The following is a 57,671-nucleotide window of genomic DNA, read 5'->3' on the forward strand; positions in this document are numbered from 1 at the left end:
CGCTTACTTCGACCGGCTGGGTGTACCTCGACTCTCATAACCTCAACTTCTCGAACCGCCCGGTGCGGACCCGCATGCCGGGTGGTGTGGCAGGGGAACGGCCTCTTGGCCGTCCCCTATGCCGATCACATCCACCGAACCTGCCCGACCCTGTCCGGAATCGGCACGAAAAAAAGGCGCCCGGAGGCGCCTTTCAAGACAACTGTTTTTATTACAACTTATTAGAACTTGTGACGGATGCCGACAACAGCAGCAACCTGGTTCGACGTCGAGGACGCCGACAGGCCGTTGATGTTTGCAACAGCGGTCTTGCCGGTCGAATCCGTACCCAACGCGTGTTGATAGATGCCGTCGATGTACAGGTCGGTGCGCTTGGACAGGAAGTAGTCCGCGCCAATGACGCCTTGGTGGTACTTCGCGTCGTTCACGCCGTAGCCCTTCGTGTAGTCGTATGCAGCGCCCAGCAACAGAGCCGGCGTCAGCTGATACTTGAAGTTCAGTTCGGCGTTGTGGAACTTGGCAGATCCGGCCGTCGTCTGACCCGTTCCAGTAACCGCGGTCTGTCCGAGATCCTTGAACTGCGTGTTGCTGTACGTTGCGCCGACAGTTGCCGCGCCGAACGTGTAAGCACCGGCAGCGGAAATCACTTGTTGGGTCTTGGCCGTTGCATAGCCCGAGTACACCGTCGAAGCGGTCATGTTCGAAGCCGTTGCGCTCGCCGACGCGGTGTTGCCAAAGAACGAGAAGTTCGGGTTCTTGACGTTCAAGTAACCTGCGCCCAATTGCAACGGACCTTGCGAATAGCCAATACCGCCCGAGAAAATCTGATTGCGGTTGAATTGACCAGCAACGCCGCCCAGGCTGTACAAGCCGCCGAACGTGATGCCACTATAGTTCGCGCTCGCGTACTTGATCGAGTTGTTCACTCGATTCGAGTTGTTCAGGTTGTCCAGGTCGCCCGGGTGAGCAGCGTAGAACGACGCCCACTGGCTACCCACTTCGAACGCGCCGGTGTAGTCCACCACGGAGTCGTATTGACGACCGAGGGTAACCGTACCGAACTGGCTCGACAGGCCAACGTAAGCTTGACGGCCGAATTCGTCACCGCCTTGACCCAGCTTGCCCGAGAACGCGTTGAAACCGTTTTCCAACACGAACAGTGCCTTCAAGCCACCGCCCAGATCTTCCGTGCCACGCAGGCCCCAACGATCGCCTTGCAGGTTGCCGGCGCTCGTTTCGTAGAGCTTATGGCCACCCGAGTTATTGTTGTAAGCGAAACCTGCATCGACAATACCGTACAACGTGACGCTGCTCTGAGCATGCGCGACACCTGCGAATGTACCCAGCGCAGCCAGTGCGAGAAGCGACTTTTTCATTGATGATCTCCAAAGTGTTGAAACTGTTTGGCAAGGTCACTGTTCTTAGCGCCAGTGTGTTGACGTCCCCGCCGGTACTTCAAAATTGAAGTTGAACGTAATGTAACAAAGAGGCTTTTAGCGACAAAGGAAAAGCGGCCCCTTCGTTTCCTTCGTGTGACGTTTACGCAACATGCGGTAAAATCGGGTTTTTCGGCTATTTGCGACCCGTATTTGCCCTAATTACACGTTTTGAAGAGTGGGTAATTTGTTAGTTGGACGATCGGTCTCCGCCCGGTGCAGGATCGCTCAGGAGATCGAAACAGGAGTTATTAAATGACACTCGATGAACTTATCTCTGAGTTCGATCGTGGACTGCGGTCGATGACCGGTGTATCCCGGATGTCACGCCCCATACCGGAGGCGCCTCCGGTTCAGGCAGATGGTGCTGAGTCGCCCGCCGACGCGGCGGATACAACGCTGAGCGTGGAAGAAAAGGCGCATTCGGCGGCGTTGATGCGCGTGAATCACGTGGGCGAAGTGTGCGCACAGGCGCTGTATCAGGCGCAAAAACTCGCGACCGAGTCGACCGCTTTGAAGCGCGGTTTCGAGGACGCGGCGCGCGAGGAAGAAGACCATCTGGCGTGGACCATGCAGCGGTTGCGCGACCTGGACTCGCGGCCCAGTCTGCTTAACCCTTTGTGGTACACGGGTTCCCTCGCGCTGGGGTTTATTGCTGGAAGATTTGGCGACCGGGTCAGTCTCGGGTTCATGGCGGAAACTGAGCGTCAGGTAGAGAAGCATCTGGACAGCCACATGACGAGCCTGCCTGTGAACGACCACGCATCGCGCGCAATCGTCGAGCAAATGCGCATCGATGAAGCCGCGCATGCCGTTGCGGCCATCAACGCGGGCGGCGTCGAACTGCCGTTTCCGGTGCGGGCGCTGATGCGCGCGACATCGAAAGTTATGACCCGCACGGCGTACTATATTTAAGCAATCACGCATCTCGCCCCGTGCGGCGAGATGCGCACTCTTCTCTCTCCCGTTTTCTGCGTTCCATCTGACCCGCAATTCCTCGTGTGGGCCATCGCGGAACAAAACTACCCCTAGTCTTTGTTCGTCATTTCACGTACTACCTTCACATTCGCCACTACGTCATTCATTCATAACGACTTTCGAAATTTCACCCTACTTTAGCGGTCTGCGCTAAGTCATTGTTCTAAAAAACAAATTTAGTCAAAAAACGCCAGATCGTATTGACCGGCGAAATGCCTTCCTCTACAGTGGGAAATGGTGTGAGAAAGTGTATTTTTGTGTGATTCAGAGCGCACTTTCAGGCATATTCCAACAAAGAAGTGACGCGCCGCCATGGCGCGAAGAGGAGAGGGCGAGTGTTCCAAGGGGCTTCGGCGCTATCGCTCGATGCGAAAGGACGGATGTCCGTCCCGTCTCGCTATCGGGAAGCGCTGCAAGGGCAGGCAGAAGGCCGGGTCACGCTCACAAAGAGCCCGGATGGATGCCTGTTGCTGTTTCCTCGCCCTGAGTGGGAAATCTTTCGCTCGAAAATCGCTGAACTCCCTATGAATGCAATCTGGGTTCGCCGGATTTATCTGGGCAACGCTATGGATGTTGAACTAGATAGCGCCGGACGGGTACTGGTGTCGCCGGAATTGCGCGCGGCGGCGTCGCTGACTAAAGAAGTGACGCTGCTCGGCATGGGCAACTACCTGGAAGTATGGGACGCGGTGACTTACACCGAGAAGGAAAAAGCGGCAATGGCGCAAGGCATGCCCGACGCGCTGCAGAATTTTACGTTTTGACGCGGCGCTAAAGAACATGAGCCCTGCGATGAAAAACGAATTGCAGCATCGCACGGTGCTGCTGGATGAAGCGGTAGATGCGCTGGTCACGCGTGTAGACGGTACTTATATAGATGGCACGTTCGGACGCGGCGGCCATAGCCGTCTGATCCTGACGAAGCTGGGCGAAGGCGCCCGGCTGATTGCCTTCGACAAAGACCCGTTGGCTATTGCTACAGCGGCACAGATTCAGGATTCAAGATTTTCCATAGTGCATGAAAGTTTCGCCTCGTTAGCCGATGCCGCTGCCGAGCGAGGAGTAGGGAAAGTGTCGGGCGTGTTGCTGGATCTGGGGATTTCGTCGCCGCAAGTGGACGATCCGGATCGCGGCTTCAGCTTCAGGGCCGATGGCCCGCTCGACATGCGGATGGACCCAACCCGTGGCGAATCTGCTGCGGAATGGCTGGCGCGGGCAACGGTGCAGGAATTGACGGAGGTGATCAAAGATTATGGGGAAGAACGGTTTGCTTTTCAGATTGCAAAGGCGCTTGTTGCTCGCCGGGCAGAGTCCGATAGTCTTGGGCCTCTCGTCACCACGGGCGAGCTTGCCCAAATCGTGGGTCATGTCGTCAAAACCCGTGAGAAGGGTAAGGATCCGGCAACCCGCACCTTTCAGGCTATACGGATTCACATCAATCAAGAGCTTGCGGAGTTGCAAGTAGTTCTGGACGCAGCATTGGCGTTGTTGGAGCAAGGGGGGCGCCTCGTCGTGATCAGCTTTCATTCGCTCGAGGACCGGATCGTCAAACGTTTCATGCAGGCCCACGCAAGCGGGCCTGCGATCGACCGACGCCTGCCGATTCGCGCCGCCGATCTGCCCAGTCCGCCGCTCAAGCTGATTGGCCGTGTATTTGCGTCTGACGCTGAAGTCGCGGCGAACCCGCGCGCGCGTTCCGCCGTGATGCGGATTGCCGAGCGCGTTACCGCTCAGACAACCGGGCAGACGGCGCCATGAACCGTCTCAACATCTTCCTGCTGATCGTTGTGCTCGGTTGCGCGTTGTCGGCGGTGAGCGCTTCGAACAAGCAACGGCAGATTTTTATCAATGTGCAAAGGGCGCAGTCGGAAGAGCGCCAGTTGCAGCAGGATTTTTCGCAGCTTCAATATCAGCAGAGCGCGTTGTCGAAAACTTCGCGCATTGAGCAGTTGGCTAATACGTCCCTGAAGATGCAGCCCGTCACCACGGGCCGCACGCAATATCTGAACTATGACCCGGCTACGTCGAAGGCCACGGACGCACCGTTGCCTGCGCCCGTTCCGGCGTCGGCTCCTCCCGCACGCGGGGTGAAACGATGAAACCGTCGCCAAAGAAGAACAAGGGCGTCGCCTTCACGCCCAATCCCATTCTCTCGGTGCGCCTGCCCATGTGGCGCTCGAAGCTCGTCGTGTTCATGCTGTTCATGGCATTCGTCGCGCTTGCGGGGCGCGCGTTCTGGATCCAGGGTCCGGGCAACGCGTTCTTCAAGAAGCAGGGTGAAAGCCGCTATCAGCGCACGCTCGAAATGCCGGCCACGCGCGGCCAGATCAAGGACCGCAACGGCCTAGTGCTTGCGACCAGTTTGCCGGTGAAGGCGATCTGGGCCATCCCCGAAGCCGTGCCCGATGACCTCAGCGCAGACAAGCTCGGCGAGCTCGCCACGCTGCTCGAAATGTCGCCGAAGGAATTGCGCGCGAAGCTCTCCATGGACAAGACCTTTGTCTATGTGAAGCGGCAGGTGTCCATCGAGGTCGCGCAGAAAGTCGCGGCTTTGGACATCCCCGGCATTTATTCGCGTGGTGAATACAAGCGCTTCTATCCGGAAGGCGAGATCACGGCGCATCTGATCGGCTTCACTAATATTGAAGACAAGGGTCAGGAAGGCGTTGAACTCGGCGATCAGGGCGTTCTCGCCGGCACGCCCGGCATGCGTCGCGTGATCAAGGACCGGATGGGGCACGTCGTCGAGGACGTGGACGAGCAAGTCGTACCGCATAACGGTGACGACGTGGAATTGTCGATTGACAGCAAGATCCAGTACATCGCGTACACGAACCTGAAAGCCGCCGTGGAGAAGTTCAAGGCGAAAGCGGGCGCGGCCATCGTAATCGATGTGAAGACCGGCGAAGTGCTCGCGCTTGTCAATTATCCGACCTACAACCCGAACGACCGCTCGCGCATGACCGGCGAGCAGTTGCGCAACCGGATCATGACGGACACGTTCGAGCCGGGCTCGATCATGAAGCCGTTCACGATTTCGCTGGCGCTCGATCTGCATCGCGTCACACCGAACACGCTGGTGGATACGGGCGGCGGTTCGTTCGTGCTCGATGGCGCGCGCATCACCGACGACTCGGCGTTCGGCGTCCTGACCGTGGGTGGCGTGATCCAGAAGTCGAGCAACATTGGCGCGACCAAGATCGCGATGCAGTTGAAGCCGGAAGAGATGTGGAACATGTATACGAGCATTGGGCTCGGGCAGGCGCCGAAGGTGGGTTTCCCGGGCGCGGTGTCGGGTCGGCTGCGGCCGTGGAAAAGCTGGCGCCGGATTGAACAGGCGACCATGTCGTATGGATACGGTTTGTCAGCGTCGCTGTTCCAGTTGGCGCGCGCTTACACGGCTATCGCCCATGACGGGCAAGTGTTGCCGGTCTCCATTTTCCGCACGCCGGGCGATGCGCCCGTGACGGGTCCGCAGGTGTTCGCACCGACCACTGCGCGCGAAGTGCGCGCCATGCTGGAAACGGTGACGGCGAAGGGCGGCACGTCGCCGGATGCGGCCGTGCCGGGGTATCGCGTGGGTGGTAAGTCAGGGACGGCGTACAAGCACGCGGGACGTGGCTACGATAAATCGCGCTATCGCGCATCGTTCGTCGGTATGGGGCCTATGCCGGATCCGCGCATCGTGGTGGCGGTTTCGGTTGATGAACCGACGGCCGGCAGCCACTTTGGCGGCCAGGTGTCGGGTCCGGTGTTCTCGGCAATCGCCGGCGATACCTTGCGTTCGCTGAACATTCCGCCGGACATGGCAGTGAAGCAGATGGTGGTCTCCGATGACCCCGCTTCCGGCACGCCCGCCACTGACATCAAGAAGCCGAACGCGACGAATGCGAATACGAACACGAGCACGAGCGTCAATGCGCCGAAGAAGCTGAAGGTATCGACGAATCCGAAGAATCACCCGGGAGTCGTTCGATGAGCGGTCTGGATTTGGTCAGGCAACAGGCACAGATCGCGAAAGCGGTTGAGTGGTTGCGTGCGCACGCGGCGGCCGATGCGCAATTGCACGCTGATTCGCGCTCGCTAAAATCCGGCGACGTGTTTTTTGCCTACGCCGTGGATGGCGCGGACAGCCGTCCTTTCATCGATGCCGCGCTCGAAAACGGCGCCGCTGCCGTGCTGTATCAGCCGGAGAATTTCACCGGCAAGCCGGACCCGTCACGTGCGTTGGCGGTCAAGGCGCTGAATGAACTGGCCGGGCCGATTGCGTCGGCGTGGTATGGCGAGCCCACCGACTCCATGCTGGTCGTGGGCGTAACCGGCACGAACGGCAAGACGTCGTGCAGCCATTGGCTGGCAACGGCGTTGTCGGCCTTGGGCACGCCGTGCGCGGTGGTGGGTACGCTCGGCAGCGGCATGCCGGGCAAGCTCGTGCATTCGGGTTTTACGACTCCGGACGCGCCGCAACTGCAACGCACGTTTGCCCAATTCAAAACCGATGGCGCGAAGGCCGTGGCAATGGAAGTCTCGTCGCATGCGCTGCATCAGGGACGTGTGAACGGCACGAAGTTCGATATCGCCATCTTCACGAATCTCACGCAGGATCATCTGGACTATCACGGCACGTTCGCCGCGTACGAAGGCGCGAAGGCGAAGCTGTTCGCGTGGCCGGCTTTGAAAGCCGCTGTCATCAATCGCGACGACCTGGCGGGTCAGCGTTTGATTGCATCGTGTCACGGCAGGACGCGAACGATTGCGTATGGAATTGCTGAAAACGCCGCCGGAGCCGGAGTCAAAGCCGACGCGTCGCTGCTCGCCAGCCGCGTACGCGCAACCGCGACCGGTACCGCGTTCCACCTGAGCTCCGACTGGGGCGACGCCGATGTGGAAGTCGCGACGCTCGGCGAATTCAACGTGAGCAATCTGCTCGGCGTGTTGGGTGCGTTGCTGGCGGCGCAGATTCCGCTCGACGCCGCGCTCACGCAGATCGCGAAGCTCGAAGCGGTGAATGGACGGATGCAGCGCCTTGGCGGCCGCTTGCAGAATGATGAGCCGCTGGTGGTGATCGATTTCGCGCACACGCCGGACGCGCTCGAAAAAACGCTGGCAGCGCTGCGGCCGATCGCCGAAACGCGTGGCGGCCAGTTGATCTGCATGTTCGGTTGCGGGGGCGATCGCGATGCGACCAAGCGTCCTCTGATGGGTGCTATCGCGGAGAAAAATGCGGATCACGTCGTGATCACCAGCGACAACCCGCGCGGGGAAGATCCGCTGGCGATCATCGATCAGATTGCAGCGGGCTTTCAGGACGCGTCGAAAGCGCGTCGCATAGAAGACCGCGCGAGCGCGATTCTCCAGGCGATCCGCACCGCGGCGCGCGAGGACGTGGTCGTGCTGGCCGGTAAGGGCCACGAAGCCACGCAGGAAATCATGGGAAAAAAGCGCGCTTTCTCCGATCAGGATCACGCACGCCTGGCGCTTGCCGCTCGCGCCACGCAAGCGCGCGGAGGTGGCGAATGACGCTGTTCACATTGCGCGACGCCGCGTTGCAGATTCCGGGTGCGATCGTTATCGGCGATGAAAACGTCGCGTTCGACCGGGTATCCACAGATAGCCGCACGGCGGGTCCGGGCGATCTGTTCATCGCGATCAAGGGCGATCGTTTCGATGCCCACAATTTCCTGCCCCAAGTCGCGCAGCGCGGCATCGCGGCGGTGTTGGTCACGCACACGCCGGATGATTTCGCTGTGCCCGCGATCAAGGTCAAGGACACGCGCGTGGCGCTCGGCGCGTTGGCCCACGGCTGGCGCAAGCGTTTCACGATTCCGCTGATCGCAGTCACCGGCAGCAACGGCAAGACCACGGTCAAGGAAATGATTGCGTCGATCCTCGCGGCGGCTGTGGGCGAAAACGCGCGGCTCGCGACGGCAGGCAATTTCAACAACGACATCGGCCTGCCGTTGACGTTGTTTCGTCTGAATGAAACACACAAGCTGGCGGTGATCGAGCTCGGCATGAATCATCCGGGCGAAACGGAAACGCTCGGCAAGATCGCCGCGCCGACGGTCGCTGTCGTCAACAACGCGCAACGCGAGCATCAGGAATTCATGGCGACGGTGGAAGCGGTCGCGCTGGAACATGCGTCGGTGATTCACGCGCTGGGCGCCAACGGCACGGCCGTTTTCCCCGCCGACGACAAATACGCCAGCATCTGGCGCGTTGCCGCGACGGGCAATCCGATCCTGGATTTCGCGTTGCATACGGACGCGTCGCAGATCGAAGCGGCGGTGACCGGCAAGCTGGTTGGCGCGACGCTCACGATCAACACGCCGCAAGGCGCGCTCGAAGTCGCGTTGCAAGTGCTGGGCGAACACAACGCGCGCAACGCGTTGGCGGCTACGGCTGCCGCTATTGCCGCGAACGTTTCACTCGACGCCGTCAAGCGCGGACTCGAAGCTTTCGAACCGGTAAAGGGCCGTCTGCAAGTGAAGCGCGCTGTGCTCAAACCGATCGAAGGCGCGACAGTTATCGACGATACGTACAACTCGAATCCTGACTCCATGCGCGCGGCTATTGACGTGCTCGCATCGCAACCCTCGCCGCGCGTACTGGTCATGGGCGACATGGGCGAAGTCGGCGACCAGGGTCCGGCGTTTCATCGCGAAGTGGGAACGTATGCGGCGCAACGGGGTATCGACGTGCTTTACGCACTCGGCGATGCCAGCATCGATTCAAGCAAAGTCTTCGGCCCGGCAGGACAACATTTCACCGACATCACCTCACTCATTGCAGCACTCACCGGCGCCGGCTTCGGACCCGACGCCACGTTTCTCGTGAAAGGCTCGCGCTTCATGCAGATGGAACGCGTGGTGGACGCCGTGACGAGTCCACACCAACCCGCAGCGGGCGTTACGCCTGCTGCGCACTGAAGAAGAAGGACCAGCATGCTACTCGCACTCGCGCAATGGCTTCAGAATGACGCCAGTTTTCTGCGCGTGTTTACCTACCTCACGTTCCGCGCTGTCGGCGCGACGATCACGGCGTTGTTCGTCGGCCTCGTTTGCGGTCCGTGGGTGATTCGCAAATTGACTTCGCTGAAGGTCGGTCAGGCCGTGCGTACGAACGGCCCGCAAACGCATTTGGTGAAATCCGGCACGCCGACCATGGGTGGCGTGTTGATATTGTTGGGCATCGCGTTTTCCACCTTGCTCTGGGCTGACCTGACCAATCGCTTCGTGTGGATCGTGATGCTTGTGACGTTCGGTTACGGCGTGATCGGTTGGGTCGATGATTACCGGAAGGTGGTGCATAAAGACCCGCGCGGAATGTCGTCGCGGGAAAAGTATTTCTGGCAATCGGTGATCGGTTTGTTCGCCGCCGTTTATCTCGCGTTCAGCGTGTCGGAGGCGAACAACGCACGCGTGTTCGACCTGTTCATGGCGTGGGTGCGCAGCGGTTTGTCGATGGGCTTGCCCGCGCGGGCCGACCTGATGCTGCCGTTCCTCAAATCGATCAGCTATCCGCTCGGCACGTGGGGCTTCATCGCGATGACGTATCTGGTGATCGTCGGTTCGAGCAATGCCGTGAATCTCACCGATGGCCTCGACGGTCTCGTCATCATGCCGGTCGTGCTGGTGGGTGCATCGCTGGGCGCGTTTGCTTATGTGATGGGTAGCTCGGTGTACTCAAAGTACTTACTGTTCCCGCACATTCCCGGGGCCGGCGAATTATTGATCTTTTGTTCCGCAATGGGGGGCGCGGGGCTCGCGTTTCTCTGGTACAACACGCACCCCGCGCAAGTCTTCATGGGCGATGTCGGCGCACTCGCGCTCGGCGGCGCGCTCGGGACCATCGCCGTGATCGTGCGGCAGGAAGTCGTGCTGTTCATCATGGGCGGTGTGTTCGTCGCGGAAACGCTCTCCGTGATGATGCAGGTCAGCTATTTCAAGTACACGAAAAAACGCTTCGGCGAAGGGCGGCGCATCTTCAAGATGGCGCCGCTGCATCACCATTTCGAGTTGTCGGGATGGAAGGAAACGCAGGTGGTCGTGCGCTTCTGGATCATCACGCTGATGTTGTGTCTGTTCGGTTTGTCGACGCTGAAGTTGCGTTGATTCTGGTTGTTCAGGGAAAAAGGTAAAGCGATGTTTGGCGAGAAGTTCTTCGATCGGCAAAGTCCGATGGTGCTTGTGCTGGGGCTCGGTGAATCCGGCCTCGCGATGACGCGTTGGTGCGCGCGTCACGGGTGCCGTCTGCGCGTGGCCGATACCCGCGCCACGCCGCCGAACCTGTCGGAGCTCGCTGTGCATGGCATCGATGCGGATTTTGTCGGCGGTGCATTCACGCCGGCTCTGCTCGATGGCGGTATCGAGATTGTTGCAATCAGCCCGGGACTGTCGCCTCTGGCTGATGATTTGAGGCCGCTCCTCGACGCCGCGCGGGAACGCGGCGTCCCTGTGTGGGGCGAGCTGGAATTGTTCGCGCAAGCGTTGAAGTCGCTTGGCGCGAACGGCTACGCGCCGAAGGTGATCGCCATTACGGGCACCAACGGCAAGACCACGACGACCGCGCTCACCGGGCTGTTGTGTGAGCGTGCCGGCAAGACCGTGGCGGTGGCGGGAAACATCAGCCCGGCGATGCTGGACAAGTTAAGTGAAGCAATCGACAACACCGCGCTGCCCGATGTCTGGGTGCTGGAGCTGTCGAGTTTTCAGCTTGAGACCGCACACTCGTTCGCGCCGGACGCTGCTGCTGTGCTCAACATTACGCAGGATCATCTGGACTGGCATGGCGGCCTCGACGCTTACGCTGCAGCGAAGGGCCGGATCTTTGGTGAAAAGACGGTACGTGTACTCAATCGTGATGACGCGCGGACCATGGCGCTGGGATCGGGAAATCCCGCGTCCGTGGTCACGTTTGGTCTGAACGAGCCGAAGCGTCTCGGTGACTACGGTTTGCTGCGCGAGAACGGTATCGCATGGCTCGCGCAAGGCAACGACCGTGATCTCAGCGACGAACCCGCGCCCACGCGTCGGCGCAAAAGCGATGTTGCTGCCGAACCGAACGTGTATTCCAAACGCCTGATGCCCGTCGATGCGCTGCGCGTTCGCGGTCTGCATAACGCAGCGAATGCGCTGGCTGGTTTGGCGCTCGCACGGGCGATCGATTTACCTTTGGCTTCGCTCCTTCACGGCTTGCGTGAATACCAGGGCGAGCCGCATCGCGTGGAAGTGATCGCGCAAATAGAAGGCATTGATTTCGTCGATGACAGCAAAGGCACGAACGTCGGCGCGACCGTCGCGGCGCTCGATGGCCTCGCGCAAAAGGCGCTGCTGATTGCTGGCGGAGACGGCAAGGGCCAGGATTTTTCACCGCTCGCGGCACCTGTCGCGCGGTGGTGTCGAGCGGTGATGCTGATTGGCCGCGATGCACCGCGCATTCGTGAAGCGCTGGCGGACACGGATGTGCCGCTGCATGACCACGCCACGCTCGAAGCCGCAACGCAAGCGGCAGCAAAACTGGCTGAACCGGGCGACGCGGTGTTGCTTTCGCCTGCGTGCGCCAGTTTCGACATGTTCAAGAACTACGCACATCGCGCGGATGTATTCCGACAAGCGGTGGCTGATATCGCGGCAGAACGGGGAGTGATGTTATGAGCTGGTCCGAACGTTTTGGCTCGAAACTGACCGGTCAACGCAACGCTGTTGCGAACGACAGCGCGACGCTCGGCGGCCGCGCCTCGCGTACCGACCGCACGGGCGGCGTGGGCGGGCTTGGCGGCATTGGTGCACGCGTGGCTGAACGGGCAAGCGGCATTTCGAGCGCGGTCAACGGCGTGACGCCTATCCGTTCGCGCATGCTCGACTACGACTACTCGCTGCTGTGGGTGACGATTGCGTTGCTCGGACTCGGAATCGTGATGGTGTATTCAGCGTCCATCGCCATGCCGGATTCGCCGAAATACGCGCAGTACCGCGATTACTTCTTCCTGGTGCGCCATCTTGTATCGATAGCAACCGCCGTCGTGGCGGCGATCATCGCGTTCAGGATTCCGGTGTCCACATGGGACAAGTACGCGGCGAAGTTCTTCCTCTTCTCGCTGTTCCTGCTGGTGCTCGTGTTGATTCCGCACATCGGCAAGGGCGTGAACGGCGCGCGTCGATGGATTCCGCTCGGCATCACGAACATGCAGCCGTCGGAAATCATGAAGCTCGCCGTAACTATTTACGCGGCCAACTACACGGTGCGTAAGCAGGAATTCATGAACAGCATCGGCCGCGGCTTTTTGCCGATGGCCGTCGCGGTAGGTTTCGTCGGCGCGTTGCTGCTGCTCGAGCCGGACATGGGTGCGTTCATGGTGATCGCGGTTGTCGCCATGGGTGTGCTGTTCCTCGGCGGCGTGAACGCCAAGCTGTTCGGCGGCCTGGTGGCAACGGCCGTTGGCACGTTTGCGTTGCTCGTGTGGGCATCGCCGTGGCGTCGTGAACGGATCTTCGCTTACCTCGATCCGTGGGACGACCGCTATGCACAAGGCAAGGCGTATCAGTTGACGCACTCGCTGATCGCGTTCGGCCGCGGCGAATGGTTCGGCGTGGGACTGGGCGGCAGTGTCGAGAAGCTCAACTATCTGCCGGAAGCGCACACCGATTTCATCCTCGCCGTGATTGGCGAGGAACTCGGGTTTGTCGGCGTGCTGATCGTGATCCTGCTGTTCTACTGGATCGTGCGGCGCGCGTTCGAAATCGGCCGTCAGGCGCTCGCGCTCGACCGTACGTTTGCCGGTTTGATGGCGAAGGGAATCGGCCTGTGGTTTGGTGCGCAGACCTTCATCAACATGGGCGTGAATCTCGGCTTGCTGCCGACCAAAGGCTTGACGTTGCCGCTCGTGAGCTACGGCGGTTCGGGCATCTTGCTGAACTGCGTCGCACTTGCTGTGCTGATGCGCGTGGATTACGAAAACCGGGTGCTGATGCGTGGAGGAAAGGTATGACGGTTTCGACGTCATCTCGCGCAGGCACGCTGATGGTGATGGCCGGCGGCACCGGGGGACACGTGTTCCCGGGGCTCGCGGTCGCTCACTGGATGCAGGCGCGCGGCTGGCGTGTGGTGTGGCTCGGCAATGCGTCGGGCATGGAAGCGACGCTTGTGCCGAAGCACGGCATCGCGATGGAATATGTGCGCTTTGGCGGCGTGCGTGGCAAGGGCCTAAAGACAAAGCTGATGTTGCCGGTGAACCTGCTGCGCGCATGCTCGCAAAGCCTGCACGCGCTGCGCAAGGTGAAGCCCGATGTGGTGCTCGGCATGGGCGGATACATCACGTTTCCGGCGGGCTTGATGTCGAAGCTGAGCGGCACGCCGCTCGTGCTGCACGAACAGAATTCAATCGCAGGACTGGCGAACAAGGTGCTCGCGCATATCGCCAAACGCGTGCTGGTCGCGTTCCCGAATGCACTGCCCAATGCTGAATGGACCGGAAATCCAATTCGTGCGGAACTTGCTGAAGCTTTGCCACCCAAAGAACGCTACGCCGCTCGCAATGTGGGTCATGAAGCGCGTCTTAACGTTCTGGTGGTCGGGGGCAGTCTGGGTGCAGCCGCTTTGAATGAAACCGTACCGAAGGCGCTCGCGTTGCTCGACCCGGCACTGCGTCCGCGCGTCGTACATCAGGCGGGCGCGAAGCATATCGAAGCGTTGAAAGCGAACTACGCGGCAGCGGGTTTGACATCGGAAGAAGACGTGCAGCTAGTGCCGTTTATCGACGATATGGCGAGCGCCTACGCCGCAGCGGATCTCGTGATCTGCCGCTCGGGTGCGATGACCGTATCGGAGATCGCGGCCGTAGGCGTAGCCGCGCTGTTCGTGCCGTTCCCTTTCGCCGTCGATGATCACCAGACCACCAACGCCGCATTCCTCGCTAACGAGGGCGCGGCTCATTTGATACAACAGCGCGATTTGTCGGCGGAAAAGCTCGCCTGCTGGTTGCGCGAACAGACTCGCGAGACGCTTGCCTCGATGGCCGTGAAAGCTCGCGCTTTAGCGAAACCCGATGCGGCTGAACGCGTCGGCCGGGTCTGCGCCGATGTAGCCGGCTTGAGCGCGCTGATACAAGCGCCGAAGGAAATCCAGCCATGAAACATATCGTCAAACACATTCACTTTGTCGGCATCGGCGGCGCGGGGATGAGCGGCATTGCAGAGGTGTTGCTCAATCTCGGCTATCAGGTCAGCGGCTCGGATCTGACGAGCAACGGCGTGACCGATCGGCTCACCACGCTGGGTGCGCGCGTGGCGATCGGGCATCGTGAAGAGAATATCGACGGCGCGAATGCCGTGGTCGTGTCCACCGCTGTGCGCTCCGATAACCCCGAAGTGCTGGCCGCGCGTCATCGCCGGATTCCGATCGTGCCGCGCGCCGTGATGCTCGCGGAATTGATGCGGCTGAAGCAGGGCATTGCGATTGCGGGCACGCATGGCAAGACCACGACGACGTCGCTGGTGGCGAGCGTGCTGGCCGCGGGTGGGCTCGATCCGACCTTCGTGATCGGTGGCCGTTTGATCAGCGCGGGCGCGAACGCACGATTGGGGACGGGCGATTTCATCGTGGCTGAAGCCGATGAATCGGATGCGTCGTTCCTGAATCTGTTCCCGGTGATCGAAGTCATCACGAACATCGACGCCGATCACATGGACACGTACGGCCATGACTTCGCGCGGCTGAAGCAGGCGTTTATCGAATTCACGCATCGGCTGCCGTTCTACGGCATCGCGGTGCTGTGCGTGGACGATCCGAACGTGCGTGAAATTCTGCCGTTCGTGTCGAAGCCGATTATCCGATACGGCCTCGGCGCCGAAGCGCAAGTGCGCGCGGTGAACGTGGAAGCGCGCGACGGCAAGATGCATTTCACTACATTGCGTGAAGACGCGACGCCTTTGGACATCGTGCTGAATCTGCCGGGCACGCATAACGTGCAGAACGCTTTGGCGGCTATCGCAATTGCGACTGAACTTGAAGTGGCAGATGCCGATATCCAGAGGGCACTACAAGAATTCACCGGCGTAGGCCGGCGTTTTCAGCGCTACGGCGAAGTGAACGTGAAAGCGTCCGAAGGCGGTGCATACACGCTGATCGATGACTACGGTCATCACCCGGTCGAAATGGCTGCGACGGTCGCGGCGGCGCGTGGCGCATTTCCCGGCCGGCGTCTCGTGCTCGCGTTCCAGCCGCATCGATACACGCGCACCCGCGATTGCTTCGAAGACTTCGTGCGGGTGCTGTCAACGGTCGACGCCCTCGTTCTCACCGACGTCTACGCGGCAGGCGAAGCCCCGATCGTCGCCGCCGATGGCCGCGCGTTGGCTCGTGCGATTCGTGTGGCAGGGAAAGTGGAGCCGGTGTTTGTCGAAACGGTGGATGAGATGCCGGACGCGATTACCACGCTGGCACGCAATGGCGACGTAGTGATCACGATGGGCGCCGGTTCTATCGGCGGTGTATGCGCTCGGCTGACGACGCAAATTCAGGATTCGAAGGTTTTGAAATGACGAGTAACGCGACGAGCAATGTGAGCGCAAGCGCAATCGATCCGAAGGTGTTCGGCAAAGTGGCCGTGCTGCTTGGCGGGGAAACCGCTGAGCGCGAGGTATCGCTGAATTCGGGACGTCTCGTGCTGCAGGGATTGCGCGATGCGGGCATCGACGCGCATCCGTTCGATCCGGCAGAACGGCCGCTGGCGGAGTTGAAGTCCGAAGGGTTTGCGCGCGTGTTTATCGCGTTGCATGGCGGGTATGGCGAGAACGGCCAGTTGCAGGGCGCGCTCGATTTTTACGGCATCAAGTACACGGGCAGCGGTGTGCTCGGTTCAGCACTCGGCCTCGATAAATTCCGCACGAAGCTCGTGTGGCAGCAAACCGGCGTGCCCACGCCGCCGTTCGAAGTCGTGATGCGCGGCGATGACTACGAAGACGCGGCGCAGCGCAGTATCGCGAGGCTCGGGTTGCCGCTGTTCGTGAAGCCGGCAAGCGAAGGATCGAGCGTTGCGGTGATCAAGGTGAAGAGCGCGGAAACGCTGGTGCCGGCGCTGATCGAAGCCTCGAAGTTCGACAAGATCGTGCTGATCGAGAAGAGCATTGAAGGCGGCGCTGAATACACGTGCTGTATCGCGGGCGACCTCGACTTGCCGATCATCAAGATCGTGCCGGCCGGCGAGTTCTACGACTACAACGCGAAGTACATCGCTGACGACACGCAGTACCCGATTCCCTGCGGCCTCTCGCCCGCCGACGAAACGCGCATGAAGCAGCTGTCACGCCGCGCGTTCGACGTGCTCGGCTGCACCGACTGGGGCCGTGCCGATTTCATGATGGACGGCGACGGCAATCCGTACTTTTTGGAAGTGAACACCGCGCCGGGCATGACGGACCACTCGCTGCCGCCGAAAGCGGCGCGTGCGGTCGGCATCAGCTACAAGGATCTGGTGGTGAAAGTGTTGTCGATGACATTGCAAGACTGAACAGACGCAGACGAAACCGAACATGTGGAATAACGCTCGCCAACTGAACCTCACGGCCAACGCACTGCACGTATTGCTCGTGTTCGTGCTGCTTGGGGCCGCCGGTTACTGGGCGATCCAGCGGCCGGAGTTCCGCCTGCGCGAGATCCAGATTGACGGCGACACGTTGCACATCAATTCACCGACGGTGCGCGCAAGCGTCGTGGGGCATTTGAAGGGCAACTACTTCACTGTCGATCTCGATGCAGCGCGCACCGCGTTCGAACAGATGCCGTGGGTGCGTCACGCGAGTGTGCGGCGCGTGTGGCCGAATACGCTGGCGGTGACGCTGGAAGAATTCAAGCCGCTTGGCACGTGGGGCACGGATCAACTGGTCAGCGTGGACGGCGATTTGTTCACGGCGAACCAGGGCGAGCTCGATGACGACTTGCCCGCGTTCGAAGGCCCGGACGGATCGGCGAAAGAAGTGGTGGCGCGCTATCACGATTTCACGAAGTGGTTTGCGCCGCTCGACGCGCATCCGGAAGAAGTCATCTTGTCGCCGCGATATGCGTGGACAGTCAAGCTTTCGAACGGGACGCAGATCGAATTGGGGCGGGAGCGCAATCAGGACACGTTGTTTGATCGCAGCCGACGGTTCGTGGCGGCGTGGTCGGCGGTGACGGGGCGGTGGGGAAATGACATCGAGTACGCGGATTTGCGCTATCCGAACGGCTTTGCGATCAAGGCCGCCGGCATGCGCTTCATCAGCGACACCGACAAAGCGAAGAAGTAAGCAGACATCACAGGCAATGAGCACCCTATGAGCAAAGATTACAAAGACTTGCTGGTCGCCCTCGACATCGGGACGTCGAAGGTGGTGGCTATCGTCGCCGAGTTGAAAGGCGAAGGCCACTACGAGGTGATCGGGCTCGGGCAAAGCGACTCGAAGGGATTGAAGAAGGGCGTGGTGGTGAATATTGAAGCCACCGTCCAGTCGATCCAGCGCGCGCTCGAAGAAGCCGAACTGATGGCCGATTGCAAGATCACGAATGTGTTCACCGGCATCGCCGGCAGTCACATTCGAAGCTTCAACTCGAGCGGCATGGTTGCTATCAAGGACAAGGAAGTCACGCAGACCGATGTGGCGCGCGTGATCGAAACGGCCAAGGCGATCAACATCCCGACCGATCAGCAGGTGCTGCATATCCTGACGCAGGAATTCATCATCGACGGGCAGGAAGATGTACGCGAACCGATCGGCATGAGCGGCATCCGGCTGGAAGTGAAGGTGCACATTGTGACGGGCGCGGTGAGCGCGGCGCAGAACATCGTGAAGTGCGTGCGCCGCTGCGGGCTTGAAGTGAACGACCTGATCTTGCAGCCGCTGGCTTCGTCGCTGGCGGTGCTGACGGAAGACGAGAAGGAACTCGGTGTGGTGCTCGTCGATATCGGCGGCGGCACGACGGATATCGCCATCTTCAGCGAAGGCGCGATCCGTCATACGGCGGTGATTCCCATTGCCGGGGATCAGATCACGAGCGACGTGGCCATGGCCTTGCGCACGCCGACGCCCGACGCCGAAGATATCAAGGTGAGCTACGGGATCGCGAAGCAGGCGCTGGCGGACCCGGATGAAATGATCGAAGTGCCGGGACTCGGCGAGCGCGGTCCGCGCACGTTGTCACGGCAAGCTCTGGCGGCTGTTGTCGAACCCCGCGTTGAAGAATTGTTCTCCCTCGTGCAGCAAGTGGTGCGCGAGTCGGGCTACGAAGAATTGCTGAGCAGCGGTGTCGTGCTGACCGGCGGTGCATCGATGATGCCCGGCATGGTCGAACTCGGCGAAGACATCTTCCTGAAGCCAGTACGTATCGGTGTGCCCGAATACGCAGGCGGCCTGGCCGATGTCGTTCGCAATCCGCGTTATTCCACAGCGATGGGTTTGCTCGTCGAAGGCCGTTCGCAACGCATGCGCGGCCGTAAGGTCGCCGTGCAGTCTGGATCGATGGGACAGGTTTTGGGACGCATGAAAGATTGGTTCCTGGGAAATTTCTGAACACACAGAATTCGCGCTGGTGCCGGCGGCTGGCGCGCGACAAGAGGTTGCCCGATCTCTTGCCGAATAACGCCGATTTTCATTCTTGACGGAGGCAATATGGATTTCGAAATGCTGGAAACGGAAACCAACGGAACGATCATCAAGGTCGTTGGTGTTGGTGGTGCAGGCGGTAACGCGGTGCAGCACATGATTAACCGTGGGGTCCAGGGCGTGGACTTCATCGTGATGAATACGGATGCGCAGGCGCTCGCGCGTTCGCGTGCCACCCAGGTGATCCAGTTGGGCAACACGGGTCTGGGAGCTGGTGCGAAGCCGGACATGGGCAAGGCCGCAGCGGAAGATGCGCGTGAGCGTATTGCCGATGCATTGCGCGGCGCGCACATGGTGTTCATCACCGCAGGTATGGGTGGCGGCACGGGTACGGGCGCAGCACCGGTGGTCGCTCAGATCGCAAAAGAAATGGGTATCTTGACGGTGGGCGTAGTCAGCAAGCCGTTCGAGTTTGAAGGCGGCCGCCGCATGCGCGTGGCTGAAGCGGGATCGCAGCAACTGGAGGATCACGTCGACTCGCTGATCGTCGTTCTGAACGACAAGCTGTTCGAGGTGATGGGCGATGACGCTGAAATGGACAAGTGCTTCCAGTGCGCTGACGACGTATTGAACAACGCTGTTGCCGGTATCGCAGAAATCATCAACGTCGACGGGCTGGTCAACGTCGACTTCGAAGACGTGAAGACGGTGATGGGCGAGCAAGGCAAGGCAATGATGGGCACGGCGACGGTAGCAGGTGTTGATCGTGCACGTCTGGCAGCTGAGCAAGCTGTGGCAAGTCCGCTGCTGGAAGGCGTGGATCTGTCGGGTGCGCGTGGCGTGCTGGTGAACATCACGTCGAGCCGTTCGCTGCGTTTGTCGGAAACGCGTGAAGTGATGAACACGATCAAGTCGTATGCAGCAGAAGACGCGACCGTGATCTTCGGTGCGGTGTATGACGACGCGATGGGCGATGCATTGCGCGTGACGGTGGTGGCAACGGGCCTCGGCCGTGCAGCGAAGAAGCAACAAGCTGCACCGATGACCCTGCTGCGTACCGGCACGGACAACGCACCGATCGCGCACGCGCAGCATAGTTACGCTCCGCAGCAATCGAGCGGCACGGATTACGCTCATCTGGACGCGCCGGCTGTGTGGCGTCAGACGCGTGAAACGGCGGCTTCGCACGTGCAGGCGCTGCAGGAAAAGGGCGTGGATACGTACGACATTCCGGCGTTCTTGCGTAAGCAAGCCGACTGATCATTTTTGCCGGGGCGGCTGGCGGCTGGTTGGATTTAAGCGCCCGTTGGCAAAAGTCTCAGGCGAAGGTTGTTCTGCCTCAATCTCGGGCCGCGTCTTCTGGACGCTGGACTGTGGCTGAGTGACCGCCTCGATTGCGTTCATCATCGTCTATATTGGGATGAGATCGATACGTGAATCGATACGTTGCGTGGCGGTGGAACGAGCTTCTCATGTGATGAATCAAGGTGCAAAAACGCTGGCGTGACCAGCACTGACTCAGTGAAAGGCCGATTCATGATCAAGACTGGTGAAACGCTGCCCGACGAACGCCTTTTCGAATTTATCGATGTGGCGACGGAGGGTTGCGCCGTGGGACCGAACGGTTTCTCGGTCCGCGAGCGGACGGCGGGCAAGCGCGTGGTGATCTTCGGATTGCCGGGCGCGTTCACGCCCACCTGTTCCGCCAAGCACGTGCCAGGTTTTATCGACAATGCAGAGAAGCTGGCTGCGGCGGGTATCGATGAAATCTGGTGTGTCTCCGTCAACGACGCGTTCGTGATGAGCGCGTGGGGACGCGATCTTCAAACCTCGGGCAAGGTGAAGATGATCGCCGACGGCAGCGCACGTTTTACCCGAGCACTCGGCCTGGAGCAGGATTTGTCGGAGCGTGGCATGGGAATTCGCTCCCAGCGTTACGCCATGGTGGTCGAGGACAGCGTGGTCAAGACGCTGAATCTTGAAGCACCGGGCAAGTTTGAAGTCAGCAGCGCTGAGAGCGTATTGGCGACGTTGAACTGATGTTTGAAGCAATGTTGAGCTGAAGTTGCGCTCATTTCAGGCCGAGGTCTGGTCAATAAGCGGGCGTTATGTTGCATTCGTGCCACATAAAATGACGTTCGACCCGTCTCTTGAAATACGCCGCAACAAAGTCTTAACAAAGCCGTAACGCGGTGCCGATGTCTGGGAATGCCTCCATTCCGGTCATCGGCCCGACCCTCCTCGTTTTCGCGTGGCACGGCCTCAGGCATGCCGAAGTTACCCGGTAACTTGAGGAAACAAGTTGCAAGGCTCCTCCCGGGACGACGCGAAGCGATTAGAGTATACTCCGCGCTATTGAATACAAATTCACGATTGATTCTCTCAATCGAAGCGAAAAAAATCATGTTGAAGCAGCGAACCATTAAAACCATCGTCAAAACCGTCGGGATCGGCCTGCATTCGGGTCGTAAGGTGGATTTGACGCTTCGGCCCGCGCCGGCCAATACCGGTATTGTCTTTGCGCGTATCGACCTGCCTGTGGCGGTGGACATTCCGGTGTCGGCCCTGGCTATCGGCGACACGCGCCTGGCTTCTGTGTTGCAGAAGGACGGCGCGCGCGTGTCGACCATCGAACATTTGATGTCGGCATGCGCGGGACTGGGTATCGACAATCTGTATGTCGATGTCACGGCTGAAGAAATTCCTATTATGGATGGCAGCGCTGCTTCGTTCGTGTTTCTGATTCAATCGGCGGGTATTGAAGAGCAGAACGCGGCAAAGAAATTCATCAAGGTGACGAAGCCGGTTGAAATCCGCGACGGCGATAAATTCGCGCGTCTCGATCCGTATTTCGGCTTCAAACTGAAATTCACCATTGATTTTCGCCATCCGGCAGTAGACAAAACCGGACAGGCGCTTGAAGTGGATTTTGCGAATACGTCATATGTTCGGGATATTGCCCGAGCACGGACGTTCGGTTTTGCGCATGAAGTTGAAATGATGCGCGAACTGGGCCTGGCGCGGGGCGGCAGTATGGATAACGCCATCGTGCTGGACGAATACCGAATTCTGAATAACGACGGTTTGCGATACGAAGACGAGTTTGTGAAGCACAAGATGCTGGACGCGATTGGCGACCTGTATGTGGTCGGTCATCCGCTGCTGGCGTCATATGCCGCGTATAAAGGCGGTCACGCCTTGAATAACATGCTGTTGCGTGAATTATTGGCGCACGAAGACGCGTATGAAATCGTCACGTTCGAGGATAAGCAAGCGGCGCCGCGTGGTTTCGCTTTCGATACCCAGACGGCGTTTGCGTAAAGTAATTAGCAAGTCAGAATGAAATGAGCGGCTGCTTTCGAGCGCCGCTCATTTTTTTTGTGCTGTCGCGTGATGGCGCGCGGCCATTTTGGCGAGCGCTTCCTGAAGCGGCGATGGCTCGAGCGTTTCGGCGAGCGTTTGCAGCGCGTCGGCCCCGGCCGCAGACATGCGCGCTTGTTTGGGCGGCACCACGTCTTTCATCGCCTGCGGCCGTACGCGAATCTTCAGGGCATTCACGGCCCAGCCGCGCTGTTGCAAATCGACTAAAAGACGCGGTTCGATGTGCCTAAGACGGGCGGCGAGCGCATTATGTCCGGCGAAAAGCGCCAGCACGCCGTCTTTAATGAAGCCCGGTTCCACGTTGGATCCAAGATAATCAGGGAGCAGCGCCGCCAGATCGCGTTGTAGCGCCGTCACTTGTTCGACGCCCGCGCGCAGTGCGAGAAACTCGCTGGTGCGACCGAGCACCTCTGTCAGCGCCTGCGGCTTGCGGGGATCGAAGCGTGGCGGGGGCCTTGAATTTGGCGGAAATCGGCTCATTTTTCAATCTGTGGGGCTGGCGGCGATGCGCTGATTGTAACGCTGCGCACCGTGCGACATGGCGGCGCGCTTTCCGGTTTAAAGCGCGCTAGCATGCCGCCGGGCCGATATGCCGCAAACGATGTGCGCGCAAGCTCCATCGGGGGCGCGTGCTAAAATCCCCGATTCGATTTCACCCATGGACTTAAGCCGCCGAGGTTCCCCGAACTGGGACGCACCCAGCGCGCTCTAAGCCGATACCGCGACGCAGACACTGATCCGATGACCACCGGTTTCCTCCAAAAGTTTTTTGGCAGTCGCAACCAGCGCCTAGTCAAGCAGTACCAAAAGACCGTTGCGGCGATCAATGCTTTCGAGCCGACGATCGAGCAGTACACGGACAAGCAACTGCGCGCGAAAACCGACGAATTCCGGCAGCGCGTGGCGAGCGGCGAATCGCTCGACCGGTTGCTGCCCGAAGCGTTTGCCGTGTGCCGCGAGGCCAGCAAGCGCGTGCTGAAGATGCGTCACTTCGACGTCCAGCTGATCGGCGGCATGGTGCTGCATTACGGCAAGATCGCGGAAATGCGCACGGGCGAGGGCAAGACGCTCGTCGCCACGCTGGCCGCGTATCTGAACGCGTTGTCCGGACGCGGCGTGCACGTGGTCACGGTGAACGATTACCTCGCGCAACGCGACGCCGAGTGGATGGGCAAGCTCTACAACTTCCTGGGGTTGTCGTGGGGCATCAACCTGTCGCAGATGGAACACGCGCAGAAGCAGGAAGCGTACGCCGCGGACATCACGTACGGCACGAACAACGAGTTCGGCTTCGACTACCTGCGTGACAACATGGTCTACGAGACCCACGCGCGCGTGCAGCGTCCGCTGAATTTCGCGGTGGTTGACGAGGTGGACTCGATTCTTATCGATGAAGCGCGTACGCCGCTCATTATTTCCGGCCAGGCCGAAGATCACACCGAACTCTACGTGCGCATGAATGCGCTGCCGCCGCTGCTCGAACAGCAGATCGGCGAAGAGAAGGCTGATGGCACGGGCGTCGAGAAAGTGGGCGACTACACGCTCGACGAAAAAGCGCGTCAGGTCTTCCTCACCGAACAAGGTCACGAAAAGGCCGAGCGCCTGCTGGCCGAGTGGGGCCTGATCGGTGAAGGTGAGAGCCTTTACGCGGCGCAAAACATCACGCTGATGCACCATGTGTATGCCGCGTTGCGCGCACACACGCTGTTTTTCCGCGACCAGCATTACGTGGTTCAGGCCAATGAAGTCGTGATCGTCGACGAGTTCACCGGCCGCATGATGACCGGCCGGCGTTGGTCGGACGGCCTGCATCAGGCCGTGGAAGCGAAGGAACACGTCAAGATCCAGAACGAGAACCAGACGCTCGCGTCCATCACGTTCCAGAATTTTTTCCGCATGTACTCGAAGCTGTCCGGCATGACCGGTACGGCGGATACCGAAGCGTACGAATTCAACGAGATCTATGGCCTGGAAACAGTCGTGATCCCGCCGAACCGTCCGCCGAAGCGCACCGACAAGCAGGATCAGATCTACAAGACAGCGAAGGAACGCTACGACGCCGTGACGCGCGATATCCGCGAGTGCGTCGAGCGCGGACAGCCGGTGCTGGTGGGTACCACGTCCATCGAGGCGTCGGAATTGCTGTCCGGCCTGCTCACGCAAGCGGGTCTCAAGCACGAGGTGCTGAACGCGAAGCAGCACGCACGCGAAGCAGCGATTGTCGCGGAAGCCGGGCGGCCGGCTGCGGTCACCATTGCGACGAACATGGCCGGTCGCGGTACGGACATCGTGCTGGGCGGCAATGTGGAGAAGCAGTCGTCGTTTATCGACGCGGACGAAGCGCTCTCCGACGAAGAAAAACAACGCCGCATCAAGCATCTGGAAGACGAATGGCAAGCGCTGCACGACCGCGTGAAGGCATCGGGCGGGCTGCATATCATTGGTACGGAACGGCACGAATCGCGTCGTATCGATAACCAGTTGCGCGGACGTGCCGGACGTCAGGGCGATCCGGGTTCGTCGCGGTTTTACCTGTCGCTCGATGATCCGCTTTTGCGTATCTTCGCCGGCGACCGTGTGCGCTCGATCATGGACCGCCTGAAGATGCCGGAAGGCGAGGCGATCGAGGCGGGGATTGTCACGCGCTCGATCGAATCAGCGCAGCGCAAGGTGGAAGCGCGCAACTTCGACATTCGCAAGCAATTGCTTGAATACGACGACGTGTCGAACGATCAGCGCAAGGTGATCTACCAGCAGCGCAACGAACTGCTCGAAGCGACCGATGTGGCCGAGACGATCACCGCCATGCGCCAGAGCGTGATTGCTGAAGTCACGCACACGTACATTCCGGCGGGAAGCATTGAAGAGCAGTGGAGCGCGCCCGAACTGGAAGAAGTGCTGCGCAACGAATGGTCGCTTGATCTCGCCGTTCAGGAGATGATCAACGAGTCGAATTCCATCGATGCAGACGAGATTCTGGAAGCCGTGGTTTCCGCCGCCGATGAAAGCTACGAAGCTAAGGTCGCTCTGGTCGGACGTGAATCGTTCAGCTCTTTCGAGCGCTCGATCATGCTGCAGACGCTCGACAGCCGTTGGCGCGAGCACCTCGCCGCGCTGGATCACCTGCGTCAGGGCATCCATCTGCGTGGTTACGCGCAGAAAAATCCGAAGCAGGAATACAAGCGCGAGGCGTTCGAATTGTTCGCCGCGATGCTTGATTCGGTGAAGCAGGAAGTCACGCGCGTCGTGATGAACGTGCAGATCCAGTCGCCGGAACAGCTTGAAGAAGCCGCCGAACAGTACGAAGAGAAGGGCAGCCATCTGGAGAACGTGTCGTTCCAGCACGCTGACTTCGAGGAAGGCGGCGCGGCAGCGGCAGCCGTTGCGGCGAGCGCCACCACGCAGATGATCAATCAGGCGATGTACGGCGACGACACGACCGTCGCCACCCGCGTGGCGACCGACGATGTGCCGAAGGTCGGGCGCAACGACCCGTGCCCTTGCGGCAGCGGCAAGAAGTACAAAAACTGTCACGGGAAGCTCGCATAATCGACGGTTTCAAGAGCTGTAGCGCGTAACAAGAAGTATTGGAGACAGGCGACGCAGCGATGCGTCGTTTGTCTTTGGCAGGCTGGTTTTAAGATTTTGGTATCCCCGGGCGTCCGTCTTGCAAACAAGTCAGGCTCCGTTTCTTTCATCTCCGTGCCGTTGCGCTTTCTTCGCGCCGGCACTCGCCACTTTCAGCGAGTCGCGAACATGGCCGTCAATTTTCCCTCGATCGATCCCGCCCACCTGTTTCCCGTCGCTGGCGTCACGCTAGGCTGGGCCGAGGCGAACATTCGAAAACCGAATCGCAAGGATGTGCTCGTCATACAGATCGAAGAAGGTGCGACGGTCGGCGGCGTGTTCACGCAAAACCGTTTTTGTGCGGCGCCCGTGACGGTCTGTCGTGAGCATCTGGACGCGGTGCGCGCGGGCGCCAAGGGCATCCGCGCACTCGTGGTGAATACAGGCAATGCGAATGCGGGGACCGGCGAGCCGGGCATGGCGCACACGCGCGAAACCTGTGAGGCGCTGGCCGCGCTGCTGGACCTCCAAGCCACGCAGATCCTGCCGTTTTCCACCGGCGTGATTCTCGAGCCGCTGCCGGTTGATCGTTTGAAAGCGGGCTTGCCCGCCGCCTTGGCGAATCAAAAACCGGCTCACTGGTACGACGCCGCGCAAACCATCATGACCACCGATACCTTGCCGAAAGCCGCATCGCGTCAGGTTCAGATCGATGGCCATTCGGTCACGCTATCGGGTATCAGCAAGGGCGCCGGCATGATCCGGCCGAACATGGCGACCATGCTTGGCTTTCTCGCCTGCGATGCCGCTGTCACGCAACCGGTGCTCGATACGCTCATCAAGCACGTTGCCGATCGCTCGTTCAACTGCATCACCATTGACGGCGATACCTCGACGAACGATTCGTTCATCGTGATCGCTTCGGGCAAGTCGACGCTGCCTTTGATTGCCTCGACGGACTCCCCCGCTTATGTCGCGTTGCGTGACGCTGTGACATCGGTGGCGCAGGAGCTGGCGCAACTGATCGTGCGCGATGGCGAGGGCGCGACGAAGTTCATGACGGTGACGGTCGAAGGCGGCACATGCGAAGCCGAATGCCGCCTGATCGCGTACGCGATCGGTCATTCGCCGCTCGTCAAGACCGCGTTCTATGCGTCGGATCCGAACCTGGGCCGGATTCTCGCGGCTATCGGTTATGCGGGCGTAGCGGATCTCGATGTGAACAAGATCGATCTGTATCTCGACGATGTCCTAGTGGCGAAGAGCGGCGGTCGCAATCCTGATTATCGCGAGGAAGACGGCCAGCGCGTGATGAAGAAAAGCGAGATCGCGATCCGCGTGCTGCTAGGCCGCGGTCAAGCCGACGCCACCATCTGGACGTGCGACCTCTCGCACGATTACGTCAGCATCAACGCCGATTACCGGTCCTGAACCACACATTTCCCATGGATAAACTCGAACAATTTCTGACCCGCGCCGAAGCTGTCCTGGCGCGCGTAGAAGGGATGTTGCCGCCGGCTCCGCCGGAAATCGACTGGAACAGCACGGTGGCGTTTCGCTGGCGCAAGCGTCAGGGACGTGGTTTTCTGCAACCGGTACCGAACTTGTCGCCGTTGTCGCTCGACGATCTTTGCAATATCGAGCGCCAGAAGGGGCTGATCGAGCAGAACACGCGGCAGTTCGTGCGCAAGTCGCCGGCGAACAACGTGCTGCTGACGGGCGCGCGCGGAACCGGGAAGTCGTCGCTGATCAAGGCATGCCTGAATGCGTATCACACGGAAGGGCTGCGTCTGATCGAAGTCGATAAAGACGATCTCCACGATCTCGGCGATATCGTCGACCTGATTTCCGCGCGGCCGGAACGGTTCATCGTTTTCTGCGACGACCTCTCGTTCGAGGAGGGCGAGTCTGGCTACAAGGCGCTGAAAGTGGCGCTGGACGGCTCGATCTCCGCGCAATCGGACAATGTGCTGATTTACGCAACGTCGAATCGGCGCCACTTGTTGCCCGAATATATGAGCGACAACGAGACGTACAAACACACGTCCGACGGCGAGATTCATCCGGGCGAAGTGGTTGAAGAGAAGATTTCGCTGTCTGAGCGATTCGGCCTGTGGGTGAGCTTCTACCCGTTCAAGCAGGACGATTACCTGACGATCGTCGGGCACTGGCTGAAGCATTTCGGATGCGAGGCAGAAGAGATTGCGGGTGCTCGCGGCGATGCTCTCGTGTGGGCGTTGGAACGCGGTTCACGCTCAGGGCGTGTGGCGTGGCAATTTGCGCGCGACTGGTCGGGCCGCAAGGCATGACGGTTTCTACTACGAGCGTTTCCAATACGGCGCCCGACGGGCGCAAGGTGACGGACGTCGCGGTCGGCGTGCTCGTGCAACCGGACGGCCGTTATCTGCTGGCTCAGCGTCCGGAAGGCAAGCCGTATGAAGGTTACTGGGAGTTTCCCGGCGGCAAGCTGGAAGCGGGGGAAAGCGTTGAAGCGGCGCTCACGCGGGAATTGCATGAGGAATTGGGTATCGATGTGACCGCTTGCGAGCGCTGGCGGACCCTCGAGCACGATTACCCCCATGCGTACGTGCGGCTCTACTTCTGCAAGGTGACCGCGTGGAGCGGTGAGCCGATCGGACGTGAAGGTCAGGCGCTCGCCTGGCAGCATCTTCCGGCCGATGTCGCGCCGTTGTTGCCTGCAGCCATTCCTGTACTGGAGTGGCTCGCGGCTGAAGCGGTTTAGCCAGGGCGCTTTGTTTCGCGGCGGCTAGTTTACTAGTTCAGGCCGCTATGCGAGTCTTCATCGGGCAGCGTGTCTTGCTGACTGCCGCCGATCTTGTACTTCTCGGTCGCCCAGGCACCGAGGTCGATCTGCTTGCAACGGTCTGAACAAAACGGACGAAAGCGGCTTTCGGGAACCCAGCGGACGTCCTTCTCGCAAGTCGGGCATTTAACGATAGTGGTCATTCTGCAGAGCGGATTTAAAGAGGTTGAGTTCAGTAAATGGGGGTTTTAAGCCCAACTTAAAGACTGCAGAGCGTCAGGTGGAACGGGATGTCCGCGTCTACCGCACGTGGCCTCAGATCGCCGTCCTGTACCGTAAAGCGCACCCATAGCATGTACTTGTTCGCACTCGCTTCGGGAATCAGGCGCGTGTCGGACGGCACCCGCACCTGCATCAATTGATAAGTTCGTCCCGAAAGCATCTGCTGATAGCTGCCTTGCATCGCCATGACCTTGGACGCCTGGCCCGATTCACGAGCGAGACGCAGCACAATAGTGGCAGCGTCGCGTAACGGCAGCATGGGCGTCACCCACTTCGCGATGTCCCCGCGACGCTCCTCGGCTGGATTTTGTTGCCACGCGAAGTACGACGGCAGATCAAAGCGGCAGGTTCCCCCCGGGATGATTGTGCGGCTGCGAATGCTGGCGAGCCATTCGTTATCGGCCAGATGCTGGCCTGTTTTGCCCTGCATCTGCCCGAGGCCGGCCAATGTCTGCTCGATCTCGCCAAGCACCGACTCCAGCGCATCCTGCTCGATGCCGGGATTGCCGCGGAACGGCGCCAGCGTCTGGCGTTGCCGCTCCAGCTCCTTCATCAGATCCGCTTTCAGATCCGTGCGGCCCGCGACTTCGGCGATCTCGAACAACGTGGTCAGTGCGGCGTGATGTTCGCGCGGGTCTTCTTGAGTCAGAAAGAAGGTGAAGCGCTCGAAAAGGTCTTCGAGACGCAGCAGCGTTCTGATTCGCTCATTGAAGGGGTACTCGTAAAGGATCAAGCGCGCTCGCCTCGGCGTTGGTCGATGGGTTCGATGGCAGAAAGTCAGGACATTCTAATGCCGCATGAAACCAACGGCAAATCTGCACGTTTAATAGCGCCCGGCGCGCATTTTCAGCGTCGTTTGTGAGGAGTTCGAGCGCGTTGCATGCACTTGTTAGGTACGCGGTTTGCTCGCCGCTTCGTCCCTCGTTTCGCGCGCCTCCAAGGCCATCGCCAAGTAGCGCGCGTGCAGGGCGTCCACCTCGCGCTGCAGCGTTTCCAGGGTGGCAGCCGAGTCATTGACGACGACGTCATCAGCGGCCGCCAAGCGCGCTTCACGCGTGGCCTGACGCGCGATGATCGCGAGCACCTGATCGCGCGAAAAGCCATTGCGCCGGATCACGCGTTCGATTTGCGTGTCCTCCGGACAGTCGACCACGAGAATCCGCTCCACCTTGCTCGCGCGTTCGCCGGCTTCAATCAGCAAGGGCACCACGACGATGTGATAAACCCCTTGTGCTGCATTGCGTTGACGCTCGCTTTCGGCGCGGATCAGCGGATGCGTGATCGATTCGAGCTGAGCTTTGGCTGTGTTATCGGAGAAAACGCGGGTCCGCATTTTTGCGCGATCCAGCGAACCGTCGGCGGCGATGTATTCCGGGCCGAACGTGCCTTCGATCAGCGGCATAGCGATGCCGCCCGGCGCGGTAATCTGGTGCGCGATCAAGTCCGTATCGATGACGGGCACCCCGCGCGCGGCGAACATGTCCGCCACCGTGGTCTTGCCGCTGCCAATTCCGCCGGTCAGGCCAATGCTGAACATCGATCAACTCCTCTTTTTGTTTCGCTTTAACCGCCGAACAATCCGTAAAGCGGCGTCCCAAAAAATAACGTAATCACGCCGCCTGCCGCGAGAAACGGCCCGAACGGCAGCGGTTCTTCAAACCGCATCTTGCCGATACCCGTCGCCGCCAATCCGAAGATTGCGCCCGCCACCGCCGACACCAGCACCACCTGCGGCAGCGCTTGCCAGCCGAGCCACGCGCCCAGCGCGCCGAGCAGCTTGAAATCGCCGTAACCCATGCCTTCCACGCCGCGTACCAGCCTGAACAGCCAATATACGCACCAGAGAAACAGATAACCTGCGATGGCGCCGATCACTGCTTCGCGCAACGGGACGAACGCGGTGTCGCCGAGGTTGACGATCAAGCCGGCCCACAGGAGCGGTAACGTCAGCGTGTCGGGCAGATAGCGGGTGTCGAAGTCGATCAGGCTCGCGGCCAGCAGCGTCGCGCATAAGCCGAATGCTGCGAGCGCGATCAACGTGGGTCCAAACGCAAACAGCGAGAGGGCGGCAAACATCGCCGTGGCCAGTTCGGTCAGCGGATACCGTGCGCTCACGCGCGCGTTGCATTTCGCGCAGCGGCCGCGCAGCAGCACGTAACTCACGACCGGAATATTTTCCCACGCACGCAACACGTGGCCGCAATGCGGGCAGGCGCTGCGAGGTACGGCGAGGTTGTAGCGGGCGGGTGGCGCGTCCTCTTTATGCGCGTCGTCCTCTTGGTCGATAGCGTTCTCCGCTTTCCACGCGCGTTCAAGCATGATCGGCAGGCGGTGCACGACGACTGTCAGAAAGCTGCCGATTACCAGCCCGAAGACGATCGCGAAACCATACTGCGCCGCGAGCGGCAATGCGCCGAAAGCGGAACCGTAAGCGTCGAGATAGCGGCCTGAAAACTGCGCCTGATACAAAGGCTGCATGACTGTCCTGGGTTGAATTCGGCTGCGATCCTACACCACCTACACCACATTCCCGAGCTGAACGATCGGAAGATACATGGCGACGACGAGACCGCCGACCAATGCACGGAGAACCACAATCACCACCGGTTCGCACAGGCTCGCGAAAGCGCCGGTCTGTTCGTCCACCTGACGGTCGCCCAGTGTAGCGAGATCGAGCAGCATCGCGTCGAGCGAACCGGATTCCTCGGCCACGGCGATAGGCTGCACCACATCCGGCGGAAAGCAGCCGACGGCACGCATGGCGGCGGCGAGCCGCTCGCCATGCCGAAGGCGCCTGGCGATCTCGACGGTCGCGGTATCGAAGATACGGTTGCCCGTGGCGCTCGCCAAGGAATCGAATGCATCCGATAACGGTGTGCCCGCCGCCAGTAACGTGCCGAGCGCGCGGCTCCAGCGTGCCACCGCCAGCGCGCGCAGGAGGGATCCGGCGAGCGGCAGCTTCAGCATGGCGCGGTCAAACCCGCTTCTCGCTGCGGGGACTCGTCGTAGAAGTCGCTTGAATGCGATGCCGGACACCGCGCAAAAGAGCGCGAACGGTCCGCACCAGCGTGCGACGCCATCCGATAACGCGAGCACGAACAACGTCGGTGCCGGCAATTTAGCGCCGAAACCATCGAAGATGGTCTTGAAGGTCGGCACTACGCCAATCAGTAATCCTGCGGTAATGGCAAGCGATAACAACAGCACCGCGACCGGATAAGTCAGCGCGGCACGCAGTTTCGCCCGTTGAGCGCCCGCTCGTTCGCGGTCTTCGGCCAGCCGCGCGAGTACGACCGGCAACGCGCCGGCCACTTCGCCGACGGCAACCAACTGGCAATACAGTGCGTTGAAACACGCGGGATGACGCGCGAGCGCTTCCGAGAACGCAATGCCCTGCGTGATATCCCGCGCAACCGATCCGACAATGCGCGGCAGCCCACCGCGCGAAGGGGTATCGGCGATGAGATCCAGCGACGACGCAAGCGGCAAGCCCGCGCGCAGCAAGCCGGCGAGTTGCCGCGTGAACAGCGTGACGTCGGCCGCCCGGGCTTTGGGCGGCGGCGCCGAACCGAGCGCGGTGAGTTCCAGCACCGTGACACCATCGCGTTTTAGCGCGGCGCGCGCATGGGCTGAATCCGCTGCGATCGTCTTGCCGCGTTTGTCCGCGCCGTTTGCGTCAACGCCTCGCCAGCCGAAGCGTGTATCGAAGGATAGGGGGCTCATGTTCATGTTCATGTGAGCTCCGTGGCGTCGGCGGCTTCCGCTACGCTTGTCATGCCTTCGCGTACGCGCGCGAAGGCAGCGTCGCGCAGGCTCGGCATGCCCTCGCTTTTCGCGTGCCGCGTGATGGCGTGTGTAGCGGCGCGCGCGACGATCAGCTCGCGCAACGTGTCAGACACGGGCATCAGTTGATGCACGCCCACTCGGCCGCGATAACCAATGCCATGGCACGCGGCACAGCCACCGGGCTCGAACGGTTTGAAACCCGGCTCGAACTCCAGGTCCGAAGGCAAGCGACAAGCGCCGCAAAGCCGCCGTACCAGCCGTTGCGCGGTAACAAGCCTCAGCGCCGACGCCAGGTTGTACGGCGCAATGCCAATATCGATCAATCGTGCGATGGCTGCGGGTGCGTCGTTGGTATGCAGCGTGGAGAGCACGAGATGGCCCGTTTGCGCGGCCTTCACGGCAACGTCGGCGGTTTCGGCGTCGCGGATTTCGCCAACCATGATCACGTCCGGGTCTTGACGCATGAACGCGCGCAGCGCGACCGCGAAAGTGAGGCCCGCCTTGTCGCGGACACTGACCTGATTGATACCGGCAAGCTGGATTTCGGCGGGATCTTCGACGGAACAGACGTTGCGTGACTCAGCTTGAGCATCTGCAAAAAGCAATACAGCGACAGGGTTTTGCCGCTACCCGTGGGGCCGGTGACCAGCACGAGTCCGTGCGGCGCGTGGATCGCGGCTTCCACCGTCTTCTGCTGGCCGGGGGCAAGCCCCAGCGCCGCCAGCGACAGATCCGCCGGCAGTGACTCCAGGCGGCGCAACACCAGTTTTTCACCGAACAGGACCGGCAGCGAATTCACGCGATAGTCTTCCGGATTCCCGTTCGCCAGCGGCAACCGCAAACGTCCGTCCTGCGGCACGCGCCGCTCGGCAATGTCCATGCGCGCCAGCACTTTGATCCGTGTGATGAAAGCGTCGCGCAAATGCGGTGGCGGCTTGAGGAAGACGTGTAACGCACCGTCAATACGCAAGCGGATGCGCCACTCGTGCTCGCCCGGTTCGACGTGAATATCGGATGCGCCGCGTGCGGCTGCTTCACGCAGGGTTTCGGTGAGCAGCGCAACGGCGGATGCGTTGTCGGCGTCAGGGATTGCATCGACCGGGCGTGCGGATAACTGCGGCGAAGGCCGCGAAAACGTAACCGGAAGAGAGGACGGCATGGGCGTGGCTCGGTGGACGGGATGCCCCGATCTTGTCCCTCCGCGCGCCTCGTTCCAACTCGTCCGAATGGCTAACGCTTGGCAATGTTGAAAAAGCTGGCCGAATGGCTAACGCGGCCAGGAAGGTGGTTTCTGAAGGCGGAAACGGCGCAAGCTCGTGCAACCAGAAGCCCAACGCGAAACCCGAGCAGCTTATGACCCCAACTTCATTGCTACCCTTGCTTTCTCAGCACCACGCCTTGCGGCCGGAATATTTTCACGGTGCGTATCGCCTGGTCGTCACTGCGCATGACTTCGAAGTGCACGCCGGCAATACGTACGCTCACGTCGCCGTCCGGAATCTCTTCGAGCGTCTCGAGGATCAGACCGTTGAGTGTCTTCGGGCCGTCGGTGGGAAGCGTCAGTTTCAGCCACCGGTTCAACTCGCGCAACGGCATGCTGCCCGCCACAATGCATTCGCCTTCCTCGTTCCAGCCGCTACGCGAACCGGCCCCGCGCGGAATGGTCGTGGTGAACTCGCCAATCAATTCTTCAATGATGTCTTCCGGCGTCACCAGCCCCTGCAGCTCGCCATATTCGTTCACCACAATCGCAATTCGATGCCGGCTTTCCTGAAAGAATTGCAGTTGCTGAAATACGGGCGTGCCTGCCGGGACGAAGTACGGCTCGGCCAACAGTTCGCGCAAAGTCTCGCGCTCGAATTCCTGGTTATGCAGCGCCGAGAGCGTCTTTCTCACGTGCAGGACACCCAGTACGCGATCGATGTCGCCCTGATACACCACCAGCTTGTTGTGATAACAGGTCTCGAGTTGATGCAGGATGGTGTCGAAGGGGGCATCGAAATCCAGTGCTTCAATCCGGCGGCGCGGAATCATCACGTCGTCGACGGTGATGTTCTCCAGATCGAACAGGTTCAGCAGGATGCTGCGGTGCTTGGTCGGCATGAAATTGCCCGATTCCAGCACGATGGTGCGCAGTTCTTCTGTGGAAAGCCGCTGGTCCCGGCCACCTTTGGTGTTGATATGCAGCACCTTCAGCACGCCGTTCGCGAACAGGTTGACGAACCAGACGAGCGGCCTGGCCACTCGCATCAACGGCGACAAAACCAGGCTGGCCGGGAGTGCGACCTTTTCCGGATACGTTGCGCCGACAATCTTCGGCGCAATCTCCGCAAACACAATGATGAAGAACGCAACAACCCCCGTTGTCACCGATAACACCAGATTGTTATGGCCGAAAGTGCGCAGCGCGATGGACGTTGTCAGCACCGGAATGATCGTGTTGATCAGATTGTTGCCGATCAGGATCACACTCAACAGTTGATCGGTCTTGGCAAGCAGGCCCTGCGTGACGCGGGCGCGCAGCGAACCCTGGTTGGCGAGATGTTTCAGCCGATGGCGATTGAGCGCCATCATCGATGTTTCGGAAATCGAGAAAAATGCGGAGAGAAACAGCAGCAGGAAAATGGCGCAGATTTGCGCCCATAAGGGAATGTGGTCCACGCGCGATCTGGAAAGGGGGGATGGGAAAGACTATAGCAGAGCAGAAAGCGATTGCTTCTCTTGCTCGACAAGCCTTCCGCACGATCGTTTGACCTGTCCCATCCTCCCTTGGCAATTACTGGCTACAAGTGAAACTCGCAGCTGAATTGACGTCGCCGCCGGTGTATTTCGGCCAGGTCGGGTAACGGCACAGAGGCCGCGACCGTCCGGCCGTCGCAGCGGTCGAGTCCGTGACGGTGAGTGTTTCCGGCGTGGTGCCGTTTTCCACCCATTGTTCCAGCGCGCCGAGTGAATCGACTTGGGGCAGGAACGGTCCGGTGCCGTGGCCCACGCCGGGCATGAGGTAGAAGCGCACGAAATTATCGACTGAGGCCTGGCCGAACTTCTGCACCAGCGCGTTGTAGTAGTCCACGGACGAATCGGTGCTGACGATTTCATCGGCGAGACCGTGGGTGATGATCGCTTTGCCACCCTTCGCAATGAACGCCGAGAGGTCGGGGTTGGTGGCATCGCTTTCAGCAGAAACTTGCTGGACCTGCGCCTGGTACGCGCCTGGATTCAGCGGATCGAAGGTGAGTGAATTGAACGTAGGAATACGTGTGATGAAGTATTTCACCCACTGGTCGCCCGTGACCCACTGGTTCGCGTCGTTCTTGCCGGCGGGGTTGGCCGGTGTTGGCGACGTGCCGAAATTGCGCGTGGTGTACTGACCCGCGAACACGGAACCTGCGAAAATGTTGTACCCGGCGTAACGCGTGACGCCGTTCGCGAGCGGATACGGCAGCAGCAGTGGCGAGGCAATCGTGTTCACGCTTGCGATCTGGGCGTCGGAGAGGCAAGTGTCCCCCGTGTCCTTGCCGGCCGGGCAGCGCAGGCTCGCGAGCACGGTGGGCGCTTGGAGCTTGCAGGCCGCGACGTTCGAGATGATGCCGTCGGCAACGCCATCGAGTGTGTCGCAGGCTTTCGTCACGGCGTTCTCGAGCAGCACGGTCTTGTTGACGTCGAGCCAGCCCGCGCCGCCGTTCAGATAAAGCGCGCGGCCAAGCACAACGTTTGAAAGCCGCAGGCCCGTGTAGTTGAGCGCAGGCCGGTTGACGACAATGCCGTCATAGTCAGCGGGCCATCGCTGGATTACGGTGAGACCGTCGCGGCCGCCGGTCGAGCTGCCGAAGAAATAGGTTTTCGTGGGAGCTGCGCCGTAACGCGCTTTTAGCAACAGCATGGCGACGTCGTGGGTCTTTTTCAGCGTCAGGCCACCGTAGTTAGCGAGCGCTTCGTCGTTCGCGGCGAACGAGCCGTCGGTGATGCTTTTGCTCTGGTGACCGGAGTCGTCGCCGAAGGTCACGTAACCGCGGGCGAGCGGTGTGGACGAACCGGCGGGCGCCATGTCGAGGGCGGCAAGGCCGGTGATGAGCGTGCCATCGAAACCGCCGCCGCCGTATTGCAGCGCCTTGTTGTTCCATGCCGTCGGCAAGTTCACCTCGAAATTGATGTTCGGCGCGGTTGCATCGACAGGTGCAATGGTGCCGTTCACCTGGCAATACTCGCCGGACGTCGCCGACGCCGCGACCAGCGTCGCGCTTGCAACCGTTGCGCCATCGCTGGGCACGCCGATGGACGTCGCTGCGATCTTGGTTGCGCCGAGCGCCGAACATGCAGCGGCAGACGTAATGGGCGGCGTGGGAGGCGAAGGCGGCACGGGCGGCGTGCCGTCATTATTCGACGATGAACCGCCGCAACCGGCCAGCGCAGCGACGACAAGGGACATGCCGCAAGCGGCGAGGGTGGTTTTCATCATGCTGTCTCCGAATGTTTATTGAGTGCTGCTTGCAATGGGAAAACAAACCAACCAACCGCTTGCCGATGAACCGACAAGGAAAACGCCTAACCGTCCGGACGACAGCAGTCCCGTCGCCGCGGCAACGTTCTTTATTGTCGTGGTGTCAGAAGCGGTGTTTAGTCCGTCGCGCCGGCTGTCGATGAATCGACTACATTCGCGAGCCGTTGTGCGTCGAACAGCGCTCGCACGCCTTCGTGCGAACCGAGCATCGCTGAGCCGTTGTGCCCTACGCCGGCGACTTCCCAGCAGCGATGTCCAAGCCCTGCGTGTCGGGCTTTAAGGTAAGAGAAATAAGCACGTCCGCGCGCGAGCCGATGGGGCCCTTGCGCTTGTGCCGCACACGAACGGTCGAGTGCGTCGTGGTGTGGATCGCAATCCTGTTGGCCGATCAGATAGATAACGTCGCTGGCGGCGTAACGTGTTTCGAGCGCATCGAATGACGTGGACTCTGCGTAGCGCGGCGCGCGCTGCACGCCGTACTTCCAGTCATCCACACCGGGGCATGCGGTGGTATCGGCGGGGCGGAGAACGCCGTCGGCGTAGGGGCGCATCGAATCGAAGTACACATACGACGACGGATTCGCAATCAAGTACCGGCACCGCACGCCGGCCACGTTGCAACCGGCGCCCACAATTGCGTACCGATGCGCGACCTGTGCGCCGCCCGAATGCCCGGCGATCACCACGTCGCGCAGAGCCGGATAACGTGCGAGATCCGCAAATTGCGCGATGAATGCATCGAGGACATCGAAGGAACTGAGCGGCGCGGGGCCCACTGCATCATCGCCGCCCATCCACGAGGTCCATTCCCAGTGGAGCATGTCTGCGGACAATCCGTGCGCGGCAATATCCGCGGTGGCCAGGAACTGCGGGACGAGCAGCAATGTATGCACGGGATCGGTCGATGCCGCCGCCAGCGCACGTTGCGCCGAGAGCAGGTAGGCATCGGCATCGCGCAACCGGCCGTGCAGCAGGATCACGATTCGCGAAACGTTCGCGGCATCTCGTTCGTCGATCGATCGATAAAACGGCACCGTACCCGTGCCGCGCGGCGTCATCACGCGCAGCCGTTCGTTGCCGACTGCGTTGACCGGGCGCTCATTACGAGGTTTAGGGAGGGAAGGGAACACGGCAGTCATATCAATCCAGCGGGAGGGCGTCAGGATCGCGGCGCAGACGTTGCCCGGAGCGTGTCAGCCCGACCAGCGCGAGCGACACGAAGCCCGCGAAGATCAGGTAATACGCCGGCACGATATTCGATCCGGTCACGGTAATCAGCGTGGAGACGGTCAACGGCGCGAGGCCACCGAACAACGTCACCGCGATGTTGTACGAGAGCGCAACGCCAGTGGATCGGTTGGCGGTGGGGAACAACTGCGTGAGCATGCCCGGATGTGGCCCGGACATCAGACTCAGCACGACGGTCGCGACCATTTGCGCGGCGAAAACACGCCCAGGCGTTGGGGATGCGAGTACCCATGCAAACAGCGGATACGCGATCACGACCCAGACAATCGTCACCGGAAAGAACAGCCGGTACGCGCCAATCCGGTCCGCGAGTTTCCCGGCGAGCGGATAACCCACTATGGAGACCAGCCCCGACACCGCCGTGCCGAACAACGCATTCTTGAGAGGCAGGTGCAACTGACGCTCGACATACAGCGGCATGAACGTGTGCCACAGGTAATTCGTTGCAGTCCCAACGATGATCACGCCCATCGCGCACAACGATGCATCGCCGCGTTGCCGGAAAAAGCCGCGGATGGTCTGCCGCGGCGCGTGCCCCAGCCGTTCGCGCAACTCGACGAACTCGGGCGATTCCGCGACTTTGTGCCGGATGTAGAACCCCACCGGCCCGACCAGCGCGCCGACCAGGAATGGCACGCGCCAGCCCCACGATTCAAGCGACGCCCGATCCAGATTCGATGTCAGGAAATAACCAAACGCCGACGAAAGCACGAGCGCCACCGCCTGCGATGTCATCTGGAAGCTGCCGAAGTACATCTTCTTGCCGCGGGGCGCATATTCGGTGAGCATCGCGGCGGCGGTAGCGAACTCCCCGCCGACAGATAAACCCTGCATGACGCGAGCAAGCAGCACCAGCAAAGGCCCAGCGATCCCGATCGTCGAATAGCCGGGCGTCAGGCCCATCAACAAGGTGCTGGCGGCCATCAACAGGATGAGCATGGAGAGCGTCTTGCGGCGCCCGACGCGATCCGCGTACGCCCCGATGACGATCCCGCCAAGCGGCCGCACGATAAACCCGACGGCAAACGTGCCGAGTGTCAGCGCTGTTGAAAGCGCGGTATTTCCGACCGGGAAAAACACGTGCGCGATGATCTTCGCGAAGTAGCCGTAGATCAGGAAATCGAACCATTCCAGCCCATTGCCGATCACCGATGCCAGCACGGCGCGGCGAATCTGCGCCTTGCTGAGCGACGCCAAAGAAGCTGGCGGATGGTCAGCCGCGTTGGGTGGGAAAGTGGTTTCCATATGTCTCCGGATCGCTGCATTTATGTGTATTTGAATCGAAGAGTACGAAACGCAGTGGCAAATGTAAAATACATATCGAATGGCATTGCCATATCTGTCAAATATGTGAGGCCTCTCGATGGAACTGCGTCACCTGCGGTATTTCCTCACCGTCGCCGAAGAGCGCCAGTTCACGCGGGCGGCGGCGCGGTTGCATATTCAGCAGCCGCCGTTATCGCAGCAGATTCAGGAGCTTGAGCGCGAGCTGGGTTTCGCGCTTTTCACGCGCTTGCCGCGTGGTGTGGAGTTGACATCGGCGGGCGCGGCGTTCGAGGCAGATGCCCGCGCCGTGCTCGACGCGCTCGATCAAGGCGTGGTCAATGCGCGGCGGGTGGCGAACGGCCAGCTCGGCTCCGTGCGGATCGCGCTGACGAGTTCCGCAGCATTCCACCCGCTTGCCACCGCCGCGATCCGTCGGTTTCGCGCGACGCATCCGGATATCGCCATCGACCTGAACGAGATCAATGCGGCTGACATCATCGAACGGATGATGAATGGACGCGTCGATGCAGGCATCTTGCGCAAGCCAATCGAGATGCCCGCGGAATTGCGCTTCGACCTGCTGCACGAAGAGCGCATGGTGCTCGTGCTGCCGGTCGGCCACAAGCTGCTGCCGGCAAAAGGCGTGCGCCCGGGCAAACAGCCGCGTGTGCCGCTGAAAGCGCTCGCCGGCGAGTCGTTTATCTTCGTGCGGCGGCCGGGCGCGCCGGGCATGTACGCTGACTTCATCCGCGCGTGCGAGACGGCGGGATTCAAGCCTGAAGTGGTGAGCGAAGTGCCGCGCATGTTGAGCGCCATCAATCTGGTGGCGGCGGGCGGCGGCATCACGCTCGTGCCGGCATCCATGCAGCGTTACCAGCAGGAAACCGTGGTGTATTGCGCTGTTGCCGGCGACGAAGCGTTCTCCGCGCCGCTCCATCTTGTGACGCGCCGCGATGCTGCGAATCCGGCGGCACTCCGATTCGCACAAGCGGTGTTGGCTTTCGTTTCGCCAAACGCGAAGGGCGCTGAAGCGGCCGATACCTTTCAACACCTCACCTGACAATTCATCTACAAACGCAAGTTCGCGTTTTCCCGCAGAATCGATGGAATAAACCGGCGTCACGGCGCGTTTGGATCGTGTCGTCTGCAAACAATCGCGCTTGAATAAGCTCATCCAGCGCGACAGGTTGCAGAAAGAACCATCCCGCCGATTTCCATTTTTCGCACGGAGTTTCAATGTCCACGCAAGCTGCCAACGTGGTTTCACAACCGCCCCAGACCGAGACGACGCTACGCTACACGCGCACCGCGATGGTCCTGCACTGGCTGATCGCGTTGCTGATCATCTGTAACGTCGTGCTGGGGTTGACGGCGGAATCGTTTCCCGATTCGTGGGTGCGTACAGTCGTCGATACCCATAAGTCCATCGGCATCACCGTTCTCGGGCTGGTGCTGCTGCGTATCTTGTGGCGCGTTTCGCATCGACCGCCGCCATTGCCGAAGGCGTTTCCGAAGTGGGAGCACATGGCCGCTCACATCGCCCATTTCGTGCTGTATCTGCTGATGATCGGCTTGCCTTTATCCGGCTGGCTGCACGACTCGGCGTGGAAAGGCGCCGCTACCCATCCGATGCATCTGTTCGGCCTGATTCCGTGGCCGCGCATAGGTTTCGTGATGAATCTCGATCCGGCGCTGAAGGAGTCGTTGCACGATCGTTTCGGCGCATTGCACGCGTGGCTGGGTTACGCGCTGTATGCGCTTTTGGCGATGCACGTGGGCGGCGCGCTCAAGCATCAATGGATCGACAAGAAGTCGGTGATCTCGCGGATGGTGCCGTAATGGACATCAAACTGCACGCCGTACCCGTACGGACAAAAAAGACTCCGGCTCAATCGGACCCGCTTTTGAAACGCTCTATGGAAGAGGCGCTCGCGCAGGCTTCGCCGCGCATCGCACCGCGCCCCGTGACGCTCGCGAGCGTGCTGATTCACGGCAGCGTGGTCGTGCTGTGGCTTGTTCTGTTCGCCCGCGCGTTCTTCCTGCACGGCGTGGTGGCATGGTCTACAGGCATTGCGTACGTGGTCTACGACACCTTGCTGCTGATGTTCGTCGCGGCGAAATCGTGGACGCTCGTGAGGCCGCACAAGCCGCTTGATCGCAAGCAGCGCGAACGTGGTTTGCCGCAACTCGGCGTGATCGTGGCGTCGCATAACGAAGCCGCCGTGCTGCCCAACACGCTCGCGAAATTGCTCGGGCAAACGCACGGCGCGGCGCAAATCGTGATTGCCGACGATGGTTCTTCCGATGGCACCGCCGAACTTCTCACGCAGCGTTTTGGTCTTGTTGCGGCAGCGGAGGGCGAGTTGAGCGCGGCGTCCACCCTGCATCCGACGCTCTTCTGGATGCGCGTCGCACATGGCGGCAAGGCGCGTGCGCTGAACGCGGCGATCGAAAAGATCAGTACGCCGATCGTGATGACCGTCGATGCCGATACGCGTCTCGCCGACGATGCCGTCCTGGCCATGCGCAGCGCGTTTGCATTGCGGCCGAACCTGGTTGCCGCGGCGGGCATCCTGGTTCCGGTGTGCAGCAAAACGATGAGCGGGCGCTTTTTCCAGTGGTTCCAGACTTACGAATACATCCGTAATTTCATCGCACGGTTTGCGTGGATGCGCGCCGATAGCCTCTTGCTGATCTCCGGCGCGTTCGCTTCATTTCGACGCGATGCGTTGCTGGCCGTCGGAGGTTTCGATCCGCAATGCCTGGTGGAGGATTACGAGCTGATTCACCGTCTGCGCCGCCATTCCGTCGATCACGGTCTGGACTGGGACGTGCGGGTGGTGGGCAACGCGCACGCCATCACGGACGCGCCCAGTTCGTTCAGCGGTTTCATGCGGCAACGGCGACGCTGGTTCGCAGGTTTTCTGCAGACGCAATACTGGAATCGCGATATGACCGGCAACCGGCGTTACGGCACGCTCGGTTTGCTGATGCTGCCGGTGAAGGCCTTCGATACCGTGCAGCCCATCTACGGCTTGACGGCGTTTGCGCTGTTGTTGGGGTTCATCGTGGATCGGCGCGGCGCCATTGTCCTGCCGATTTTCAGTGTGATCGGCGCGAAGATCCTTATCGATTTCGCGTTCCATTTGTGGACCGTGCATCTGTATCGGCGCTGGACGGGGGACACCGCCGGGTCGAGCCTGTGGATGGCGGTCGTGACCGCGATCGTCGAGCCGTTTACTTTCCAGTTGCTGCGTCATACGGGCGCGGCGCTCGGCTGGGTCGACTTCCTCGGAGGTTCACGTGCGTGGCGCGTGCAGACGAGAGCGGGCCTCGCGGCTGCGGATGAGGCCTGAGGGCATCAGCCTACCTAATCAGGCATCGCCCTCGGTCGATAGTCAGCGCGCGTACCGCACCACCATGCTCGACGCCGCCAGCACGTGGCCCTTCATCGCAGTGATCAACCCATCGCGGTCGAGCGCGGCGGGCAGTGCATTCGCGGCGAGATCCAGCGCGTAGGCTTGCACGACATAGTGATGCGGCGCATCGCCGTGCGGCGGGCAAGGTCCGTAATAGCCATCCTTCCCCGTCCGGTTGATTCCGCCGATACTGCCCGCCGGCGGCGGACCACCTTCTCCGAGCGCTGTCGTCGCAGCAGGAACTCCGTAGAGAACCCAATGCACGATACCCAGGCCGCGCGCGCCGTCGGGATCGTAGATCGTGACCGCAAAGCTTTTGGTCTCGGCCGGCGCATTGCTCCACGCCAACGGCAACGAGACGTTCTTGCCGCCGCAATCCTGAGCGCTGGCGGCGTGCCGGGAGTCGAGGGTGCCGTTATCGGCGAGGCCGGGCGAGGTCAGCGTGAAGCGCTCATCGGCGCTCGCGGCGATTGCAGTGACACTCAGGAAACATCCCGCGCCTATCGCGGCAACGCGCAAAAGCCGCTTCGCGCGGCACATGCTTGAATCATTCTTCATTGTTCTTCTGGCCTCGGGTCTCAATAACTTCGCTTGGGATACTACGCACGCTTGATGTGTTCCCCTTCTTCAAGCGCTGCGATCCTGGCAACCTCTTACTGCCATTTCTTCGGATCGCCGCCTAATGCTGCGCAGGTATCGAAGCTGATGGCACGGAGCTTCGCCTCGCCGATCTGTCCTGAGAGCGCGTAACCCGCATGATCCGTCGTCCAGTAGAAAGTTCGTCGCGAGCCGTCGCGCAACATCCGTATGGCGTACTCGTCGTTATGCTTGCCCGAACCGCCGGTCATGTACAGCGTGAGCCGTTCGCCGCTGGCGTTCTGATACATGAACTGCGCCGCGGGTCCGTCCTCGCCGGGCAACAAGCGGCCACCGACCAGCTCGAACCCATATTCGTGCAGCGAGGGAATGGTCAGGGTCCGGTTGAGCCGCTTGGATAACCATGTCACGAGATGATCTTCCTGCGACGCCGCGACTTCCACCGCGTGCCGCTGCTCCGGCGCATAGACGGCATAAGCGATATCCGCGCGTTGCGCGAACGTCGGCGCCGGGCGATCCCGATCGAGGACCGGCAACAGCATGTGCATCAGAAAGCCGCATGCGATCCCCACAACCAGCCAGCTCGCCGCCATCAGATAACGCATGCGAGGACGCACGACCACGACTTGCGGTTCCTTATCCGCAGTGGCGGCAAACAGCGCCCGCAGCGCATTGTCTTGCGCGCGATACGCGGCGACCGTCGCCGCGCTCGCCGGATCGCGGTCGATGCGCGCAGCGGTTTCAGCGCGCTCCGCCTCCGGCGCTTCATCGTCGATGAACGCCGACAGCGCGCGCAACTCATCGGCCGCCGCGCTGGATTCCGCCTGTTCAGGACGTTCGGGATTCGTCATGTGCCACTCACGATTTTCAACGATGCCGATTTGCGGCCCGGTTCCTCACCGAGCAGCACACGCATGTGTTCACGTGCCCGCGAAAGTCGCGACATCACCGTTCCGGCCGGCACGTTCAGCACCACGGATGCCTCCTGATAACTCATGTCCTCGACGCAGACGAGCAGCATGACTTCGCGTTGCTCGACCGGCAAGCAATACAGCGCGCGTTGCACGTCGCGCAGCACGAGTCCGTCGACTTCACCCACGGGCGCGGCCATTTGCCGCCACGGCGCGGTTTCATCGTCGACGGCAATATCACGCCGCCCGCGCAACTGATCGATATAGAGATTGCGCATGATAGTGAACAGCCACGCGCGCAGATTGCTGCCGACACGAAATCCCTTCGACCGGCCCAGCGCGCGTTCGGTCACATCCTGCACGAGGTCATCGGCCCACGCACGGTCTCCCGTCAGCGCGCGCGCATAACGCCGCAACTGCGGAAGAACCCCAACGAGGTCGGTATCGAAGCTCAACGGCCTATGCTCATGACTGGTTCACTTTCAGCGGTCCAGGCCACTGTTCGCGTGACGACGATATTGCCGCACGCGCACAGTGGCCATCGATCGCTTCTTGCTGGTCTCCATCGCGCTAATTGTTTACTTGCTTCACGCTTACTGCTTCACCGTGTGCCACATGTCCTTGAAATTGTCGCCGTTGGCATCGCCGGGTTTCTTGTCTTTCGCGAACGTGTAGACGCGCTTGCCTTTGTACGCCCACTGGTTACCGCCATCGCCCGCGGGCACGATGGTCCAGTCACCTTGGGGTTTGTCCGAGGTATCGGCCATGACCGCCGGCCACGCCTGGGCGCAACCGCCGCTGCATGCGCTCGCCCCCGATGCCGAATCTTTGTCAAACGTGTAGAGCGTCATGCCTTTCGCGTCGGTGTACATACCGCCTCCGGCCATTGGCGGGGCGGCGTGAGCATTCAGGCTGAAGGCAACAACAAGGGTCAGGGCTGCAGCGAGCATCGGGGTTCGCTTTCTCATGTTGTTTGTCTCGTTCCATGTGTGCAGGTACGGGATAAACGGATGATGCTCGCGGAATATTCCGGTACCTGACAAATATTTCGACTGTGTTCCGTAATTTTGATCGTATGGATTAGCTGGTGCGCGTTGGGATACACGAGGCGGGCAAACGGACGAACGCGTGACCGGGGGCGCCGTATCTGGCGACTTGGCTACAATCGACGGCATCAGCCGTGCGCTTCTCCGCCAGCCGCCGGACCAGGCATGCCGATTCACATTTTTCCGGCCATGAACGGGCCGATCAGCCAAAACCTGGCTTGAAACGAACGAGGTGAAATGGTGCAGGACAGCAAGAACCAACCGACGCCGGAGAACCCGGGCGCGAACATGAACATACCTAGAAAACGCCCGTTGGATGGCATTCGTGTACTGGATTTATCGAGGGTGCTGGCGGGGCCGTGGTGCACGCAGAACCTCGCGGATCTCGGGGCGCAAGTGATCAAGATCGAGCGTCCCGGCGCTGGCGACGATACCCGCACGTGGGGCCCGCCGTTCCTGCGCGACGCCGAGGGCCGGGACACATCGGAGAGCGCGTATTTTTTGTGCGCGAACCGCAACAAGCAGTCGGTTGCCATCGACATGAGTTCACCCGAAGGCGCCGCGGTGATTCGCGAGTTCGCGAAGTCATGCGACGTAGTCGTTGAAAACTTCAAGGTCGGTGGGCTCAAGAAGTATGGGCTGGACTACGAGAGTCTTTCGGCGATCAATCCGCGGCTTGTGTACTGCTCGATAACGGGGTTTGGGCAAAGCGGACCGCTATCGCAACGCGCGGGCTACGACTTCCTGATCCAGGGCATGGGCGGGCTGATGAGCATTACCGGCGAGCCCGACAGCGTAGCGGGCGGCGGTCCGGAAAAAGTCGGCGTGGCGGTGACGGATCTGATGGCCGGCATGTACGCCACCACCGGCGTGCTCGCCGCGCTGATGGAGCGCGGAAAAAGCGGGCTCGGGCAACATCTGGACATCGCGTTGCTCGATTGCCAGCTCGCCATGCTCGCTAACCAGTCCATGAATTACCTCACCACGGGAATCGCGCCACAGCGAATGGGCAACGCGCATCCGAACATCGTGCCGTATCAGACCTTCGCCGCGAGCGATGGACATGTGATCGTCGCATGCGGCAACGATAGCCAGTTTCGTTCGCTGTGCACTGCGATGAACGTGCCGGAACTTGCGCTCGATGCACGTTTCGCCACCAATAGCGGGCGTAGCGTGAACCGGGCGGAATTGTTGCCGCAACTGGCGGAGGTCTTCATCACGCGTCCTCGCAACGCTTGGGTTGCCACGCTCGAGGCGTGCGGCGTGCCATGCGGGCCGATCAACGATATCGAGCAGGCCTTCAATTCCGAACAGGCGCAATTTCGCGGCGCGGCGCGGGAGATACCGCATCCCGTCGCGGGCGTTGCGCCGACGGTGGCGAGTCCGCTGCGTTTATCGGCTACGCCGGTTGCGTACGATCAGGCGCCCCCGATGCTCGGACAACATACGAGCGCCATGTTGCACGACGTACTTGGAATGAGCGATGTACAGATCGAGGAACTGATGCGGACGGGGGTAATTGGCACGTAGATACTTTATGACAATTTTCATCTTGACTCACCTAAAGTGCATCAAGGTATCGTCGGTCATGTGAAATCCACGCAAGCACGCAGGATGCAAACCATGACCTCATATGATCGACGATCTTCCACGGGACGAGGCGGAACGGCTGTTGGGCCTTATCAAATTTGGCGATCCTTCAACGGGATGGAGAAGGCGCCAGCAAACAATAAGTTGGGCGAAATGCGAATTCGGTGTTACGGATGCCGAGGGCAGGCGCATCCAGGGCATCACGGCCGATCTATCTGTTCGATACAGCCGGCGACCGCACCTTAAGCAGTTCCTGTTCAGCATGTATTACTCCCAGCATCGGGGTAATCGCCGTGCGTACCAGTTCGATGTCTTTCAAAGTGGTCGGCGACCGGCTGATGCTCATCAGCGTCCTCACGAACACGTGGGTCGTGATCGTTTAGCGGGACACGCTGAATGGTCCGCAATCAGTTTCGCGGGTGCGCTGCTGCTCTTCTGCAAAAAGACCAACTTAACGCTGACGGGCGTCTTACCTGATCCATTGGTTCCGGAGTCGAAATGAATATCCAGTCGTCCTGCCAGCACATGTGCGCAAACCTCGGCTTCGGCTGCGTGGAACTAGAAGATGAATACCCGCCCATGATGGCTCTTCAAACTCCGTTTGGCTTTTACGGTGGCGACCCATTCGAGATCTATGCGGAATATCTGGGGGACCGCGAGCAAATAAGGTTCTTTGATTCAGGAGGGACGCTGTTCCACTGCTTCGCCCGCCAGATCAGTTCATTTCATCTGCGGGACTATCAGGTGGTGAAAGCAGCGATCAAGCAGCCCGGCATCAACGTGACGCACGAGGGTGAAATTGAAGGCACGTTTGAAATTGCCAACATGGCGTCAGGGTTCGCGAGCTATGTAGACGCGTTACTCAGTCTGGCCAGATGGGAGTTCGATAACGCCGGCACCGACTTCGCGGTTCGCGAACCCAACCTGATCGGTGACACAAGGCTTTATCTCAACGCAATGAAGCCGGATGTTCCGGCAATCAAGAGCACACGCAAGGCCGCGGGCGTGTCGGGTCGTCAGTGTGGCTTCGACCTGTCGCAGGGTGACACGCAGATCGACGTGATCTCATGTCATCGCAACGCTTCGTCGTCGGAGCTCTACAAGCTTGTTGACCTGCGTGGCAGTGCGCTGACCGCCAAAATGCCGATCATCGTGGTGGTGGACGACCGTTTGCTACCCGAGCAGGCGGATCGTGAGGTGGCTGTGATTGGCCAGTACGCCGAGGCGTGGCCTATGAGAAAGCTGATCGAGGCAGCGGCGGGTGGCGGTTTGACGCGGCATTGAGGTCGAAGGCGGCAGTCGAAACCCGGGAAAGATCGTGCAGATGCTCAAAGCTGCCAATCGAGCAACGGCATCGCTTTCTCTATCAGCTTCTCCAACCTCGGTCGATGCAGCCAGTCTTCGTAGGTAACGAGCTGTGACTTTTCTATATCGGCGTCGAAGATCGCGCTTTGCTGACGGGCGAATTCGCGATCGTAGATATTGAGGTTCGCTTCGTCGTTGAGCTTGAACGAGCGGCTGTCGAAATTCGTCGATCCGACCGAAACCAGGTAATCGTCGACTACGAGCAATTTGCAATGAAACATGGTCGGCTGATATTCATGGATTTCGATACCCGCGGCCAAGAGATCTCCCCAGCAGGCGCGGGAGGCTTCACGCACGGTATGCGTGTCGATGCGTTTTCCCGGCGTCACAATGCGCACTCTCACGCCGCGCCGTGCGGCTTCCACCAGGGCGTTGATCGCGAGGCCATCGGGGACGAAATATGCGCTTGCCAGATGAATGGTGTGCGTAGCCGCCGTGATCGCCATGAGATACATCAGTTCCATGTCGTCGGCGCCGTGGGTGGGGGAGCTGCTGAACATGTGCGCAACCCCATTACTGGCATCGCCTTCCGGCAATGGTGGTATCTCAGGAAAGTACGCAGGACCATGCAGCACATTGCCGGTCACCTTGATCCAGTTGTCCATGAACACGGCCTGCATGTGTCCAACTACCGGGCCTTCCACCCGGAAATGCGTGTCGCGCCAATGCTTTTCGTTTTGCGCGTGGCCGGTCCATTCCTCTGCAATCCCAACACCACCGGTGAAACCCACGCGGCCGTCGATGATCAGCAGCTTCCGGTGCGTCCGGTTATTCATTCGTCCGAGCCCGGTCCAGTGCGGCTTGTGATATTGCACAACGTCGGCACCGGCTTGCCGCAGTTCGTCGAGATAACGATGATCCATTTTCTTGCAACCCACCCAGTCAAGCAGGATATGCACCGCAACGCCCGAGCGCGCTTTTTCGGATAACGCCGCCGCAAATCGCGCGCCAATTTCACCGGACCAGTAGATAAACGTTTCGAAGGTAATGGTCTCTTTGGCGGACTGAATGCCATCAAGCATGGAAGGGAAGATTTCGTTGCCGTTCAGCAGCACTTCATACCGGTTGCCGGACGTCACCGGAGGACCCAGCAAGAGGCTCATTGAACGAATGAATTGCGGGTCGTCGCTGGAATACAGCCGGTCGATGTTGTGCTCGACCTTCTTTTCGCCGCTTACGAAGTTCGCGAGGATCAGGACCACGACGAGCGTGACGACTACCGTTAGCGGTATGGCGAGCAAGAGCATGTCGGATTCCGGAGGAGACGAGCTGCAATGGGGAGAGAGGCGTACGCGGTGCAGGAGCCAGGAAGCGCGGCTATGCGTGCTGGAGTTCCGACACGCCTTGTAGCAAGTGACGGACCTCCTATTTATTGCACTGCGGCGATGGATCTAACTCCGGCCGTTTCCACGGCAATCGCGCGACCGAGCGCTTCACGGCGCCGGCTTTTTGCAGTTTCGATACAGACGCAAGTTCGCGGCTCCCCGAGCCGCAGCAAATCGCTCACTCGTCCACAATCGTGCTCAGGTTCACGCGCACGCGTCGCAGCAGGGAGATCAGTTGCGCGCGCTCGTCCGCATCGAGCCCTGCCAACGCTTCAGCGGCGACTGCATCGCCCACTCGGCGTGCCTTGCCGAGTGCGCCTTCAGCCTTTGCCGTCATCCTCACCGTTCGTTCTCGACGGTCATCGGGATTCGAAAAGCGTTCGATCCAGCCGCCTTCTTCCATCCGATCGAGCAGGCGACCGGCCGATATCGGCGCGACTTCCAGCAGATCGGCCAGCCGGGCCTGGTTCACATCGCCGAAATGGGACAGATAGGCGAGCGCGCGGCATTGCGCCCGCGTGAGATCTAGGGACGATTTCGCGAGTTCGTCGAAGCGCTTGCTGCACAAGCGACCAACGTCCGAGATCAGAAAACCAAAGCGCTTGTCGAGGTGCGTTTCCATGCACGGATTATACGAAAGAAGCCCTCGCCCACATGCATTCGGGAAGCACGGGTTTCCCCGGATTTTTGACACCTTGTTCCAATCATCAGCCTGTTTATAATAAGCATGCTTATTATTAAAATAAGAGAGTAAGCAACCTGCTAACCGAATCGGCGCCTGAATGTCCTCTGAATCAATGCCGGCAAGCGCGGTGCCGGCCGCGCCGCTCAATCGGCCCATGCTCACGATCTCGATCATGCTTGCAACGCTGATCCAGACGCTCGACAGCACGATCGCCAATGTCGCGCTGCCGCATATGCAGGGCACGCTGTCGGCGTCGCAGGACGAGATCACGTGGGTGCTGACGTCCTACATCGTTGCGGCGGCGATCGCCACGCCGCTGACGGGCTGGTTATCCGATCGGCTGAGCACGAAGCGCCTGCTGATCATTTCTATTGGTGGCTTCACGATTGCGTCGGCGCTGTGCGGGTTATCGGAGAGTCTTGCGCAGATTGTCGCGTCGCGATTGCTGCAGGGGATTTTTGGAGCCTCGCTCGTGCCGCTTTCGCAATCCATCCTGCTCGACATCAATCCGCGCGAAAAGCAGGGCCAGGCGATGGCCGTCTGGGGCATGGGCGTGATGGTCGGGCCAATTCTCGGGCCGACACTCGGCGGCTGGCTGACCGATAGCTACAACTGGCGCTGGGTATTTTTCATCAACGTGCCGATTGGCGCGTTTGCGCTCTTTGGCGTGGTGACGTTCCTGCCGGCGCGAGCGGCGAAGCTCGGGGTGAAATTCGACGCGTTCGGCTTCGCCACGCTGGGTCTGGCGATCGGCGCGTTGCAGGCCATGCTCGATCGCGGCGAGCAGCTCGATTGGTTTAGTTCGCTCGAAATCCGCATCGAAGCCATTCTCGCAGTGCTGAGCTTCATCTTTTTTCTCGCGCACACAGCGACCGCCGGCAAGCGTTCATTCTTCAAGTACGAGCTGTTGAAGGACCGCAATTTCGCAACCGGCGTGTTGTTTATTTTCATGATTGGCGCGGTGATGTACGCGACCCGTGCGTTGTTGCCGCCGATGCTGCAAAACCTGATGAACTATCCTGTCGCCACGACCGGTCTGGTCACGGCGCCGAGCGGCGCGGGAACGATGGTCGCCATGCTGGTCGCCGGGCGGCTACTACGACGTATCGACGCGCGTCTGTTGTTGCTCGCCGGTTTTCTCGTTTCGGCGTTCGCGCTCTGGCAGATGATGCATTACACGCTCGTGCTGTCCGCGTCGGACATCGTGTGGCCCGGCGTGATCCAGGGTTTTGGCCTGGGTTTCGTCTTCGTGCCGCTCAGTGCGCTGACGTTTTCCACGCTGACGCCCGAACTACGCGCTGACGGCACCGCGACCTACAGCCTGATGCGAAACATTGGCAGCAGTATCGGCATCTCGATCGTGCAGACCATGATGACGCGCGGCACGCAGGTCGCGCACGCCGATCTTGCGGCGAATGTGAACGTGTTCAATCCGTCGATGCAGCCCATGCTCGAGAGTGGATCGCAGTTGAGTCTCGCGCTGATGGATCAGTCGATCAATCAGCAGGCGCAGATGATCGCGTACCTGAATGACTTCAAGTTGATGTTTGTGGCGACCTTGCTGGTGATGCCGCTGCTGTTGCTGATCCGGCCGATGCGAAGTGCTGCCAGCGAAACACTCGCTCACGCAGCCGCGGATTGACGACATTACTTCATGGATGAATCGCGTGAAAGCTCGCGCTGGGTCAGATACATGCGCAGATCGAATTCGATCTGGTGATACCCCGGCTGCATGAATTCGCATAGCCGATAAAACGCCTTGTTGTGGTCGCTTTCCTTCAAATGCGCGAGTTCATGCACGACGATCATGCGCAGGAATTCAGGCGGTGCTTCCTTGAACAAGGCGGCCACGCGAATCTCCTTCTTTGCCTTGAGCTTGCCGCCCTGCACGCGTGATATGGCCGTGTGCAGACCGAGCGCATGACGCAGGACGTCGAGCTTGGCGTCGTACATCACCTTATCGATAGCGGGCGCCACGCGCAGGAACTCCTGCTTCAGATCCGTGGTGTACTGATACAGCGCGCGGTCCGATTGCACCGCGTGCCGCTGCGGATAACGGTCGGCGAGATACACGCCAAGCTGGTCATCGGCAATCAGTTTGCGGACCTTGTCCTGAAGCGTTTGCGGATAAGCGCTGAGATATTTCAAAGGAAGCATGATGGGATGTAACCGCCGAGTGGTGCCTTATGCATTATAGGGACCATGACTCGGTCGTTACATCCCTTGGATCACATCGGCAAGGCGTGGCTTTGAGCGGCTATATCTTCGTAGAATCGATACAACTGCTCGATTGTCGCCTCATGCAGCGGGATTACGATGTTCAGATGGTCCATTCCTTCAATGGTCGGATTGACGTACCAGACGCCCTTTTTCCGGGTGAGCTGCTCATCCTTGGTCACTGTTTCGTGTGCATGGCCGATAGGAAACTGGGCGGAGGGTACGCTAACCAGGCCATCATTCGGACGCCACGCGGCAAAACCGCCAGCTAGGTCCTTTCTGTTCAACCCGACCGCTGCGGCGCTCGGCTTCAGAATAACGTTCATGTTTGCCTGCGGGATACGAATCCCTTGCGGACCGGCGAAGGTGCCGTCGACAGCGTAGGAACTGTAGTACACGTTCTCCGACGTTTGCGCCCACGAATTCTGGAAATGCGCCGCTATGGTCGAGAGATCGTAGATGCAGCCGTCCTGCGTTTTCCAGACCGGGCTTTCGAACGCGCGACGAATATAGTCGTCAAATCCTTGGCCTTCCTCACGCTCCAGTCCCCATTGCTGCAGGTTGAAGTCGTAGATCGGCTCGGACGTTGCAAGTCCCGCGAGCGCTGCCGTGTTGACCATGAGATCGCGGATGAAGATCGGGAATTGGCCGACATCGTCTGCGGTGAGCGCTCCGTTGTGAACGCCTGAAACCGACGTCGCGCTGTGCACCCATTTCTTCCCGCCTGCAAATAGCGGAGAGCTCGGTGCTTCTCTCGGCCCAGGCTCAAAACCCGCTTCGTCCGCGTCGCCGTGCTCGAGCAGCTGGATCAATGTTCGCGACGTCGGGCCACCCATGCTATGCCCGATCAAATGCACCTTGTGCGCCTCGCTCCATTGCGGATAAACGCCGGGATAACTGCGGCCATAGCGAGTGTGGCCGTATCTGGCGGAGTGAACTGCGCCGTAGTCCACCACACCGCCGACGAGGTAGGTGTACAACTCGCAGGCGCGGTCCCAGTTGCTGGAAATCGGTCCCATGGACGCTGTGAATGTCTCGTAGCCTTGTGCTTTGAGATGTTCCTGGACGTCACCTTTTGCGCCGCCCCAATAACGGAATTTCTGTCCGAACAATTCATCCCGGCCCCACGCGCACATTCCGTGGACAAGAACGATTGGGTACTCGTTGTGCGTGTGCTTGGCGGAGACAGAATGCGATACCGCTTTTTTAGTGGCCGCAACGGGAGCCGTTTTGGAAACTGTCATGATGATTCCCTAACTCGAAGACTGAGAAGCCACGTGAAGCTGGCAACTGGAAAGGCGTAAATCACGCCTCGGTCTGGCAGTGCGAGAGGAAATCTAGTGATACTTCCTTGCGTGGGATATAGGAAAAATCGGAAAAATCCGAGGGGTTCACAAGACGGTTTGGCACCGCCCTAGTGAGCACAACGTCACGCGCGGCAAGTCACGTCGCGCGCTGGTGGTTAAGCACGCCGCCGCGTGCTCCATAAAATGCAGGCAATCAGCGCAAGCTGCAAAGGCAGCCGCACGAGCAATATCCACGATGGAACTTGTGAGAACTGCTCCGCGTGTTGATACATGAATACGTTGGCGGGCGTAACGGCAATGGTCAGCAGCGTCAGCCCAATGCCCGCTGCACTTCGCGTACGTTTGATCATCACGCCGATCGCACCAAGCAACTCGAAAACGCCGCTCACAATGACGGCCAGGAGTGGGAAGGGAATATAGGACGGCACGATTTGCACGAAGAGCGGCGTGTACAAGAAGTGGCACGCGCCGCCAATCAGGAAATACAGGAACACGAACCACAGTCCAATGTGCTGGCCCACGGACATTCTTCTAGTCGATGAAAATCTGAGTGAGGACATGCGTGAGCAAGCACCGTGTTATTGAAGCTGATTCGATGACAGCGCGGACTTTGCGCCAGGCTTGTCGATCGCGGGATATGAATCACCGCCGACGCGACACGATGACCCAAATCGACGGCCCAAAACAAAAAACCGCCCAGCAAGCTGGGCGGTTTTTCATTAATTCTGGTCGGGGTGAGAGGATTCGAACCTCCGGCCTCTACGTCCCGAACGTAGCGCTCTACCAGGCTAAGCTACACCCCGAATGTTCACTCAGAGACGGTTTGTTTCCTTTTCAGGACTGTCTCGCCGTCGAGTAAGAACATAATTCTAGCAGGCTCTCTTTAAAAATGGAATCTGGAAACGAAGAAATTGCTTTCGCCGCCGCCTGGGCTTCCTGTCGTGCACATTTCAGCGTGTGATCCAGCGCGCCTGACTTCGTAATGGCTTCAAAGATGGTGTCGAATTTATCGGTGCCACCTTGTTCGATTGCCTCACGCGCAAGCGCTGCCTGTTCGGCCGACCCGTGCTCCATCAGATAGATGAGGGGCAGCGTGGGTTTGCCTTCGCGCAGATCGTCGCCCGCGTTTTTGCCCATCGATTCCGCCGTGCCGGTGTAATCGAGCCAATCGTCCATGATCTGGAAGGCCGTGCCAATGCGCCGGCCAAACTCTGCCGCCGCCGCTTCCGTCCGGGCATCCGACCCCGACAAAACCGCGCCGAGTTGTGCTGCCGCTTCGAAAAGCTTGGCCGTCTTGTAGCGGATCACCTGCATGTAGCGCGCTTCGTCTACGTCCGGATCGTGCATGTTGAGCAATTGCAGCACTTCGCCTTCCGAGATCACGTTCGTCGCAACGGACAGTATCTCCATCACACGCATCTTGCCCACGCCGACCATCATTTCGAAGGAGCGCGAGTACAGGAAGTCGCCGACGAGCACGCTCGCCGCGTTGCCGAACAGCGCATTCGCGGTTTTCCGGCCGCGCCGGAGATCGGATTCGTCGACTACGTCATCGTGCAGCAGCGTGGCCGTATGAATGAACTCGACGACCGCGGCCAGCTCGTGCCGGTGCCCGGTGGTGTCGCCGAGCGCGCCTGCGACCAGCAACAGCAACGCTGGCCGGAGCCGTTTGCCGCCGGCCCCGATGATGTACTCGGAGATCTGGTTGATCAGCATCACTTCGGATGCCAGGCGCTGCCGGATGACGCGATTGACCTGCTGCATGTCCTCGGCGATAGGCTCGAGCACGTTGGCGGCGTTTGGGGAGGAAGTGGCAGTGGACGACATGATCGGCAATTAGGATAGTGCCGCGAATTATAAGGCGAATCGGCCGATAGCCGCCTCTAAAGACGCCTCGGACCAACCGCGGGCGGCGCCGCGACAAGCCTGATGCGCGGCGTCAAGCGGCAAAAATCGCAATAATAGTGCGTGCATGCTCCGTGCATGTTGCTCTGCCCGGGCTACAGCCGCCACGTTTTCGCGATGCACAAGGGTTTTGACGGAGGGCCTAACTCTCTGTATAATCACGCGTTTTCGCGCACGGTGTGCGGAAAAATGAATTCAGAGTGAGGTTCTCAATGTACGCGGTCATAAAAACCGGTGGCAAGCAGTATAAGGTTGCTGTCGGCGAAAAATTGAAAGTAGAACAGATACCGGCAGACATTGACGCTGAAATCACGCTCGACCAGGTTCTCGCAGTAGGCGAAGGTGAATCGATTCAGTTCGGTGCACCGCTGGTCAGTGGGGCTTCCGTCATAGCTACCGTCGTGTCCCAGGGTCGTCATAAGAAGGTTACGATCTTCAAGATGCGTCGCCGGAAGCACTACCAAAAGCACGCTGGCCATCGCCAGAACTACACCGAATTGCGTATCGACGCTATCAACGCTGCATAAGCGTTGAGTCGATAAGCTAAACGGTCAAGGAGCTATTAAATGGCACACAAAAAAGCAGGCGGGTCATCCCGCAATGGTCGCGACTCTGAATCAAAGCGCCTCGGCGTGAAGGTTTACGGCGGCCAGGCAATCAACGCAGGCGGCATCATCGTGCGTCAGCGCGGTACGCGCATGCACCCGGGCGATAACGTCGGCATGGGCAAGGATCACACCTTGTTCGCGCTGACCGACGGCCACGTCACGTTTTCGACGAAGGGCGCAGCAAAGAAGCATCTGGTCAACGTAGTCCCGGCTGCCTAAGGTTTATCAAGGCACGGGCTTCAGGACCGGAAAAGGCCCCGCGAAGTTCGCGGGGCCTTTTTTTATTGGCCGGTCTTCTTGACGCGGCCAAGCAGTGACATATATCGAATGGCCTAGTGGCTGGCATCGGCCGGTCGCGGCAGAATAGGGCGTCGGCTGGAGTTGGCTTTTTCAGGGCTTGCTCCAGTCCCCCGCAAAGTAAAACGGGACGGAGCAACTCATGAAGTTCATTGACGAAGCGAGAATTGAAGTCATCGCCGGCGACGGAGGGGATGGCAGCGCGTCGATGCGGCGCGAGAAGTTCGTCCCGTTCGGTGGACCGGACGGCGGCGACGGCGGCCGGGGCGGCAGCGTGTATGCGGTTGCGGATCGCAACATCAATACGCTGATCGACTACCGGTACGCGAAGAAACACCAGGCCCGTAACGGCGAAAACGGCCGCGGCGCGGACTGCTACGGCAAGGGCGGCGACGACATCATCTTGCGCATGCCAGTCGGTACGATCATCGCGGACACGGAAACGGGCGAGTTGATCGCGGATCTGACCGAGCACAACCAGAGCGTGCTGATCGCTCACGGCGGCGCGGGCGGTCTCGGCAACCTGCACTTCAAGTCGAGTACGAACCGCGCGCCGCGCCAGAAGACGGAAGGCAAGCCCGGCGACCGGCGCATGCTGCGCCTCGAGCTGAAA

At 60.3% G+C, this 57,671-nt stretch carries 53 protein-coding genes, 1 tRNA gene and 1 pseudogene (1 of these 55 running past the window's edge); 32 read left to right on the forward strand and 23 right to left on the reverse strand.

The window, feature by feature from the left end:
- Positions 1-221: 221 nt before the first annotated feature.
- Positions 222-1,376 carry a porin gene (locus tag FH08_RS0123370; RefSeq protein ID WP_031360683.1) on the reverse strand — a complete coding sequence of 385 codons (1,155 nt, stop codon included), beginning with the start codon at positions 1,374-1,376 and terminating at the stop codon, positions 222-224.
- A 315-nt stretch (positions 1,377-1,691) separates the two neighbouring features.
- Here FH08_RS0123370 and coq7 point away from each other — a divergent pair, with 315 nt between their 5' ends.
- From coq7 to lpxC, 18 genes are all read left to right on the forward strand, one after another.
- Entirely contained in the window at positions 1,692-2,351 is a 660-nt protein-coding gene (gene coq7, locus FH08_RS0123375) for a 2-polyprenyl-3-methyl-6-methoxy-1,4-benzoquinone monooxygenase (RefSeq protein ID WP_031360684.1), read from the forward strand.
- A 398-nt stretch (positions 2,352-2,749) separates the two neighbouring features.
- Positions 2,750-3,178, forward strand: coding sequence for a division/cell wall cluster transcriptional repressor MraZ (mraZ, locus tag FH08_RS0123380; protein ID WP_031360685.1), 429 nt, complete (start codon positions 2,750-2,752; stop codon positions 3,176-3,178).
- Positions 3,179-3,206: 28 nt separating this feature from the next.
- Positions 3,207-4,172 carry a 16S rRNA (cytosine(1402)-N(4))-methyltransferase RsmH gene (gene rsmH / locus FH08_RS0123385; protein ID WP_031360686.1) on the forward strand — a complete coding sequence of 322 codons (966 nt, stop codon included), beginning with the start codon at positions 3,207-3,209 and terminating at the stop codon, positions 4,170-4,172.
- The gene (gene ftsL / locus FH08_RS0123390; protein WP_031360687.1) at positions 4,169-4,513 is read left to right on the forward strand and encodes a cell division protein FtsL; all 345 of its coding nucleotides are present in this window, start codon (positions 4,169-4,171) and stop codon (positions 4,511-4,513) included. Before rsmH ends, ftsL begins: the two co-directional genes overlap by 4 nt.
- Positions 4,510-6,393 (forward strand): peptidoglycan D,D-transpeptidase FtsI family protein, encoded by a 1,884-nt coding sequence (locus tag FH08_RS0123395; RefSeq protein ID WP_031360688.1) that lies wholly within the window; start codon positions 4,510-4,512, stop codon positions 6,391-6,393. The genes ftsL and FH08_RS0123395 overlap by 4 nt, the downstream gene beginning before the upstream one ends.
- Complete coding sequence (locus tag FH08_RS0123400; RefSeq protein WP_031360689.1) at positions 6,390-7,934, forward strand: UDP-N-acetylmuramoyl-L-alanyl-D-glutamate--2,6-diaminopimelate ligase; 1,545 nt, start codon at positions 6,390-6,392, stop codon at positions 7,932-7,934. Before FH08_RS0123395 ends, FH08_RS0123400 begins: the two co-directional genes overlap by 4 nt.
- Positions 7,931-9,343 (forward strand): UDP-N-acetylmuramoyl-tripeptide--D-alanyl-D-alanine ligase, encoded by a 1,413-nt coding sequence (locus tag FH08_RS0123405; RefSeq protein ID WP_031360690.1) that lies wholly within the window; start codon positions 7,931-7,933, stop codon positions 9,341-9,343. Before FH08_RS0123400 ends, FH08_RS0123405 begins: the two co-directional genes overlap by 4 nt.
- A gap of 15 nt (positions 9,344-9,358) precedes the next feature.
- On the forward strand, positions 9,359-10,528 hold the full coding sequence (mraY, locus tag FH08_RS0123410) for a phospho-N-acetylmuramoyl-pentapeptide-transferase (RefSeq protein WP_031360691.1): 1,170 nt from the start codon (positions 9,359-9,361) through the stop codon (positions 10,526-10,528).
- A 30-nt stretch (positions 10,529-10,558) separates the two neighbouring features.
- Entirely contained in the window at positions 10,559-12,070 is a 1,512-nt protein-coding gene (gene murD, locus FH08_RS0123415; protein WP_031360692.1) for a UDP-N-acetylmuramoyl-L-alanine--D-glutamate ligase, read from the forward strand.
- Positions 12,067-13,404: a putative lipid II flippase FtsW gene (gene ftsW / locus FH08_RS0123420; RefSeq protein ID WP_031360693.1), complete on the forward strand. Its 1,338-nt coding sequence runs from the start codon at positions 12,067-12,069 to the stop codon at positions 13,402-13,404. The genes murD and ftsW overlap by 4 nt, the downstream gene beginning before the upstream one ends.
- Positions 13,401-14,546 carry an undecaprenyldiphospho-muramoylpentapeptide beta-N-acetylglucosaminyltransferase gene (gene murG / locus FH08_RS0123425; RefSeq protein WP_031360694.1) on the forward strand — a complete coding sequence of 382 codons (1,146 nt, stop codon included), beginning with the start codon at positions 13,401-13,403 and terminating at the stop codon, positions 14,544-14,546. Before ftsW ends, murG begins: the two co-directional genes overlap by 4 nt.
- Complete coding sequence (gene murC, locus FH08_RS0123430) at positions 14,543-15,955, forward strand: UDP-N-acetylmuramate--L-alanine ligase (RefSeq protein ID WP_031360695.1); 1,413 nt, start codon at positions 14,543-14,545, stop codon at positions 15,953-15,955. The genes murG and murC overlap by 4 nt, the downstream gene beginning before the upstream one ends.
- The gene (locus tag FH08_RS0123435) at positions 15,952-16,923 is read left to right on the forward strand and encodes a D-alanine--D-alanine ligase (RefSeq protein ID WP_031360696.1); all 972 of its coding nucleotides are present in this window, start codon (positions 15,952-15,954) and stop codon (positions 16,921-16,923) included. Before murC ends, FH08_RS0123435 begins: the two co-directional genes overlap by 4 nt.
- A 22-nt stretch (positions 16,924-16,945) precedes the next feature.
- Positions 16,946-17,698 (forward strand): cell division protein FtsQ/DivIB, encoded by a 753-nt coding sequence (locus FH08_RS0123440; RefSeq protein WP_031360697.1) that lies wholly within the window; start codon positions 16,946-16,948, stop codon positions 17,696-17,698.
- 27 nt (positions 17,699-17,725) lie between these two features.
- Entirely contained in the window at positions 17,726-18,958 is a 1,233-nt protein-coding gene (gene ftsA, locus FH08_RS0123445; RefSeq protein ID WP_031360698.1) for a cell division protein FtsA, read from the forward strand.
- A gap of 99 nt (positions 18,959-19,057) precedes the next feature.
- On the forward strand, positions 19,058-20,251 hold the full coding sequence (gene ftsZ / locus FH08_RS0123450) for a cell division protein FtsZ (protein ID WP_031360699.1): 1,194 nt from the start codon (positions 19,058-19,060) through the stop codon (positions 20,249-20,251).
- A gap of 276 nt (positions 20,252-20,527) precedes the next feature.
- Positions 20,528-21,031, forward strand: coding sequence for a peroxiredoxin (locus FH08_RS0123455; RefSeq protein ID WP_031360700.1), 504 nt, complete (start codon positions 20,528-20,530; stop codon positions 21,029-21,031).
- Between the two features lie 363 nt (positions 21,032-21,394).
- Positions 21,395-22,312 carry a UDP-3-O-acyl-N-acetylglucosamine deacetylase gene (lpxC, locus tag FH08_RS0123460; protein ID WP_031360701.1) on the forward strand — a complete coding sequence of 306 codons (918 nt, stop codon included), beginning with the start codon at positions 21,395-21,397 and terminating at the stop codon, positions 22,310-22,312.
- 48 nt (positions 22,313-22,360) lie between these two features.
- Here lpxC and FH08_RS0123465 read toward each other — a convergent pair whose 3' ends face one another.
- Positions 22,361-22,852 (reverse strand): DciA family protein, encoded by a 492-nt coding sequence (locus FH08_RS0123465; RefSeq protein WP_031360702.1) that lies wholly within the window; start codon positions 22,850-22,852, stop codon positions 22,361-22,363.
- 261 nt (positions 22,853-23,113) lie between these two features.
- Between FH08_RS0123465 and secA the strand changes: the two genes are divergently transcribed.
- The 4 genes from secA (at position 23,114) to FH08_RS0123490 (ending at position 28,682) form a co-directional block, all read left to right on the forward strand.
- Positions 23,114-25,921 carry a preprotein translocase subunit SecA gene (secA, locus tag FH08_RS0123475; protein WP_031360703.1) on the forward strand — a complete coding sequence of 936 codons (2,808 nt, stop codon included), beginning with the start codon at positions 23,114-23,116 and terminating at the stop codon, positions 25,919-25,921.
- A 207-nt stretch (positions 25,922-26,128) separates the two neighbouring features.
- Complete coding sequence (gene argJ / locus FH08_RS0123480; RefSeq protein WP_031360704.1) at positions 26,129-27,370, forward strand: bifunctional glutamate N-acetyltransferase/amino-acid acetyltransferase ArgJ; 1,242 nt, start codon at positions 26,129-26,131, stop codon at positions 27,368-27,370.
- A 14-nt stretch (positions 27,371-27,384) separates the two neighbouring features.
- Positions 27,385-28,248: an ATP-binding protein gene (locus tag FH08_RS0123485; RefSeq protein WP_031360705.1), complete on the forward strand. Its 864-nt coding sequence runs from the start codon at positions 27,385-27,387 to the stop codon at positions 28,246-28,248.
- Positions 28,245-28,682 carry an NUDIX domain-containing protein gene (locus FH08_RS0123490; RefSeq protein WP_031360706.1) on the forward strand — a complete coding sequence of 146 codons (438 nt, stop codon included), beginning with the start codon at positions 28,245-28,247 and terminating at the stop codon, positions 28,680-28,682. Before FH08_RS0123485 ends, FH08_RS0123490 begins: the two co-directional genes overlap by 4 nt.
- Before the next feature lie 32 nt (positions 28,683-28,714).
- Here the strand turns inward: FH08_RS0123490 and yacG are convergent, their stop codons facing one another.
- The 10 genes and pseudogenes from yacG to FH08_RS0123540 form a co-directional block, all read right to left on the reverse strand.
- A complete protein-coding gene (gene yacG, locus FH08_RS0123495; protein WP_031360707.1) occupies positions 28,715-28,906 on the reverse strand; it encodes a DNA gyrase inhibitor YacG in 192 nt (63 codons plus the stop codon).
- 56 nt (positions 28,907-28,962) lie between these two features.
- Positions 28,963-29,718 (reverse strand): cell division protein ZapD, encoded by a 756-nt coding sequence (gene zapD, locus FH08_RS0123500; protein WP_031360708.1) that lies wholly within the window; start codon positions 29,716-29,718, stop codon positions 28,963-28,965.
- 156 nt (positions 29,719-29,874) lie between these two features.
- A complete protein-coding gene (gene coaE / locus FH08_RS0123505) occupies positions 29,875-30,522 on the reverse strand; it encodes a dephospho-CoA kinase (RefSeq protein WP_051888466.1) in 648 nt (215 codons plus the stop codon).
- A gap of 26 nt (positions 30,523-30,548) precedes the next feature.
- Positions 30,549-31,463, reverse strand: a complete 915-nt coding sequence (locus FH08_RS0123510; protein WP_031360710.1) for a prepilin peptidase — start codon at positions 31,461-31,463, stop codon at positions 30,549-30,551.
- Positions 31,464-31,502: 39 nt separating this feature from the next.
- Positions 31,503-32,708, reverse strand: coding sequence for a type II secretion system F family protein (locus tag FH08_RS0123515; protein ID WP_235210475.1), 1,206 nt, complete (start codon positions 32,706-32,708; stop codon positions 31,503-31,505).
- An 8-nt stretch (positions 32,709-32,716) separates the two neighbouring features.
- Positions 32,717-33,930: pseudogene (locus FH08_RS48560) on the reverse strand (GspE/PulE family protein).
- A 212-nt stretch (positions 33,931-34,142) separates the two neighbouring features.
- Positions 34,143-35,432 carry an HlyC/CorC family transporter gene (locus tag FH08_RS0123525; protein WP_031360712.1) on the reverse strand — a complete coding sequence of 430 codons (1,290 nt, stop codon included), beginning with the start codon at positions 35,430-35,432 and terminating at the stop codon, positions 34,143-34,145.
- Positions 35,433-35,547: 115 nt separating this feature from the next.
- Entirely contained in the window at positions 35,548-37,227 is a 1,680-nt protein-coding gene (locus FH08_RS0123530; RefSeq protein ID WP_419178022.1) for a tannase/feruloyl esterase family alpha/beta hydrolase, read from the reverse strand.
- Between the two features lie 161 nt (positions 37,228-37,388).
- Complete coding sequence (locus FH08_RS0123535; protein WP_035567001.1) at positions 37,389-38,411, reverse strand: hypothetical protein; 1,023 nt, start codon at positions 38,409-38,411, stop codon at positions 37,389-37,391.
- Between the two features lies 1 nt (position 38,412).
- On the reverse strand, positions 38,413-39,765 hold the full coding sequence (locus FH08_RS0123540) for an MFS transporter (protein ID WP_031360715.1): 1,353 nt from the start codon (positions 39,763-39,765) through the stop codon (positions 38,413-38,415).
- A 118-nt stretch (positions 39,766-39,883) separates the two neighbouring features.
- Here FH08_RS0123540 and FH08_RS0123545 point away from each other — a divergent pair, with 118 nt between their 5' ends.
- From FH08_RS0123545 to FH08_RS0123555, 3 genes are all read left to right on the forward strand, one after another.
- Entirely contained in the window at positions 39,884-40,846 is a 963-nt protein-coding gene (locus FH08_RS0123545; protein ID WP_031360716.1) for a LysR family transcriptional regulator, read from the forward strand.
- Between the two features lie 176 nt (positions 40,847-41,022).
- Entirely contained in the window at positions 41,023-41,625 is a 603-nt protein-coding gene (locus tag FH08_RS0123550) for a cytochrome b (protein WP_031360717.1), read from the forward strand.
- A gap of 77 nt (positions 41,626-41,702) precedes the next feature.
- Positions 41,703-43,142 (forward strand): glycosyltransferase family 2 protein, encoded by a 1,440-nt coding sequence (locus FH08_RS0123555; protein ID WP_419178023.1) that lies wholly within the window; start codon positions 41,703-41,705, stop codon positions 43,140-43,142.
- A 42-nt stretch (positions 43,143-43,184) separates the two neighbouring features.
- Here FH08_RS0123555 and FH08_RS0123560 read toward each other — a convergent pair whose 3' ends face one another.
- The 4 genes from FH08_RS0123560 to FH08_RS0123575 all read right to left on the reverse strand — a co-directional run bounded on the left by FH08_RS0123560 (position 43,185) and on the right by FH08_RS0123575 (position 45,681).
- Complete coding sequence (locus tag FH08_RS0123560) at positions 43,185-43,763, reverse strand: YbhB/YbcL family Raf kinase inhibitor-like protein (RefSeq protein WP_031360719.1); 579 nt, start codon at positions 43,761-43,763, stop codon at positions 43,185-43,187.
- Positions 43,764-43,858: 95 nt separating this feature from the next.
- A complete protein-coding gene (locus FH08_RS0123565) occupies positions 43,859-44,653 on the reverse strand; it encodes an anti-sigma factor family protein (RefSeq protein WP_031360720.1) in 795 nt (264 codons plus the stop codon).
- A complete protein-coding gene (locus FH08_RS0123570; protein ID WP_031360721.1) occupies positions 44,650-45,168 on the reverse strand; it encodes a sigma-70 family RNA polymerase sigma factor in 519 nt (172 codons plus the stop codon). Before FH08_RS0123570 ends, FH08_RS0123565 begins: the two co-directional genes overlap by 4 nt.
- Positions 45,169-45,306: 138 nt before the next feature.
- On the reverse strand, positions 45,307-45,681 hold the full coding sequence (locus FH08_RS0123575) for a lipoprotein (protein WP_031360722.1): 375 nt from the start codon (positions 45,679-45,681) through the stop codon (positions 45,307-45,309).
- A 366-nt stretch (positions 45,682-46,047) separates the two neighbouring features.
- Between FH08_RS0123575 and FH08_RS0123580 the strand changes: the two genes are divergently transcribed.
- From FH08_RS0123580 to FH08_RS0123590, 3 genes are all read left to right on the forward strand, one after another.
- The gene (locus tag FH08_RS0123580) at positions 46,048-47,289 is read left to right on the forward strand and encodes a CaiB/BaiF CoA transferase family protein (protein ID WP_031360723.1); all 1,242 of its coding nucleotides are present in this window, start codon (positions 46,048-46,050) and stop codon (positions 47,287-47,289) included.
- Positions 47,290-47,392: 103 nt separating this feature from the next.
- Complete coding sequence (locus tag FH08_RS0123585) at positions 47,393-47,851, forward strand: hypothetical protein (protein ID WP_031360724.1); 459 nt, start codon at positions 47,393-47,395, stop codon at positions 47,849-47,851.
- The gene (locus tag FH08_RS0123590; RefSeq protein ID WP_031360725.1) at positions 47,848-48,633 is read left to right on the forward strand and encodes a DUF1828 domain-containing protein; all 786 of its coding nucleotides are present in this window, start codon (positions 47,848-47,850) and stop codon (positions 48,631-48,633) included. The genes FH08_RS0123585 and FH08_RS0123590 overlap by 4 nt, the downstream gene beginning before the upstream one ends.
- 44 nt (positions 48,634-48,677) lie before the next feature.
- Here the strand turns inward: FH08_RS0123590 and cls are convergent, their stop codons facing one another.
- The gene (gene cls / locus FH08_RS0123595) at positions 48,678-49,955 is read right to left on the reverse strand and encodes a cardiolipin synthase (protein WP_035567013.1); all 1,278 of its coding nucleotides are present in this window, start codon (positions 49,953-49,955) and stop codon (positions 48,678-48,680) included.
- 262 nt (positions 49,956-50,217) lie between these two features.
- Positions 50,218-50,661 carry a MarR family winged helix-turn-helix transcriptional regulator gene (locus FH08_RS0123600; protein WP_031360727.1) on the reverse strand — a complete coding sequence of 148 codons (444 nt, stop codon included), beginning with the start codon at positions 50,659-50,661 and terminating at the stop codon, positions 50,218-50,220.
- A 160-nt stretch (positions 50,662-50,821) separates the two neighbouring features.
- Between FH08_RS0123600 and FH08_RS0123605 the strand changes: the two genes are divergently transcribed.
- Positions 50,822-52,366, forward strand: coding sequence for a DHA2 family efflux MFS transporter permease subunit (locus FH08_RS0123605; RefSeq protein ID WP_031360728.1), 1,545 nt, complete (start codon positions 50,822-50,824; stop codon positions 52,364-52,366).
- A gap of 5 nt (positions 52,367-52,371) precedes the next feature.
- On the opposite strand, the gene FH08_RS0123610 is transcribed toward FH08_RS0123605, so the two are convergent.
- From FH08_RS0123610 to FH08_RS0123630, 5 genes are all read right to left on the reverse strand, one after another.
- A complete protein-coding gene (locus FH08_RS0123610; RefSeq protein WP_031360729.1) occupies positions 52,372-52,881 on the reverse strand; it encodes a M48 family metallopeptidase in 510 nt (169 codons plus the stop codon).
- Between the two features lie 71 nt (positions 52,882-52,952).
- On the reverse strand, positions 52,953-54,185 hold the full coding sequence (locus FH08_RS0123615) for an esterase/lipase family protein (protein WP_152602902.1): 1,233 nt from the start codon (positions 54,183-54,185) through the stop codon (positions 52,953-52,955).
- A gap of 218 nt (positions 54,186-54,403) precedes the next feature.
- Positions 54,404-54,775, reverse strand: a complete 372-nt coding sequence (locus tag FH08_RS0123620) for a hypothetical protein (RefSeq protein ID WP_031360731.1) — start codon at positions 54,773-54,775, stop codon at positions 54,404-54,406.
- Between the two features lie 199 nt (positions 54,776-54,974).
- Positions 54,975-55,051 (reverse strand) — tRNA-Pro (locus FH08_RS0123625).
- 31 nt (positions 55,052-55,082) lie between these two features.
- Entirely contained in the window at positions 55,083-56,075 is a 993-nt protein-coding gene (locus FH08_RS0123630; RefSeq protein ID WP_031360732.1) for a polyprenyl synthetase family protein, read from the reverse strand.
- A 290-nt stretch (positions 56,076-56,365) separates the two neighbouring features.
- On the opposite strand from FH08_RS0123630, the gene rplU reads away from it, so the two are divergent.
- From rplU to obgE, 3 genes are all read left to right on the forward strand, one after another.
- On the forward strand, positions 56,366-56,680 hold the full coding sequence (gene rplU, locus FH08_RS0123635) for a 50S ribosomal protein L21 (protein WP_031360733.1): 315 nt from the start codon (positions 56,366-56,368) through the stop codon (positions 56,678-56,680).
- A gap of 39 nt (positions 56,681-56,719) precedes the next feature.
- Positions 56,720-56,980 carry a 50S ribosomal protein L27 gene (gene rpmA, locus FH08_RS0123640; protein ID WP_031360734.1) on the forward strand — a complete coding sequence of 87 codons (261 nt, stop codon included), beginning with the start codon at positions 56,720-56,722 and terminating at the stop codon, positions 56,978-56,980.
- A gap of 220 nt (positions 56,981-57,200) precedes the next feature.
- Positions 57,201-57,671, forward strand: partial view of a GTPase ObgE gene (gene obgE, locus FH08_RS0123645; RefSeq protein WP_035567004.1) — the 5' end (the start) only. Its footprint extends 660 nt past the window's final position; the window shows 471 of its 1,131 coding nt (coding positions 1-471); its start codon is at positions 57,201-57,203; its stop codon lies off the right edge, out of view.

It is taken from the genome of Caballeronia sordidicola (genome assembly GCF_000729995.1).
In the GTDB taxonomy this organism is placed as follows: domain Bacteria; phylum Pseudomonadota; class Gammaproteobacteria; order Burkholderiales; family Burkholderiaceae; genus Caballeronia; species Caballeronia sordidicola_A.

Coding starts and splice junctions, on each gene's coding strand:
- FH08_RS0123545 (WP_031360716.1), top strand. CDS start 39,884: ATGGAACTGCGTCACCTGCGGTATTTCCTCACCGTCGCCGAAGAGCGC.
- ftsZ (WP_031360699.1), top strand. CDS start 19,058: ATGGATTTCGAAATGCTGGAAACGGAAACCAACGGAACGATCATCAAG.
- FH08_RS0123620 (WP_031360731.1), bottom strand. CDS start 54,775: ATGTCCGTGGGCCAGCACATTGGACTGTGGTTCGTGTTCCTGTATTTC.
- FH08_RS0123580 (WP_031360723.1), top strand. CDS start 46,048: ATGAACATACCTAGAAAACGCCCGTTGGATGGCATTCGTGTACTGGAT.
- lpxC (WP_031360701.1), top strand. CDS start 21,395: ATGTTGAAGCAGCGAACCATTAAAACCATCGTCAAAACCGTCGGGATC.
- coq7 (WP_031360684.1), top strand. CDS start 1,692: ATGACACTCGATGAACTTATCTCTGAGTTCGATCGTGGACTGCGGTCG.
- mraY (WP_031360691.1), top strand. CDS start 9,359: ATGCTACTCGCACTCGCGCAATGGCTTCAGAATGACGCCAGTTTTCTG.
- FH08_RS0123610 (WP_031360729.1), bottom strand. CDS start 52,881: ATGCTTCCTTTGAAATATCTCAGCGCTTATCCGCAAACGCTTCAGGAC.
- rpmA (WP_031360734.1), top strand. CDS start 56,720: ATGGCACACAAAAAAGCAGGCGGGTCATCCCGCAATGGTCGCGACTCT.
- argJ (WP_031360704.1), top strand. CDS start 26,129: ATGGCCGTCAATTTTCCCTCGATCGATCCCGCCCACCTGTTTCCCGTC.
- FH08_RS0123550 (WP_031360717.1), top strand. CDS start 41,023: ATGTCCACGCAAGCTGCCAACGTGGTTTCACAACCGCCCCAGACCGAG.
- rplU (WP_031360733.1), top strand. CDS start 56,366: ATGTACGCGGTCATAAAAACCGGTGGCAAGCAGTATAAGGTTGCTGTC.
- FH08_RS0123535 (WP_035567001.1), bottom strand. CDS start 38,411: ATGACTGCCGTGTTCCCTTCCCTCCCTAAACCTCGTAATGAGCGCCCG.
- ftsL (WP_031360687.1), top strand. CDS start 4,169: ATGAACCGTCTCAACATCTTCCTGCTGATCGTTGTGCTCGGTTGCGCG.
- murC (WP_031360695.1), top strand. CDS start 14,543: ATGAAACATATCGTCAAACACATTCACTTTGTCGGCATCGGCGGCGCG.
- FH08_RS0123370 (WP_031360683.1), bottom strand. CDS start 1,376: ATGAAAAAGTCGCTTCTCGCACTGGCTGCGCTGGGTACATTCGCAGGT.
- murG (WP_031360694.1), top strand. CDS start 13,401: ATGACGGTTTCGACGTCATCTCGCGCAGGCACGCTGATGGTGATGGCC.
- FH08_RS0123490 (WP_031360706.1), top strand. CDS start 28,245: ATGACGGTTTCTACTACGAGCGTTTCCAATACGGCGCCCGACGGGCGC.
- FH08_RS0123540 (WP_031360715.1), bottom strand. CDS start 39,765: ATGGAAACCACTTTCCCACCCAACGCGGCTGACCATCCGCCAGCTTCT.
- FH08_RS0123515 (WP_235210475.1), bottom strand. CDS start 32,708: ATGAGCCCCCTATCCTTCGATACACGCTTCGGCTGGCGAGGCGTTGAC.
- yacG (WP_031360707.1), bottom strand. CDS start 28,906: ATGACCACTATCGTTAAATGCCCGACTTGCGAGAAGGACGTCCGCTGG.
- FH08_RS0123405 (WP_031360690.1), top strand. CDS start 7,931: ATGACGCTGTTCACATTGCGCGACGCCGCGTTGCAGATTCCGGGTGCG.
- FH08_RS0123435 (WP_031360696.1), top strand. CDS start 15,952: ATGACGAGTAACGCGACGAGCAATGTGAGCGCAAGCGCAATCGATCCG.
- FH08_RS0123560 (WP_031360719.1), bottom strand. CDS start 43,763: ATGAAGAATGATTCAAGCATGTGCCGCGCGAAGCGGCTTTTGCGCGTT.
- FH08_RS0123395 (WP_031360688.1), top strand. CDS start 4,510: ATGAAACCGTCGCCAAAGAAGAACAAGGGCGTCGCCTTCACGCCCAAT.
- FH08_RS0123630 (WP_031360732.1), bottom strand. CDS start 56,075: ATGTCGTCCACTGCCACTTCCTCCCCAAACGCCGCCAACGTGCTCGAG.
- FH08_RS0123485 (WP_031360705.1), top strand. CDS start 27,385: ATGGATAAACTCGAACAATTTCTGACCCGCGCCGAAGCTGTCCTGGCG.
- FH08_RS0123615 (WP_152602902.1), bottom strand. CDS start 54,185: ATGACAGTTTCCAAAACGGCTCCCGTTGCGGCCACTAAAAAAGCGGTA.
- FH08_RS0123465 (WP_031360702.1), bottom strand. CDS start 22,852: ATGAGCCGATTTCCGCCAAATTCAAGGCCCCCGCCACGCTTCGATCCC.
- FH08_RS0123400 (WP_031360689.1), top strand. CDS start 6,390: ATGAGCGGTCTGGATTTGGTCAGGCAACAGGCACAGATCGCGAAAGCG.
- FH08_RS0123605 (WP_031360728.1), top strand. CDS start 50,822: ATGTCCTCTGAATCAATGCCGGCAAGCGCGGTGCCGGCCGCGCCGCTC.
- FH08_RS0123575 (WP_031360722.1), bottom strand. CDS start 45,681: ATGAGAAAGCGAACCCCGATGCTCGCTGCAGCCCTGACCCTTGTTGTT.
- ftsW (WP_031360693.1), top strand. CDS start 12,067: ATGAGCTGGTCCGAACGTTTTGGCTCGAAACTGACCGGTCAACGCAAC.
- murD (WP_031360692.1), top strand. CDS start 10,559: ATGTTTGGCGAGAAGTTCTTCGATCGGCAAAGTCCGATGGTGCTTGTG.
- FH08_RS0123590 (WP_031360725.1), top strand. CDS start 47,848: ATGAATATCCAGTCGTCCTGCCAGCACATGTGCGCAAACCTCGGCTTC.
- FH08_RS0123565 (WP_031360720.1), bottom strand. CDS start 44,653: ATGACGAATCCCGAACGTCCTGAACAGGCGGAATCCAGCGCGGCGGCC.
- FH08_RS0123600 (WP_031360727.1), bottom strand. CDS start 50,661: ATGGAAACGCACCTCGACAAGCGCTTTGGTTTTCTGATCTCGGACGTT.
- rsmH (WP_031360686.1), top strand. CDS start 3,207: ATGAAAAACGAATTGCAGCATCGCACGGTGCTGCTGGATGAAGCGGTA.
- coaE (WP_051888466.1), bottom strand. CDS start 30,522: ATGTTCAGCATTGGCCTGACCGGCGGAATTGGCAGCGGCAAGACCACG.
- FH08_RS0123585 (WP_031360724.1), top strand. CDS start 47,393: ATGATCGACGATCTTCCACGGGACGAGGCGGAACGGCTGTTGGGCCTT.
- ftsA (WP_031360698.1), top strand. CDS start 17,726: ATGAGCAAAGATTACAAAGACTTGCTGGTCGCCCTCGACATCGGGACG.
- FH08_RS0123510 (WP_031360710.1), bottom strand. CDS start 31,463: ATGCAGCCTTTGTATCAGGCGCAGTTTTCAGGCCGCTATCTCGACGCT.
- secA (WP_031360703.1), top strand. CDS start 23,114: ATGACCACCGGTTTCCTCCAAAAGTTTTTTGGCAGTCGCAACCAGCGC.
- FH08_RS0123555 (WP_419178023.1), top strand. CDS start 41,703: ATGGAAGAGGCGCTCGCGCAGGCTTCGCCGCGCATCGCACCGCGCCCC.
- FH08_RS0123455 (WP_031360700.1), top strand. CDS start 20,528: ATGATCAAGACTGGTGAAACGCTGCCCGACGAACGCCTTTTCGAATTT.
- FH08_RS0123440 (WP_031360697.1), top strand. CDS start 16,946: ATGTGGAATAACGCTCGCCAACTGAACCTCACGGCCAACGCACTGCAC.
- FH08_RS0123530 (WP_419178022.1), bottom strand. CDS start 37,227: ATGAAAACCACCCTCGCCGCTTGCGGCATGTCCCTTGTCGTCGCTGCG.